This window comes from Caldovatus sediminis, from assembly GCF_014644455.1.
Classification (GTDB): Bacteria; Pseudomonadota; Alphaproteobacteria; order Acetobacterales; family Acetobacteraceae; genus Caldovatus; species Caldovatus sediminis.
This window is the reverse complement of sequence record NZ_BMKS01000010.1, coordinates 111,132-154,808: the sequence shown is the minus strand read 5'-3', so window position 1 is coordinate 154,808 and position 43,677 is coordinate 111,132. Positions and strand designations below refer to the sequence as shown.

The 43,677-nt window shown below is 75.0% G+C and carries 37 protein-coding genes (1 of these 37 cut by a window edge); 11 read left to right on the top strand and 26 right to left on the bottom strand.

Features of this window, described 5'->3' with window-relative positions; genetic code table 11:
• Positions 1–413: 413 nt before the first annotated feature.
• Positions 414–1,724 carry a M23 family metallopeptidase gene (locus tag IEX99_RS15900; RefSeq protein WP_188902046.1) on the top strand — a complete coding sequence of 437 codons (1,311 nt, stop codon included), beginning with the start codon at positions 414–416 and terminating at the stop codon, positions 1,722–1,724.
• Positions 1,725–1,769: 45 nt separating this feature from the next.
• Here IEX99_RS15900 and clpB read toward each other — a convergent pair whose 3' ends face one another.
• Positions 1,770–4,367, bottom strand: a complete 2,598-nt coding sequence (gene clpB / locus IEX99_RS15895; protein WP_188902044.1) for an ATP-dependent chaperone ClpB — start codon at positions 4,365–4,367, stop codon at positions 1,770–1,772.
• A 118-nt stretch (positions 4,368–4,485) separates the two neighbouring features.
• On the opposite strand from clpB, the gene IEX99_RS15890 reads away from it, so the two are divergent.
• From IEX99_RS15890 to IEX99_RS15880, 3 genes are all read left to right on the top strand, one after another.
• Positions 4,486–5,250, top strand: a complete 765-nt coding sequence (locus tag IEX99_RS15890) for an MOSC domain-containing protein (RefSeq protein WP_188902042.1) — start codon at positions 4,486–4,488, stop codon at positions 5,248–5,250.
• Between the two features lie 192 nt (positions 5,251–5,442).
• Complete coding sequence (locus tag IEX99_RS15885) at positions 5,443–6,522, top strand: glycosyltransferase family 4 protein (protein ID WP_188902040.1); 1,080 nt, start codon at positions 5,443–5,445, stop codon at positions 6,520–6,522.
• Between the two features lie 15 nt (positions 6,523–6,537).
• Positions 6,538–8,781, top strand: a complete 2,244-nt coding sequence (locus tag IEX99_RS15880; RefSeq protein WP_188902038.1) for an amylo-alpha-1,6-glucosidase — start codon at positions 6,538–6,540, stop codon at positions 8,779–8,781.
• Positions 8,782–8,910: 129 nt separating this feature from the next.
• On the opposite strand, the gene IEX99_RS15875 is transcribed toward IEX99_RS15880, so the two are convergent.
• On the bottom strand, positions 8,911–9,300 hold the full coding sequence (locus tag IEX99_RS15875; protein WP_373285209.1) for a DUF4167 domain-containing protein: 390 nt from the start codon (positions 9,298–9,300) through the stop codon (positions 8,911–8,913).
• Between the two features lie 457 nt (positions 9,301–9,757).
• Here IEX99_RS15875 and IEX99_RS15870 point away from each other — a divergent pair, with 457 nt between their 5' ends.
• Complete coding sequence (locus IEX99_RS15870) at positions 9,758–10,411, top strand: hypothetical protein (protein ID WP_188902034.1); 654 nt, start codon at positions 9,758–9,760, stop codon at positions 10,409–10,411.
• A gap of 151 nt (positions 10,412–10,562) precedes the next feature.
• Here IEX99_RS15870 and prmC read toward each other — a convergent pair whose 3' ends face one another.
• From prmC to IEX99_RS15835, 7 genes are all read right to left on the bottom strand, one after another.
• Entirely contained in the window at positions 10,563–11,438 is an 876-nt protein-coding gene (gene prmC, locus IEX99_RS15865) for a peptide chain release factor N(5)-glutamine methyltransferase (RefSeq protein ID WP_188902032.1), read from the bottom strand.
• Complete coding sequence (gene prfA / locus IEX99_RS15860) at positions 11,435–12,490, bottom strand: peptide chain release factor 1 (protein ID WP_188902030.1); 1,056 nt, start codon at positions 12,488–12,490, stop codon at positions 11,435–11,437. The genes prmC and prfA overlap by 4 nt, the downstream gene beginning before the upstream one ends.
• Positions 12,487–13,731: a histidine--tRNA ligase gene (gene hisS / locus IEX99_RS15855; RefSeq protein ID WP_188902028.1), complete on the bottom strand. Its 1,245-nt coding sequence runs from the start codon at positions 13,729–13,731 to the stop codon at positions 12,487–12,489. The genes prfA and hisS overlap by 4 nt, the downstream gene beginning before the upstream one ends.
• Before the next feature lie 174 nt (positions 13,732–13,905).
• Positions 13,906–15,036, bottom strand: a complete 1,131-nt coding sequence (ispG, locus tag IEX99_RS15850; protein WP_188902026.1) for a flavodoxin-dependent (E)-4-hydroxy-3-methylbut-2-enyl-diphosphate synthase — start codon at positions 15,034–15,036, stop codon at positions 13,906–13,908.
• Between the two features lie 114 nt (positions 15,037–15,150).
• Positions 15,151–16,245 (bottom strand): helix-turn-helix domain-containing protein, encoded by a 1,095-nt coding sequence (locus tag IEX99_RS15845; protein ID WP_188902024.1) that lies wholly within the window; start codon positions 16,243–16,245, stop codon positions 15,151–15,153.
• 490 nt (positions 16,246–16,735) lie between these two features.
• Entirely contained in the window at positions 16,736–17,803 is a 1,068-nt protein-coding gene (locus IEX99_RS15840; RefSeq protein ID WP_188902022.1) for an NAD(P)H-dependent flavin oxidoreductase, read from the bottom strand.
• Positions 17,804–17,823: 20 nt separating this feature from the next.
• The gene (locus tag IEX99_RS15835; protein ID WP_188902020.1) at positions 17,824–19,053 is read right to left on the bottom strand and encodes an aspartate kinase; all 1,230 of its coding nucleotides are present in this window, start codon (positions 19,051–19,053) and stop codon (positions 17,824–17,826) included.
• A 212-nt stretch (positions 19,054–19,265) separates the two neighbouring features.
• Here IEX99_RS15835 and ubiG point away from each other — a divergent pair, with 212 nt between their 5' ends.
• Positions 19,266–20,021: a bifunctional 2-polyprenyl-6-hydroxyphenol methylase/3-demethylubiquinol 3-O-methyltransferase UbiG gene (gene ubiG, locus IEX99_RS15830; RefSeq protein ID WP_456304530.1), complete on the top strand. Its 756-nt coding sequence runs from the start codon at positions 19,266–19,268 to the stop codon at positions 20,019–20,021.
• An 82-nt stretch (positions 20,022–20,103) separates the two neighbouring features.
• On the opposite strand, the gene IEX99_RS15825 is transcribed toward ubiG, so the two are convergent.
• The 4 genes from IEX99_RS15825 to IEX99_RS15810 all read right to left on the bottom strand — a co-directional run bounded on the left by IEX99_RS15825 (position 20,104) and on the right by IEX99_RS15810 (position 23,448).
• A complete protein-coding gene (locus IEX99_RS15825) occupies positions 20,104–20,622 on the bottom strand; it encodes a DUF1178 family protein (protein WP_188902018.1) in 519 nt (172 codons plus the stop codon).
• A gap of 105 nt (positions 20,623–20,727) precedes the next feature.
• The gene (gene grxC, locus IEX99_RS15820; RefSeq protein ID WP_188902016.1) at positions 20,728–20,994 is read right to left on the bottom strand and encodes a glutaredoxin 3; all 267 of its coding nucleotides are present in this window, start codon (positions 20,992–20,994) and stop codon (positions 20,728–20,730) included.
• A 32-nt stretch (positions 20,995–21,026) separates the two neighbouring features.
• The gene (locus IEX99_RS15815; protein ID WP_188902013.1) at positions 21,027–21,878 is read right to left on the bottom strand and encodes a double zinc ribbon domain-containing protein; all 852 of its coding nucleotides are present in this window, start codon (positions 21,876–21,878) and stop codon (positions 21,027–21,029) included.
• A complete protein-coding gene (locus IEX99_RS15810; RefSeq protein WP_188902011.1) occupies positions 21,850–23,448 on the bottom strand; it encodes a rhodanese-like domain-containing protein in 1,599 nt (532 codons plus the stop codon). The genes IEX99_RS15815 and IEX99_RS15810 overlap by 29 nt, the downstream gene beginning before the upstream one ends.
• Positions 23,449–23,608: 160 nt before the next feature.
• Between IEX99_RS15810 and IEX99_RS15805 the strand changes: the two genes are divergently transcribed.
• From IEX99_RS15805 to IEX99_RS15790, 4 genes are all read left to right on the top strand, one after another.
• On the top strand, positions 23,609–24,520 hold the full coding sequence (locus tag IEX99_RS15805) for a methyltransferase domain-containing protein (protein ID WP_188902009.1): 912 nt from the start codon (positions 23,609–23,611) through the stop codon (positions 24,518–24,520).
• A 155-nt stretch (positions 24,521–24,675) separates the two neighbouring features.
• Positions 24,676–25,482, top strand: coding sequence for a type I methionyl aminopeptidase (gene map / locus IEX99_RS15800; RefSeq protein ID WP_188902007.1), 807 nt, complete (start codon positions 24,676–24,678; stop codon positions 25,480–25,482).
• 139 nt (positions 25,483–25,621) lie between these two features.
• Complete coding sequence (radC, locus tag IEX99_RS15795) at positions 25,622–26,416, top strand: RadC family protein (RefSeq protein ID WP_229678070.1); 795 nt, start codon at positions 25,622–25,624, stop codon at positions 26,414–26,416.
• A gap of 303 nt (positions 26,417–26,719) precedes the next feature.
• Positions 26,720–28,153, top strand: a complete 1,434-nt coding sequence (locus IEX99_RS15790) for an amidohydrolase family protein (RefSeq protein WP_188902005.1) — start codon at positions 26,720–26,722, stop codon at positions 28,151–28,153.
• A 345-nt stretch (positions 28,154–28,498) separates the two neighbouring features.
• Here IEX99_RS15790 and recJ read toward each other — a convergent pair whose 3' ends face one another.
• From recJ to IEX99_RS15770, 4 genes are read right to left on the bottom strand one after another with little or no spacing between them, the layout of a single operon-like run.
• Positions 28,499–30,301 (bottom strand): single-stranded-DNA-specific exonuclease RecJ, encoded by a 1,803-nt coding sequence (gene recJ, locus IEX99_RS15785; RefSeq protein WP_188902003.1) that lies wholly within the window; start codon positions 30,299–30,301, stop codon positions 28,499–28,501.
• Positions 30,302–30,347: 46 nt separating this feature from the next.
• Positions 30,348–31,355: a class II fructose-bisphosphatase gene (gene glpX / locus IEX99_RS15780; protein WP_188902001.1), complete on the bottom strand. Its 1,008-nt coding sequence runs from the start codon at positions 31,353–31,355 to the stop codon at positions 30,348–30,350.
• 57 nt (positions 31,356–31,412) lie between these two features.
• A complete protein-coding gene (locus IEX99_RS15775; RefSeq protein ID WP_188901999.1) occupies positions 31,413–32,705 on the bottom strand; it encodes a homoserine dehydrogenase in 1,293 nt (430 codons plus the stop codon).
• A complete protein-coding gene (locus tag IEX99_RS15770; RefSeq protein ID WP_188901997.1) occupies positions 32,702–33,928 on the bottom strand; it encodes an LL-diaminopimelate aminotransferase in 1,227 nt (408 codons plus the stop codon). The genes IEX99_RS15775 and IEX99_RS15770 overlap by 4 nt, the downstream gene beginning before the upstream one ends.
• A 955-nt stretch (positions 33,929–34,883) precedes the next feature.
• Here IEX99_RS15770 and IEX99_RS15765 point away from each other — a divergent pair.
• Entirely contained in the window at positions 34,884–36,710 is a 1,827-nt protein-coding gene (locus IEX99_RS15765; RefSeq protein ID WP_188901995.1) for a PHA/PHB synthase family protein, read from the top strand.
• 109 nt (positions 36,711–36,819) lie between these two features.
• Here the strand turns inward: IEX99_RS15765 and IEX99_RS15760 are convergent, their stop codons facing one another.
• The 9 genes from IEX99_RS15760 to rplM all read right to left on the bottom strand — a co-directional run.
• The gene (locus IEX99_RS15760; RefSeq protein ID WP_188901993.1) at positions 36,820–37,506 is read right to left on the bottom strand and encodes a hypothetical protein; all 687 of its coding nucleotides are present in this window, start codon (positions 37,504–37,506) and stop codon (positions 36,820–36,822) included.
• The gene (locus IEX99_RS15755) at positions 37,503–38,117 is read right to left on the bottom strand and encodes a hypothetical protein (RefSeq protein WP_188901991.1); all 615 of its coding nucleotides are present in this window, start codon (positions 38,115–38,117) and stop codon (positions 37,503–37,505) included. The genes IEX99_RS15760 and IEX99_RS15755 overlap by 4 nt, the downstream gene beginning before the upstream one ends.
• A gap of 11 nt (positions 38,118–38,128) precedes the next feature.
• Positions 38,129–38,728, bottom strand: a complete 600-nt coding sequence (locus IEX99_RS15750) for a hypothetical protein (RefSeq protein ID WP_188901989.1) — start codon at positions 38,726–38,728, stop codon at positions 38,129–38,131.
• A gap of 84 nt (positions 38,729–38,812) precedes the next feature.
• Complete coding sequence (locus IEX99_RS15745; RefSeq protein ID WP_188901987.1) at positions 38,813–39,796, bottom strand: 2-dehydropantoate 2-reductase; 984 nt, start codon at positions 39,794–39,796, stop codon at positions 38,813–38,815.
• Positions 39,793–41,316 (bottom strand): acyl--CoA ligase, encoded by a 1,524-nt coding sequence (locus tag IEX99_RS15740; protein ID WP_188901985.1) that lies wholly within the window; start codon positions 41,314–41,316, stop codon positions 39,793–39,795. Before IEX99_RS15740 ends, IEX99_RS15745 begins: the two co-directional genes overlap by 4 nt.
• A gap of 89 nt (positions 41,317–41,405) precedes the next feature.
• Positions 41,406–41,969: a gamma carbonic anhydrase family protein gene (locus tag IEX99_RS15735; protein WP_188901983.1), complete on the bottom strand. Its 564-nt coding sequence runs from the start codon at positions 41,967–41,969 to the stop codon at positions 41,406–41,408.
• A 16-nt stretch (positions 41,970–41,985) separates the two neighbouring features.
• Positions 41,986–42,939 carry an N-acetyl-gamma-glutamyl-phosphate reductase gene (gene argC / locus IEX99_RS15730; RefSeq protein ID WP_188901981.1) on the bottom strand — a complete coding sequence of 318 codons (954 nt, stop codon included), beginning with the start codon at positions 42,937–42,939 and terminating at the stop codon, positions 41,986–41,988.
• Positions 42,940–43,106: 167 nt separating this feature from the next.
• Positions 43,107–43,598: a 30S ribosomal protein S9 gene (rpsI, locus tag IEX99_RS15725; protein ID WP_188901979.1), complete on the bottom strand. Its 492-nt coding sequence runs from the start codon at positions 43,596–43,598 to the stop codon at positions 43,107–43,109.
• Between the two features lie 4 nt (positions 43,599–43,602).
• On the bottom strand, positions 43,603–43,677 hold the 3' portion of the coding sequence (gene rplM / locus IEX99_RS15720; RefSeq protein ID WP_188901977.1) for a 50S ribosomal protein L13. It continues 396 nt past the right edge of the window; 75 of the gene's 471 nt are visible here — the last part of the coding sequence; its start codon lies beyond the right edge, outside the window; the stop codon is at positions 43,603–43,605.

Sequence of the window (43,677 nt, the reverse complement as noted above, 5' to 3'; positions counted from 1 at the left end):
CCGCCCGCAGCCAAGACCACACCCCCAGGCTTCCATCCAGAAGACCGATGCAACTGTCAGAGAACAAGTGCCGGACCACCAAACCGGCATCACCCCATCCGGGGCCACGCCGTTTCGGAGATCCAGGGACCGCTTCGGCCGCCTGAACCCGGTCGGCCGTGGGGAAACCTCAGATAGTGGGTCAGAAGCCCACCGTCAAGCCATCCCCCGCCGGAGCCCGGGCAACCGGCCCGCGACGAGGCAGGGAGATAGGCCGGCCTCTGCCGCTTGTAAACCCCCCTTGCGGGGCATCGAAACGCACCGCGCGATCCGCGACCGGATCTCCAAGCGCATCCGAACATCGGATTTCAACCCATTGACGTGGAATATTCGCGGGAGCGAGCCTCGCGCCAGGGGAGCAGGGGAGAATTCCGATGCCATCGCCGACCGTGCGCGCCACGGCGCTGCAAGCCGCGCTGCTGCTCGCCGCCTCGATCCCGCTCGGCCAAGGCCCTGCATGGGCCGGCGCCGCCGGCTCCCGCACGATGCCGGCGACGGCGGCGCCCGCCCGGGCCGGGATCCCACCTGACGCCCCACCCGACGAAGGCGTTCCCGCGACCGCGCCGGAGGCCGGTCCGGTCATCGTCCTGCGCCGCGGCGATACCCTCGCGGGCCGGCTGACGAAGGCCGGCGTGACCAGGATCGACGCCCATGCTGCGGGCCAGGCGCTGGCCGCGCTGTTCCGGCCGGACCGCCTGCGGCCCGGCCACCGGATCACCCTCCGGCTCGATCCGAAGATCCCGGGCCGCCTCCTCGGGCTGGACCTCGAAGTGGCGCCAGGCCGCGCGGTGCTGGTCCGCCGCGGCGAAGGCGGCGGGTTCGCGGCCGAGGAGGTGCGCACGCCGCGCCTGCGCCACCTGGCCCTCGCGGAGGGCATGGTCGAGCCCCTCGGCCTGTTCGAATCGCTGCGCCAGGCCGGGCTGCCGCCGCCGCTCGCGCTGCAGCTCTCGCGGGCCCTGGCGCCGATGCTCGACCTGCAGCGCGACCTCCAGCCAAGCGATCGCTTCGCCGTCGCCTTCGAGCGCATGCGGGATCCCGAGGGCGCGCTCCTCGGCCACGGCGAACTTCTGTACGCCGAGCTCGTCCTGTCCGGGCGCCGCATCGAGATGTGGCGCCATGCCCCGGAGGGCGGCGCGGCCGACTGGTACGACGAGGCTGGCCGCCCCGCGCGCCCCGCCTTCCTCCGCACCCCGCTTGACGGGGCGCGGGTGACCTCGGGCTTCGGCCCACGGCGCCATCCGATCCTGGGCTATACCCGCATGCACCGCGCCCTCGACTTCGCCGCGCCGACCGGAACGTCCGTCTATGCCGCGGCGGACGGCGTGGTGATCTCCGCCCGGACCGAACGGGGCTATGGCCGCATCGTCCGGCTGCGCCATCCGAACGGGGTGGAGACGCGCTACGCCCACCTCTCGCGGTTCGCGCGCGGCCTGCGCACCGGCCAGAAGGTGCGCCAGGGGCAGGTGATCGGCACCGTCGGCGCAACCGGCCTCGCGACCGGCCCGCACCTGCACTACGAGGTCCGGGTCGCCGGCCGGGCGGTGGACCCGGCGCGCGCCAAACGCGACATGCGGCCCGAGCCGCTGCGCGGCCAAGCGCTCGCCGCCTTCCAGGCGGAGCGGCGGGCCCTCCGGCGCCAGCTCGCCGCCCTCGGCGGACGCGACGAGATCGCCCTGGCGCCGTGAGCCGCCACCCCCTCTCCGCGCGGCGCGGGGAGAGGGGCCGCCCCCTCAGGCCGCCTCGGCGAGCGGGGCGGCGCCCGCGGGGCGGACCTCCAACCCGTCGGGACTGGCGCCGACCCGCACCAGGTCGCCGTCCTTCACCTTGCCCTCGAGCAGGAGCTGGGCAAGGCGGTCCTGCAGACTGCGCTGGATGACGCGCTTGAGCGGCCGCGCGCCGTAGACCGGATCGTAGCCCGCCTCGGCCAGCCATTCGCGCGCCTTGTCGTCCACCTCGAGGCGAATCTTGCGGTCCTCGAGCAGCCTGCGCAGCCGGTTGAGCTGGATGTCGACGATCGCGCCCATGTCCTGTCGGCTGAGGCGGCGGAACAGCACGATCTCGTCCAGCCGGTTCAGGAACTCCGGCCGGAACCGCTCGCGCACCGCGCGCATCACCGCGGGCCGCGCCGCCTCGATGTCGGCGTGCTCCGGCAGCTCGGCGATCGCCTGGCTGCCGAGGTTCGAAGTCAGCACGATGATGGTGTTGCGGAAGTCCACCGTGCGCCCCTGCCCGTCGGTCAGCCGCCCGTCGTCGAGCACCTGCAGGAGGATGTTGAAGACGTCGTCGTGCGCCTTCTCGATCTCGTCGAACAGGATCACCTGGTAGGGCCGCCGGCGCACCGCCTCGGTCAGCGCGCCGCCCTCCTCGTAGCCGACGTAGCCGGGCGGGGCGCCGATCAGCCGCGCGACGGAGTGCTTCTCCATGTACTCCGACATGTCGATGCGGGTCATCGCCCGCTCGTCGTCGAACAGGAACTCCGCCAGCGCCTTCACGAGCTCGGTCTTGCCGACGCCGGTCGGGCCGAGGAACAGGAAGCTGCCGATCGGGCGGTTCGGGTCCTGCAGCCCGGCGCGGGCGCGGCGGACGGCCTTGGCGACCGCCTCCAGCGCCTCCTCCTGGCCGACGACGCGCTTGCGCAGCGCGTCCTCCATACGGAGGAGCTTGCCCCGCTCGCCCTCCAGCATCTTCTCGACCGGGATGCCGGTCCAGCGGCTGACCACGGCGGCGATGTCCTCTTCGGTCACCGCCTTGTTGACCAGCCGCCCCTCCTCGCGCCCGAGCTCGGCGAGCTTCTTCTCGAGCTGCGGGATGACGCCGTAGAGCAGCTCGGAGGCGCGCGTCAGGTCGCCGCGCCGCTGCGCGAGCTCGACCTCGGTGCGGGCCTTGTCCAGCTCCTCCTTGGCCTTCTGCGCCTCGACGACCTTCGCCTTCTCGGCCTCCCAGCGCTGGGTGAGCTCGCGCGAGCGCTCCTCGAGCTCGGCGATCTCCTTCTCGAGCTTCGCCAGGCGCTCCTTCGAGGCCGGATCGTCCTCCTTCCTCAGCGCCTCGCGCTCGATCTTGAGCCGCATCAGCTCGCGGTCCACCGCGTCGAGCTCGTCGGGCTTGGAATCCACCTGCATGCGCAGCCGGCTCGCCGCCTCGTCCACCAGGTCGATCGCCTTGTCGGGCAGGAAGCGGTCGGTGATGTAGCGGTGCGAGAGCGTCGCCGCGGCGACCAGCGCGGAATCGGTGATGCGCACGCCGTGGTGCGTCTCGTACTTGTCCTTGATGCCGCGCAGGATCGAGATCGTGTCCTCGACCGAGGGCTCGCCCACGAACACCGGCTGGAAGCGCCGCGCCAGCGCCGCGTCCTTCTCGATGTGCTTGCGGTACTCGTCGAGGGTGGTGGCGCCGACGCAGTGCAGCTCGCCGCGCGCGAGCGCGGGCTTCAGCAGGTTGGAGGCGTCCATCGCCCCCTCCGCCTTGCCGGCGCCGACCAGCGTGTGCAGCTCGTCGATGAAGAGGATGATCTCGCCCGCGGCCTCCTCGATCTCCTTCAGCACGCCCTTCAGGCGCTCCTCGAACTCGCCGCGGTACTTGGCGCCGGCGACCATGGCGCCGAGGTCGAGGGCGAGCAGCCGCTTGCCCTTCAGCGCCTCCGGCACGTCGCCCTTGACGATGCGCAGCGCCAGGCCCTCGACGATCGCGGTCTTGCCGACGCCGGGCTCGCCGATCAGCACCGGGTTGTTCTTGGTGCGGCGGGCGAGCACCTGGATGACGCGGCGGATCTCCTCGTCGCGGCCGATCACCGGGTCGAGCTTGCCCTCGCGCGCGAGCTGGGTGATGTCGCGCGCGTACTTCTTCAGCGCGTCGAACTGCTCCTCGGCGCTCTGGCTGGTGACGGTGCGGCCCTTGCGCAGCTCGGCGACCGCCTTTTCCAGCGCCTGGGCCGTCGCGCCGGCCTGGCGCAGGGCGCGCGCGGCCGGGGTGTCGGAGGCGGCGAGCGCGACCAGCAGCCGGTCCTGCGCCACGTACTCGTCGCCGGCGCGCTGCGCCTGCTGCTGCGCGGCGTCGAGCACGCGCACGATGTCCGGGGTGAACTGGGGCTGGCCGGCGCCGCCGCCCGAGACCTTGGGCTGGCGCGCGAGCTCGGCCTCCACCGCCCGCTTCGCCTCCGCGGGGTCGCCGCCGGCGGCGCGGATCAGCCCGGCGGCCGCGCCCTGCTCGTCGTCGAGCAGCGCCTTGAGCAGGTGCTCGGGCGTGATGCGCTGGTGGTACTCGCGGATCGCGATGGTCTGCGCGGCCTGCAGGAAGCCGCGCGCGCGGTCGGTGAATTTCTCGATGTCCATGCGTCCCTCCGGGAGGCGACCAAGGTCGGCGTCCGCCACCCCTCCACAGGCGGCGGAGGACGCCAAGGTTGCGGCGGATGTGGTAAGCCGCCTTGCGCTGGTTCAAGAGGGCGACGTCATGCGCGTGGAACGGATCTACCGGTACCCGGTCAAGGGGCTGACCGCCGAGGCCCTGGAGGAGGTCGTCCTCGCCGCCGGCGAGACCCTGCCGCACGACCGCCGGTTCGCCCTCGCCCAGGGCGACGCACCCTTCGACCCGGCCGCGCCCGCCTGGCTGCCGAAGCGCAATTTCGCCTGCCTGATGGCCAACGCCCGGCTCGCCCTGCTGCACACGGCCTTCGACCCGCGCTCGGGCCAGCTCGTCATCCGCGCGCCCGACCGCGCCGAGCCGCTGGTCGGCGACACGCGCACCCCGGAGGGCCGGGCCGGGATCGCCGCCTGGCTCGCCGCCTTCCTCGGGCCCGAGGCGCGCGGCACGCCGCGCTTCCTCGAGGCGCCGGGGCACGCCTTCACCGACGTGGCCGTGAAATGCGTCTCGATCATCGGCCTCGCCAGCCTGCACGCGCTGGAGGCGGCCGCCGGCGTCCCCCTCGATCCGTTGCGCTTCCGCGCCAACGTCTACGTCTCGGGCGGCGCGCCCTGGGCGGAGTTCGGCTGGCTCGGCCGGGAGATCCAGCTCGGCCAGGCGCGGCTGCGCGTGATCAAGCGCATCGCGCGCTGCGCCGCGACCCAGGTGAACCCGGACACGGCGGCGCGCGACGCCGACCCGCCGCGCTGGCTGCGGGCGCATTTCGGCCACGCCGAGCTCGGGGTCTACGCGGAGGTGCTGGAGGGCGGCCGGGTCTGCGTCGGCGACGCGCTGGAGCCGCTGCCCCCCGCATAGGGCGACCGGACGCCGCGGCGCGCGCACAGGCGCGTGCGAGGCGGGCCCTTGCCGCGGGGCGTCGCCCCCAACACATCCTCGCCGCCTCCGGCCGCCCGGGACGGCCCGGTCGTGCCGGCACCCCAACCGTTTCGTCCGATCAACGCGATCGCCACCGGACCATCGGGACCAGGAGGAAGGAGCCGATCAGCCATGCGCATCGCCCAGGTCGCTCCGCTCGCCGAGGCCGTGCCCCCGCGGCTCTACGGCGGCACCGAGCGCGTCGTCTCCTATCTGACCGAGGAGCTCGTCGCCCTCGGCCACGAGGTCACCCTCTTCGCCAGCGGCGACAGCCGCACCGGCGCACGGCTCGAGGCCGTGGTGCCCCGCGCGCTCAGGCTGGACGGCGGCGTGCGCGACCCGAACGCCCCCCACGTGCTGATGCTGCGCCGGGTTCTGGCGGGCGCCGCCGAGTTCGACGTCATCCACTTCCACCTGGACCACCTGCACCTGCCGGCGATGCTCGGCCGCGGCGTCCCCTTCGTCACGACGCTGCACGGCCGCCTCGACCTGCCCGAACTCGGCCCGCTCTTCGCGGCCTTCCCGCAGGCGCCCTTCGTCTCGATCTCCGAGGCGCAGCGCCGGCCGCTGCGGGACGTGCCGATGACCTGGCTGGCCACGGTGCACCACGGCATCCCGCGTGACCTGCTGCGCTTCTCGCCGCAACACCGGGGCTACCTCGCCTTCCTCGGGCGCATCTCGCCGGAGAAGGGGCCGGACGCGGCGATCCGCATCGCCCGCGCGGCGGGAATCCCGCTCCGCATCGCGGCCAAGGTGGACCCCGCGGACCGGGCCTATTTCGAGGCGGTGGTGCGGCCCATGCTCGACGGCCCCGGGGTCGAGTACATCGGCGAGATCGGCGAGGCGGAGAAGTCCGCGTTCCTCGGCGGCGCCATGGCCCTGCTGATGCCCATCGACTGGCCCGAGCCCTTCGGCCTGGTGATGATCGAGGCGATGGCCTGCGGCACGCCGGTCCTCGCCTACGCGCGCGGCTCCGTGCCCGAGGTGGTGGAGGACGGCGTCACCGGCCTGCTGGTCGGCAGCGAGACCGAGGCGGCGGCCGCGCTCGGCCGGATCGCCGCGCTCGACCGGGCGGCGGTGCGGGCCGCCTTCGAGGCGCGCTTCACCGCGCGGCGGATGGCCGAGGACTACGTCGCCGTCTATCGCCGGCTCCTGCAGGCCGACCCCGTCGCCGCGGCGCGGCGGACGCCGCCGCGGCTGCGCGTCGCCTGAGGCATGGCGCCGCCCATGGAGGCCCTCGACACCCCGGCCACCGCCGCCGCCAGCGCCGCCCGGGCCGCACAGCCGCCGGCCCCCGGCGAACGACCCTTCGAGATCGCCGCCACCGCGGCGACGGCGCTCGCCCTCTACCGCCCGCTCAGCCTGAAGTGCCGGGACACCTTCGTGGTGCTCGACCACTTCGGCGACGCCCAGGCGCTCTTCCCCACCGCGGAAGGCCTGTTCCACGCCGACACGCGCCACCTCTCCCGGCTGGCGCTGCGCATCGCGGGGGAGCGGCCGCTGCTGCTGTCCTCCGCGGTGAGCGTGGACAACGCGCTGCTGTCCGTGAACCTCACGAACCCCGACATCCCGGGATGCGGGGGGTCGGCGACGCTGTCGCGCGATTCCCTCTACCTGCGGCAGGTGACCGCGCTCGGCGAAGGCGTGCTGCGCCAGCGCATCACGGCGCGCAACTACGGAGCCGCCGAGATCTGCTGCGAGCTGCGCCTGGACTATGCCGCCGACTTCGCGGACATCTTCGAGGTGCGCGGCCTGCGGCGCGAGCGGCGCGGCGAGCTGCTGCCGCCCGAGGCGACGCCCGAGGGCGGCGTGGTTCTGGGCTACCGCGGGCTCGACGGCGTGACGCGACGCACGCGCCTCGACTTCACGCCCGGGCCCGACGCCCACCGGATCGGCGCCGAGGCACGCTGGACGCTGCGCCTGCCGCCCGGGACGGCGCAGGTGATCGAGGTCGCCGTCCGCTGCACGGCGGACGAGGCCGAGGGGCTGCCTCAGGCCCCGGAGCTCGAGAGGCTGGTCGCCGCCCACCGCGCCTGGTTCGGGCGGCGCCAGCGCGAGGCGGCGCACATCCACACCAGCAACGAGTCCTTCAACGACTGGATGAACCGCTCCCGCGCCGATCTCGACATGCTGACCACGGATACGCCGGACGGGCCGTTCCCCTACGCCGGCATCCCCTGGTTCAGCGCCCCCTTCGGCCGCGATTCGCTGATCACCGCGCTGCTGTCGTTGTGGCTCGACCCCGGCCTCGCGCGCGGCGTCCTGCGCTTCCTCGCGGCGCGGCAGGCGACCGAACTGGACGCCGACCGCGACGCCGAGCCGGGCAAGATCCTGCACGAGATGCGCGGCGGGGAGATGGCGGCCCTCGGCGAGGTTCCCTTCCGCCGCTACTACGGCTCGGTCGACTCGACGCCGCTCTTCGTCATGCTCGCCGCCGCCTACTGGGAGCGCACCGGCGACGCGGCACTGATCCGCGCGCTGTGGCCGAACATCGAGGCGGCGCTCGGCTGGATGGAGCGCCACGGCGACATGGACGGCGACGGCTTCCTCGAATACGGCCGGCTCTCGCCGAAGGGGCTGGTGAACCAGGGCTGGAAGGACAGCAACGACTCGATCTTCCACGCCGATGGCAGCACGCCCGAGGGACCGATCGCGCTGGTGGAGGTGCAGGCCTACGCCTATGCCGCCCTCGACGGCGCGGCCCGGCTCGCCCGGGCGCTCGGCCGGCGCAGCCGGGCGCGGGACCTCGCGCAGCGGGCGGAGGCGCTGCGGCGGCGCTTCGAGGAGGCGTTCTGGTGCGAGGACATCGGCACCTATGCCCTCGCCCTCGACGGCGCGAAGCGGCCCTGCCGGGTGCGCAGCTCCAACGCCGGACACGCGCTGCTCGCCGGGATCGCGGCGCCGGAGCGCGCGGCGCGCGTCGCGGCGACGCTGCTCGACCGCGACTCGTTCTGCGGCTGGGGCGTGCGGACGATCGCCCGCGGCGAGGCGCGCTATAATCCGATGTCGTACCACAACGGCTCGGTCTGGCCGCACGACAACGGGCTGATCGCGCTCGGCCTGGCGCGCTACGGGCTGCGCGCCCCGCTGATGCGGCTGCTCGGCGCGCTGTTCGACGCCGCCCAGTTCGTGGACCTCAAGCGGCTGCCGGAGCTGCTGTGCGGCTTCGAGCGCCGCACCAACGAGGGCCCGACCACCTACCCCGTGGCCTGCCTGCCGCAGGCCTGGGCCAGCGCCTCGGCCTTCGCGGTGCTCGGGGCGCTGCTCGGCATCAGCTTCGATCCGCCGAACCGGCAGGTCCGGTTCGTGCGTCCCGTGCTGCCGCCCTGGCTCGAGCAGGTGAACATCCGCAACCTGCGCCTTGGCGCATCGGTCGTGGACGTGCGCCTGCACCGCCACGAGGGCGACCACGACGTCGCCCTCAACGTCGTGCGGCGGCGCGGCCGCATCGAGGTGGCCGTCATCACCTGACGGGCCGGCCAGAGCCCGCACCGCACGGCGAGCGGCCGGCGGCGGGCGGTGCCACGCCGCCTCCCCGCGCCCGGTCCCGGCATGGCGGCAGAACGGCGGCGGCCCCGGGGCCGCCCGGCGCCGCGCGGATCAGGCCGCCGGGCCGCGCGTCTCGCCGGGCTCGGCGCCCTCGGGCTCGTTGTCCGGCGCGACGACGGCGTGGCCGTTCGGGTGCCCGTTGACCTCGGGCTGCTCGCCGGTGCCATCGGCGCCGGCCGCGTCCGGTCCGTTCTGGTGGCGCTGGTGCGGCGCGTGGTGGTGCTGTTGCTGGCGCTGCTGCTGCTGCTGCTGCGCCTGGCTGATGGCGTTGAGGATGCGGAAATAGTGTTCCGCATGCTGGAAGTAGCTCTCGGCCATGACCCGGTCGCCGGCGCCGGTCGCGTCGCGCCCAAGCTGCAGGTACTTCTCGAAGAGCTGCTGGGCCGTCCCGCGCAGCCGCACGTCCGGTCCGTTGGAGTCGAAGACGTGGCTGCGGCTCATCGGCGGGCCGCCGCCTCCCGGACCGCCCGGACGGAACTGGCCGCCCCCGCCGCCATGGCGGTGGCCGCCGCGGCCCCGCATACGTTTCATGTTCATCGCTGTTGTCGCGTTCGTCGTTTCGCACTCGCGCCGCGTCGGACCTGCTCTCGGGCCCGGGCGGCCCGAGGCTGACGCCCGCACGGCGATCGGTCTTCCTGCAACGCTGCGGCGCCCCGGGGGCGGAGCCTTGGCTTCCGGCCCTACGGGCCGAGGCGGCAGCACCGGCCGTCTCCCGGACGGCCGGGCCCGCCTGGGCCGCAGCGGCACCCTAGCGCCCGGGGGCCGGGGCGCCAAACGGTTTTTTCGGGAGGCCTCGGCGTGCGGGATTCCGGCCCTCCTCCGCGGCGGTATCCCGATCAGACGTTCCCGGGCATCATTCCACCCCCGCGCGCCCGACGAAGGATGGAGGATCGCCGCCTTGCCGCGCCCCTGCCCGCCCCGCCTGTCGCCCCGCACCGTCGCGCCGCTTGTCGCGTCGGCGCTCGCCGCCGTTGTCGCCGCAGGCTGCGCGGGGCCACCCCGGACCTGGGCCTACGCCTGCCCGCGGCCCGGCAGCACCGTCACCTATGACGATGGCCGGACGCTGAGCTTCGCCCGCGCCGCGCCCGACAGCCCGGCCGTCTGCATCGCCGAGGGTCCCGGCGGCGGCGAGGTGCGTCTCATCCACGCGATCATTCCCGAGTCGGCCATCGAGGGTCGCGGCCATGCCGAGGGCATGGCTCCGCTGTGGCCCGCCAAGGCGAACAACACCGCCAACTACCGCTCGGTCGTCCGCTCCGAGGGCAGCGGCATCCAGTACGACTTCGACGCCAACTGGCGGGTAGTCGGCTTCGAGATGGTCCAGGTCCCGGCCGGGCGGTTCGACGCGGTGGTGCTGGAACGGCGCTGGTCCCAGCGCAGCGGCGGGGACCTGAACGCGGTGATCCGCTACTGGATCGACACCGATGCGGGCATCCCGGTGAAACGCACCGTGGAGACCATCCGCGGAACCACGCTGATGGGCCCCTGGCAGGCGACCCGCGCGGTCCTCCCGCCGCCTCCGCCCCCGCCGCCGCGCCCGCCGAACATGTAGGGCGGCCGGACGTGCCCGGCCGGCGGCGCCGGTCACCGACCGATGTCGAGGCAGCGCAGGATGAGGTCCGCCGCCCGCGCGGCGAAGCCGGGCAAGCCGGCGGCTCGCGCCCGGCGTCCGAGGGGCGGGTCGGCATCGGCCGCCACCGGGATCAGTCGGCGGCGAGCACCAGGGCGCGCTCGACGCCGCCGAGGTCGGCGCGGCAGCCGAGCGGGCGGAGGCCGGCGCCGCGCGCCAGCGTCTCCACCGCGCCGCGCTGCCCCCGGCCGAGCTCGAGCACGGCGCGGCCCCCGGCGGGGGCCAGCAGCCCAGGCAGCGCCGCCAGGACGGCGCGGTAGGCATCGAGCCCGTCGCGCCCGCCATCCAGCGCCGAGGCGGGCTCGTGGCGCGCGACCTCGGGCGCAAGGCTCGGGATCGTGTCCGATTCGATGTAGGGCGGGTTGCAGAGCACGAGATCGAAGCGCCCCGCGAGCGGGGCGGCCCAGTCGCCGACCACGAACCGCGCGCGCCCGGCGAGGCCGAGCCGGCGCGCATTGGCGGCGGCGAGCGCAGCGGCCGCGCCCACGCGGTCCACGCCGAGGCCGGTGGCCGCCGGAAACTCGGTCAGCGCCGCGAGCAGCAGGCAGCCCGTGCCGGTGCCGAGGTCGAGGATCGCGCGCACCGCCACGCGGTCGGGGAAGGCCTCGATCGCCGCCTCGATCAGCGTCTCCGAATCGGGGCGGGGGATCAGCGTCGCCGGCGAGACGGCGAAGCGCAGCGACCAGAACTCGCGCTCGCCGAGCAGGTGGGCGACGGGCTCGCGGTCCAGCCGCCGGCGCAGCAGCGCCGCGAAGCGGGCGGCGGCCCCGGGCGGGACGGGGCGGCGCGGATCACGCAGAAGCTCCTCGGCCGAGAGGCCCGTCGCATGGCCGAGCAGCAGGCGCGCCTCGAGGCGCGGGCCCTCGATGCCGGCGGCGCGCAGGCGCTGGCCGGCGCGGCAGAGGAAGGCGCCGACGGTGCCGGCCGGGTCCGGGCAGGCGCCGCTCAATCCACCTCCGCGGCGAGGCGCGCCGCCTGGTCCTCGGCGGTCAGGGCGTCAATGATCTCGTCGAACTCGCCGAGCATGACGCGGTCGATCCTGTGCAGGGTGAGGCCGATGCGGTGGTCGGTCACGCGCCCCTGCGGGAAGTTGTAGGTGCGGATGCGCTCGGATCGGTCACCGGTGCCGACCTGCGCCTTGCGGTCGGCGGCGCGCGCCGCCTCGGCCCGGGCGCGCTGCTGCTCGTAGAGGCGGGCGCGCAGCACCTTCATCGCCTTGGCGCGGTTCTTGTGCTGCGACTTCTCCTCCTGCATCGCGACGACGATGCCGGTGGGAAGGTGGGTGATGCGCACCGCGCTGTCGGTCTTGTTGACGTGCTGCCCGCCGGCGCCGGAGGCGCGGTAGGTGTCGATGCGCAGATCGGCGTCGTTGATCTGCACGTCCACCTCCTCCGGCTCCGGCAGCACGGCCACGGTGACGGTGGAGGTGTGGATGCGGCCCTGCGCCTCCGTCTCCGGGACGCGCTGGACGCGGTGGACGCCGGATTCGTACTTGAGGCGGGCGAAGACGCCCCGGCCCTGGATCTCGGCGACCGCGCCCTTCACGCCGCCGAGGTCGCTCTCGTCGTATTCCAGGACCTCGAAGCGCCAGCCCTTCGACTCGGCGTAGCGCTGGTAGGCGCGGAACAGCTCGGCGGCGAACAGCGCCGCCTCCTCGCCGCCGGCGGCGGGGCGGACCTCGAGGATGGCGCTGCGCTCGTCCGCGGCGTCCTTCGGCAGGAGCAGGAGGCGGATCTCGCGCTCCAGCGCCGGGATGCGCTCCTTCTGGGCGAGGTACTCGGCCTCCGCCAGCTCCTTGAGCTCCGGGTCGGCGAGCATCGCCGCCGCCTCGTCGCGCGCGCGCTCGGCGGCGCGCAGCTCGGCCACCTTCGCGACCAGCGGCTCGAGCTCGGCGAGTTCCTTGGACAGCGCGCCGACCTGCGCGCCCTCGGCGGTGGCGAGGAGATGCCTCAGCTCCTCCGCGCGCACCAGCAGGCGGTCGAGCTTGGCGGGGAGCGTCATGCCAGGCGGCCGATCACCTCGCCGAGCGGCACGCGCTCCTGCGTCCCCGCGTCGAGGTCGCGGAGCTGCACGACGCCCTGGGCGATCTCCTCCTCGCCGAGGATGAGGGCGACGCGGGCACGGATGCGGTTGGCGCGCTCCATGCGGCGCCGGAGGTTGCCGCGATAGGCGATCTCGGCGGCGATCCCGGCGCGGCGCAGCGACTGCACCAGGTCGAGCGCCGGGCCCTCCTGCGCCTCGCCCACCGGCACCACGGCGACCGGGCGCGGCGCCTCCGGCGCCTGCGGGAGCAGCAGGGCGAGCCGCTCCACCCCCGCGGCCCAGCCGACGGCGGGCGTGGGCGGCCCGCCCATCTCCTCCACCAGCCCGTCGTAGCGCCCGCCCGCCATCACCGTGCCCTGCGCGCCGAGCCGGTCGGTGACGAACTCGAAGGCGGTGTGGTTGTAGTAGTCGAGGCCGCGCACGATGCGCGGGTTGTCGCGGTAGGGCACGCCGAAGCGGTCGAGGTGGCGCTTCACCGCGGCGTAGAAGGCGGCGGCCTCGGGCGTCAGGTAGTCGTGGATGGTCGGCGCGTCGGCGATCAGCCGGCGGTCGCCCTCGTCCTTGCTGTCGAGGATGCGCAGCGGATTGCGCTCCAGGCGCGCCCGGCTGTCGGCGGAAAGCCGGTCGCGGTGGGCGCTGAAATAGGCGACAAGCGCCGCGCGGTAGGCGGCGCGGCTCGGCGCGTCGCCGAGGGTGTTGAGCTCCAGCACCGTGCCCGCGGCGACGCCGAGCGCCTGCAGGATGTGCCAGCCGCAGGCGATCACCTCGGCGTCCGCCAGCGGCTCGGCGGCGCCCAGGACCTCGACCCCGATCTGGTGGAACTGGCGGTAGCGGCCCTTCTGCGGCCGCTCGTAGCGGAACATCGGGCCGGCGTAGAACACCTTGCGGGGCAGGCCGGACTGGACGAGGCTGTTGGAGACCAGCGCGCGGCAGACGCTCGCCGTCATCTCCGGGCGGAGCGTGATCGAATCCCCGCCGCGGTCGGTGAAGGTGTACATCTCCTTCATCACCACGTCGGAGGTGTCGCCGAGGCCGCGGGCGAAGACGCGGGTGTCCTCGAAGATGGGGGTGGCCCACTCCTCGAAGCCGTAGAGGGCGCTGATGCGGCGCGCGGTCTCGATCACCGCCCGGTGGCGGCGGAACTCCTCGCCGATCAGGTCGCGCGTGCCGCGGACGGGCTGCAGGGGGGGCTGGGCCATGCGCGAGGCGGTAGCCGGACTGGCCGCGCCGCACAAGGTTGGCCCGCGCCGTTCCGGCACCGGGCGGGACCCGATGAGGCTGCCGGCGGACCTCGGCCCCCTCCAGGATGCGGGGGACGGCGGATGCCGTCGCGGCGCTGCGGGACCGGGGGGTGCCCGGCCCGGCGTCCGCGCCTACTCCGCCGCCTGCCGCTGCGCCTCGGCCGCCTTCGCCGCCGCCATCTCGGCGGCCTTCGCCTCCACCAGGGCGACGATGTGCTCGACCATCGCCTCGCCCTTCACCGTGTGGTCGGTCCGCCCGGCGCGATAGACCATGTGCGTGCCCGCCCCGCCGCCGGTGACGCCGATGTCGGTCATCAGCGCCTCGCCCGGCCCGTTCACCACGCAGCCGATGATCGAGAGGGTGATCGGCTGCTCGATGTGGGCGAGCCGCTCCTCGAGCGCCGCCACCGTCCGGATCACGTCGAAGCCCTGCCGCGCGCAGGACGGGCAGCTCACGATCCGCACCCCGCGATGCCGGAGGCCGAGCGACTTCAGCAGCTCCCAGCCGACATGCACCTCCTCCTCCGGCTCGGCGGAGAGCGAGACGCGCAGCGTGTCCCCGATCCCGGCCCAGAGCAGGGAGCCGAGGCCGATCGCGCTCTTCACCGTCCCGGTGCGCCGCCCGCCCGCCTCCGTGATGCCGATGTGCAGCGGGTGGTCGCAGACCTCGGCGAGCTGCTGGTAGGCGGCGACAGCGAGGAACACGTCGGAGGCCTTCACGCTGATCTTGAACTCGTGGAAGTCCTCCTCCTGCAGGTGCGCCGCGTGCCAGAGCGCGCTCTCGACCAGCGCCTCCGGGTTCGGCTCGCCGTACTTCTCGAGCAGATGCTTCTCCAGCGAGCCGGCGTTGACGCCGATGCGGATCGAGCAGCCGTGGTCGCGCGCCGCCTTCACCACCTCCTTCACCCGCTCCTTCGAGCCGATGTTGCCGGGGTTGATGCGCAGGCACGCGGCGCCGGCCTCGGCGGCCTCGATGGCGCGGCGGTAGTGGAAGTGGATGTCGGCGACGATCGGCACCTCGACCGCGCGCACGATCTCCCTGAGCGCCGCCGTGCTCTCCGGCGTCGGGACCGAGACGCGCACGATGTCGGCGCCCGCCCGCTCGCAGCGGCGGATCTGCTCGATCGTCGCCCGCGCGTCCTCGGTGGGGGTGTTGGTCATGGTCTGCACGCTGATCGGCGCGTCGCCGCCGACGGGCACCCGGCCCACCCGGATCTGGCGGGACCTGCGGCGGAGGATCTGCTGGTAGGGGCGGTAGCTCATGGGGCGGCGGCTCGATTCCGTGCTGGGCGGAGGATAGGGCGGCGGCGGCCAGGATGCCAAAGCGCCGGTCCGCCGGGCGGGGCGCGGATGCGGATCCCGCCCGGCACCGAAAGGTCAGCGGGGCGTCGGGGCGCCTGCCGGACGCTGCGCCGTCGCGCTCTGGGACGCCCCGGCCGGGCCCGCCTTCAGCCGCTCGGCGTCGAGCGGGATATTGCTGCGCCGCCCGCGTGGCCCGTCGAGCACCGGCACCGGCTCGCCGTCCACCAGCACCTCCAGCGCGTCCGGCCGACCGACCGACAGCACCAGCCCTTCGCGCGGCGGCACGGCGAAGGTCTCGCCCGGCTGCAGGATGCGGTTGAGGAGCGCCGCCCGGCCGCCGCCGGCCTCGCGCACCGAGACCCAGGTCTCCGCCCTTGCATGCAGGACGATGCGCCCCGCCGCGGGCGTCGGATCCGGCACGGCGGTCACGGCCGCATCCCGCTCGGGCTCGGCCGGTGCCGGTGCCGCGCGACCGGGAACGTCCGCCGCGAACGCATCGCCCGTTCCGACCGGGCGGGGTGCCGCCGGCGCCGCCACGGTGGCGGCGAGGGCCTGGGTCGGGGTCGCCGGCGAGGTGCCGGCCGGGGCCATGCCGCCCTCGCCGGCACCGGCGGCCGGTCGCGGGCCGGTGGCGGCACCGGGCGCCGGCGGGATGCGCGCGGCCGGGGTGAACCCAATGCCGGCCTGCTCGGACAGCGCGGCCGGACCTGCCGCTTCCCCGACCGCCTGCTCGAACCGGCTCGGCACCGGCGGCACCGCATCCACGATGCGGTCGGCGGAGCCGGACCAGTTGTACCAGGCCGCATAGGCGCCGATCGCCACGACCGCCCCGGCCAGCACGACCAGGCCGGCGGGCATGCCTCGATCCTGGGCCGGCTCGGGGAAGACGAGGTCGGTCCGCCGCCCCGCCGCCGCTGCCGCCCCGCCGACGGCGCCCGCGAGGCCGCGGGGCCCGGCCGCCACCCCCCGCTCGCGGAACCGGCGGATCATCGCCTCGGCGTCGAGGCCGAGCGCCTCCGCATAGCTGCGCAGGAACCCCACCGCGTAGACGGCAGCCGGCAGATCGCCCAGCCGCCCCTCCTCGAGCGCCTGGAGATAGGGGCGGCGGATCCGCAGCCGCTGCGCCACCTCCTCGAGCGTCAGGCCGAGCGCGAGGCGCGCCTCGCGCAACTCCTCGCCGGCACGCGCTGCGGCCTCTGCGGCAACGATGTCTGGACGGAGGGGGCGCTTCATGGGGTCGCGGCAGGCCAGGCTGCGAAACCTCGGCATCTAACCCGAGGGGCGCGCGCCGGCAAATCCCATTCGATCCGGCGCCGCACCGGAGGCGCACCGGCCACCCTGCCCGCGCGCCAGCGGCGCGGCGGCACGCCGCCACGCCGCACGAAGGCATCGCCGGAACCGGCGCGCACCCGCGCCCGCGAACGGAGCCCGCCCGAGGCGACACCGGCACACCTCCAAGGGATCCGTCGCAGCGCAGCGCCGTCGGGCCCGGAGCCGGGGACGGGCCCGCTCCGGTCCGGAAGCGCCGGGGCCGGGACGACTCGCCACGCGCGGCCGACCCCAGGGCGGCATCACCCCCGGAGGACGGCCAGCCCCGGCCCCGCCGCGAGCGCCGATGGCGCCGGCGCGCCGGGCGAACCGCTCCCGCGCCGGCACCCGGTCAGGTCGGGATCATGCCCCGCCGCAGCGCGACCGCATGCGCCGCCTGGCCCACCAGCTCGCCGATGATGGCGGCCGCGCTCTGCTCGCGCGTGACCATGCCGACCGACTGGCCGGCCATCAGCGAGCCGTGCTCGACATCGCCCTCGATGACCGCGCGCCGCAGCGCGCCGGCCCAGAAGTGCTCGATCTCGAGCTGCGCCGCCTCCTTGGTCAGCTCCCCGGCGCGGAAGCGGCGCAGCACCTCGGCCTGGTGCTCGACGAAGCGGCGCGTGCCCTCGTTCTGCAGCGCGCGCACCGGGATCACCGGGAAGCGCGGGTCGAGCTGCACGGAGGGCAGGGCGTCGCGCGCGGCGGCGCGAATGAAGGCGCGCTTGAAGCGCGGATGGGCGATGCTCTCGGTGGCGCAGACGAAGCGCGTGCCGAGCTGCGCCCCGGCCGCGCCCATCTCCAGATAGGCGAGGATCGCCTCGCCGCGGCCGATGCCGCCGGCGACGAAGACCGGCACCTCGCGGATCTCGGGCAGGATCTCCTGCGCCAGCACGTTGAGGCTGACGGGCCCGATGTGCCCGCCCGCCTCGCTGCCCTCGATCACCAGCGCGTCGGCGCCGCTGCGGATCAGGCGGCGGGCGAGGACCAGGGCGGGGGCGAAGCAGATCACCCGCGCGCCGCCGTCCCTGGCGAGGCGGATCGCGCCCCCGGGCGGGATGCCGCCGGCGAAGACGATGTGCGAGACCTTCGCCGCGAGGCACACCCGCACCAGCTCCGGCAGGCGCGGATGCAGGGTGATGAGGTTGACGCCGAAGGGCTTGTCCGTCAGCGCCTGGGTGGCGGCGATCTCCTCCTCGAGCCGCGCCGGCTCCATCGAGCCGCCGGCGATGACGCCGAAGGCGCCGGCGTTGGAGAGGGCGGCGACCAGGTTGCGCTCGCTGACCCAGCTCATGGCGCCGCCCATCAGCGCCCAGCGCGCGCCGAGGAAGGCGCGGCCGCGCGCCATCAGCGCGTCGAGCGCCGCGAAGGCCTCGGGCGGGGCCGGGAACTGGCGGTGGGGCGGCACCGGTGCGTTCATCGGCGGGCGCGGCCGGCGGCTCAGGCCGCCGCGGGCGCCGCGTCGAGCCCGTAGGCGCTGTGCAGGGCGCGCACCGCGAGCTCGGTGTACTCCGCCGCGACCAGCACGCTCACCTTGATCTCGCTGGTCGAGATGACCTGGATGTTGATGCCCTTCTCGGCGAGCGCGCGGAACATGGTGTTGGCGACGCCGGCGTGGCTGCGCATGCCGATGCCGACGACGCTGATCTTGGCGACGTCCGGGTCGGCGAGCAGCGACTCGAAGCCGACCTCGGCGCGCGCCTTCTCCAGCACGTCGCGGGCGCGGGCGAGGTCGGCGCGGCCGACGGTGAAGGTCAGGTCGGTGGTGCCGTCGGCGCCGATGTTCTGCACGATCATGTCCACGTTGACGTTCGCCTTGGCGAGCGCGCCGAACACGGCGGCGGCGATGCCGGGGCGGTCCGGCACCCGGCGCAGCGTCACCTTGGCCTCGTCGCGCGAGTAGGCGATGCCGGAAACGATGGGCTTCTCCACGATCTCGTCCTCGTCCACGACCAGGGAACCGGGCTTGTCCTCGAAGGAGGAGAGCACCTGCACGCGCACCCGCTGCTTCATGGCGAGCTCGACCGAGCGGGTCTGCAGCACCTTGGCCCCGACCGAGGCCAGCTCCAGCATCTCCTCGTAGGAAATTTTTTCCAGTTTTTTCGCTCGGGGGACAATTCGCGGATCGGTTGTATAGATGCCGTCCACGTCGGTGTAGATGTCGCAGCGGTCGGCCTTGATCGCCGCGGCCAGCGCCACCGCCGAGAGGTCCGAGCCGCCGCGGCCGAGCGTGGTGATGCGGTTGCGCGGCCCGATCCCCTGGAAGCCGGTGACGACGGGGACCTGGCCCTGCCGGATCCGCTCGATCAGGGTCTCGCCCTCGATCGCCTCGACCCGGGCCTTGCCGTGCGCGCCGTCGGTGTGGATGGGGATCTGCCAGCCCTGCCAGGAGCGCGCCTCGACCCCGATCGCCTGGAGCGCGATCGCGGTCAGCCCCGCGGTCACCTGCTCGCCGGTGGCGACGACGGCGTCGTACTCGCGCGCGTCGTGCAGCGGCGAGAGGTCCTGGCACCACTTGACAAGCTGGTTCGTGACGCCGGCCATGGCGGAGACGACGACGGCGACCTCGTTCCCGGCGTCCACCTCGCGCTTGACGCGGGCGGCGACATTGCGGATTCGGTCGAGGTCGGCGACGGAGGTGCCGCCGAATTTCATCACGATGCGGGCCATGGCGGGGTCCGGAACGGCGAGGCGATCGGCACCGAGCCGGGCGCGCGGCGCGTCTGGCGGCCGGCCGGCTCGGGGCGGGCAGAGATAACGACGGGCCCGCGCCGGGGCAACCTTTCCGCGGGGTCGTGCGGCCCCCGACACGGATCGCGCCCGTGCCTCCCCGGCACGCGGGGGCGCTTGGCCCGCGCCGCCGGGGCGGGCAGGGTGGAGGCATGCAGAGCATGAGTGGCGGCGGCCATCCGACCGCACGGGCCGAGGAAGTGGCGAAATTCGATCGCCTGGCCGCGCGCTGGTGGGACCCCGAGGGGCCGATGGCGCCGCTGCATCGGATGAATCCGGTGCGGATCGGCTGGATCGTCGAGCGGCTCGCCCGGAGCCACGGGCGCGACCCCGCGGCGCCGCAGGCGCTGCGCGGCCTCGCGGTGCTGGATGTCGGCTGCGGCGCCGGCCTGGCGAGCGAGGCCCTGGCGCGGCGCGGCGCCGCGGTGACCGGCCTCGACGCGGCCGGGGAGGCGCTGGAGGTGGCGCGGGCGCACGCCGTCGCGGAGGGGCTGGCCATCACCTACCGCGCCGGCACGCCCGAGGCGCTGCCGCCGCAGGAGTCGGGCCGCTTCGACGCGGTGCTGGCGCTCGAGGTGGTCGAGCACGTGGCCGAGCGTGCCGCCTTCCTCCGCCATCTCGCGCGGCTCGCGCGGCCCGGGGGCGGGCTCGTGGTCCTCTCCACCCTGAACCGCACGCCGCGGGCGTTCCTGCTGGCCAAGCTCGGCGCCGAATACGTGCTGCGCTGGCTGCCGCCGGGCACGCACGACTGGCGGATGTTCGTCACCCCGGCGGAGCTGGGGGCGGAGCTGCGCGCGGCGGGGCTGCGCGTGACCGACATCGCGGGGATGACCCTCGATCCGCTGCGCGGGACCTTCCGGATCACGCGCGACGTCGGGGTGAACTACCTGCTGGCCGCGCAGCGCTGATCCCCCGCCCCTTCCCGCCGGGAGGCGGCGCAGGGCGCGGTTCGCGCGCGGGCGAGGAGCGGTGCCGCGCCGCCGCGGCGGGTCAGGCGTCGGCCGGCGGCACCCAGGGGATGCGGGCGACGGCGATGCCCTCCTCGCGGAGCGCCTCGGCCTCGGCCTCCGTGGCCTCGCCATAGATGCCGCGACGCTCGCCCGCCGTCCCCTCCTGGGCCTGCCGGTGCAGCTTCCGCGCCTCCTCGGCGAATTCGCGGCCGACATAGTCGCAGTTCCGCTCCACCTCGGCGCGGATGCGCTGCAGGAGCGCCAGCACCTGCGCCGGGAGCGGCCCGGCCGCGGCGGCGCGGGGTGCGGGCGGGGCCGGCGGCGGCGCGGCGGCGGGCGCCGGCGGCGGCAGGGCCTCCGGCCGCCCCTTCACGCCCGGCGCCTTGGCGATGGCCGGCGCCATCAGCGCGCGCGACACCTTGGTGCCGCCGCAAACCGGGCATTCCACCATCCCGGCCCTGGCCAGCTTCTCGAAGGCGGCGCTGTCCTTGAACCAGCCGTCGAAGGTGTGGGGCCCGCCGTCGGCCGAGGATTCGCAGCGCAACTGGTAGTGGATCATGCTCCAATCCTGCCGCCGGCTGCGCGACGAGTCCGGCGTCTCATGGAAAGATAGTCTGGCACTCGCCGGCGTCGAGTGCCAAATGGCGCCCCGCCCCCGGGCCGCTCAGGCCGCCTCGCCGGCCAGCAGCGCGTCGAGCTTCCCGGCCCGCTCCAGCGCGGCGAGATCGTCCGAGCCGCCGATCGGACGGCCGTCAATGAAGATCTGCGGCACCGTCGTCCGCCCGCCGGAGCGCGCGATCGCCTCGCGCCGCGCCTCGGAGCCGTGGGGCGCGTCGTATTCCGTATAGGCGACCCCCTTGCGGTCGAGCAGCGCCTTGGCGCGCGCGCAGTAGGGGCAGAAGAAGGTGGTGTAGATCTCGACCTTGGGCATGGCGGCGAAGGTTGGGTTCCGGCACGATCCGGTCAAGCCGCGGCGCCCGAGGCGAGGCGCGGGTCGGGCACGCGCGCGGCGGCGAGCACGTCCACCGCGGCCGCGCCGGCCTCGAGCAGCACGCGGGCGCAGGCCTCCGCGGTGGCGCCGGAGGTCAGCACGTCGTCCACCAGCAGCACCCGCCGTCCGGCGACGCGCGCCGCCCCGCCGCGGCGCAGCGCGAAGGCGCCGGCGACCAGGGCGGCCCGCTCCGCCGCGCCGCGATCGCCGAGGGCGGGCGTGGCGCGCGTGCGGCGCAGGAGATCGGGCACGCAGGGCCGGCCGGCGCGCCGCGCCACGGCCCGGGCGAGCAGCGCCGCCTGGTCGTAGCGGCGGGCCAGGCGGCGGCGCCAGTGCGCCGGCACCGGCGCGACGAGATCGGCGCGGGCGAGCAGCGCCGCCCCGGCCCGCGCCATCTGCGCCGCGAGCGGGGCGGCGAGGTCGGTGCGGTCGGCGTGCTTGAAGGGCAGGATCAGCCGCTTCGCCCCCTCGTCGTAGCGCAGCGCGGCCCGGGCGGCGGCGAAGACGGGCGGGGCGGCGGCGCAGCCGGGGCACAGGCCCCGGGCATCGGCCTGGCCGGCATGGGCGAAGGGCACGCCGCAGCGGGCGCAGAGCGGCTCGGTGATGAAGCCGAGGCCCCGGAAGCAGGCGGCGCAGAGCGTGCCCTGCACGGCGACCTCCGCCTCGCAGGTCAGGCAGTGCGGCGGGAGGAGGGCGTCGAGCGTGGCGCGGAAGGCGGCGGCGACCCCCGCGCCGATCCGCGCCCGGAGCCGCGGTCCCGCCCGCTCGCCGCCGGGGCGGAGCCGCTCGGCCCCGTCAGGCGGCGGGGACCCCGAACCGCGCATCGCCGTCCCGTTCGACCTCGTGGACCAGGTCCACCTCCCAGGAGAGGTAGGCGCGCATCGCCTCCTCCACCCCGGAATTCCGGTCGTAGGCGCGGAGGTAGAAGTCTATGCAGGCCTCGTCCGGCGGGTCGGTGCGGTCGGCCTGCAGCGGCAGGCCGGCGGCCTGCCAGGCCCGCGTGCCGCCGGCGAGGATGCGCACCGGGGCGCGGACCAGTCCCTGCACCTCGGCGACCGCCAGCCTGGCCAGCGCCTCCTCCGGCGCGGCGAGGACCACCGGGCGGTCCGCCGCAAGCCGCGGGGCGAGCGCCGCGAGGCGGGTGCGCACGCCCCAGAGGGCGCCGGGAATATGGCCGGCGCGGAAGTCGATCGAGCGGCTCAGCTCGATCACCTGGGCCGCGCCGTCGGCGAGCCGGGCGGCGAGCTCCGGCGCGGAGAGGGCGGGGACCTTCACCGCCGCCGCCTCCGGGCACTCGGTGACGCCGGGGCCTTCCTCGAGCCGGCCGGCGAGGCCGTCCTCGAGCACGTAGACCTCGTAGCCGGCGCCCATCTGGCGGAGCCAGCCGCCGGTCATGCGGGCGCGGACGCCGGTGTCGTCCACCAGTACGATCCGCGCGTTGCGCACCGCGACCCAGCGGTCGGTCGCCTGCACGAGCTGCCCGCCCGGCGCGCTCTGGCTGCCGAGCAGATGGCCGGCGGCGAACTCCTCCGGCGACCGGACATCAAGGAGATAGAGGCTGCGGCTCTGGTCGCGCCGCAGCGCCTCCAGCCCGGCGCGGGTCAGGGTCCGCACGCCGGCGCCTTCGGCGAAGCGGCGGGCCCGCGCCAAGGCCTCGGCGGCGCCGGCGGGCGTGCCGGGCGGGTAGGTCCGGGTCTCGCCATGGGCGCAGGCGAGGCCGGCCAGCTCCCAGCCCATCGTGCCGTTGCGCAGCGCGAACACGCGGTTCGGCAGCCCGGCGCTGCGGAGGCTCTGCGCCCCGAGGATCGAGCGGGTGCGGCCGGCGCAGTTCACCACCACCGTCGTCCCCGGGCCGCGGACGAACTCGCCGATGCGATAGACCAGCTCGCCGCCGGGGACGTTGATGCCGCCGGGGATGGACATGCGGCGGAACTCGTCCATCGGGCGGCTGTCGAGGATCACCACGTCCTCGCCGCGGTCCACCATCGCCTTGAGCTCGGCGGGGTCCACGCTCGGCGTGCCGTAGTGGTGCTCGACCCACTCGCCGAACGCCTTGGAGGGGACGTTGACGCCGGAGAACACGACGTAGCCCGCCGCCTTCCAGGCCGGCACGCCGCCCTCGAGCACCGAGACGTCGGTGCAGCCGATGGACTCGAGGTAGGCGGCGAGGCGTTCGGCCAGCCCCCCTTCCCCGCCGTCGGTGACGCAGACCCGCACGTCGCGGCGCGGCAGCAGGGCGCGGGCGCGGAGCTCCGCGCGCGACAGCGGGCAGGGCACGGCCCAGAACAGGTGGCCGGTGCCGAACTCGCCCTCCTCGCGCGCATCGAGAACCGCGAGCTCCCGCCCGTCGGAAAGCCACCGCTTGAGGGTGGACGCGTCGATCCGCTGTGTCATCGGCCTCCCCTTTCCCGGCCCGGCGCGGGGGCGAACACGCCTTCCGGCCGACCGGGCCGCATGGCTGCGGTCACGCGGCGGCGGTCCCTCGCGACGATGCGGGCGCCGGAGAGGCTAGCCCGGCTTGCGGACCGGCGGAACCGGGCGCATCTGCCGCGGCATGGCCCTCCTTCACGCCACCGACAGCCCCGCCGAGGTCTTCAACCGCCGGCTGGTGCGCCTGCACCGCGACCGCGCCGCCGCGATCATCGGACGGGTCGCGCCGGTGCTGGACGAGGCGGCGGAGCGCCTGCTCGACCGGCTGGACGACGTGACGCGGCGCTTCACCCGGGCCCTCGACCTCGGCGGCCGGGGCGCGGTGGCGCCGCGGCTGCGCGCGCGCGGGATTCCCCTCGTCGTCTCGGCCGACCTCTCGGCGCCGATGGCGGCGCGCGCCGGCGGCCTGCCGGTGGCGGCGGACGAGGAGTGGCTGCCCTTCGCGCCGGAGAGCTTCGACCTCGTCGTCGCCTGCCTGTCGCTGCACTGGGTGAACGACCTGCCGGGTGCGCTGGTGCAGATCCGCCGGGCGCTGGCGCCGGACGGGCTGTTCCTCGCGGCGCTGCCGGGGCTCGGCACCCTGCAGCCGCTGCGCGAGGCGCTGGCGGTGGCGGAGACGGAGCTGCGCGGGGGCCTCTCCCCCCGCGTCTCGCCCTTCCCGGAACTGCGCGACGCGGCGCATCTGCTGCAGCGGGCGGGGTTCGCGCTGCCGGTGGCGGATGCGGAGGAGGTGACGCTGCGCTACCGCTCCGCCGCCGCCCTCTTCGCCGACCTGCGCGCCGCGGGGGAGACCAACGCGGTGCGGGCGCGCGATCCCCGCACCCCGCCGCGCCTGCTGTTCCCCCGCGCCGCCTCGCTGATGCCGGAGGGGGCGGATGGCAGCCTCGCGGTGCCGCTGCGGCTGGTGATGATGACCGGCTGGGCGCCGCACGAGAGCCAGCAGAAGCCCGCCCGGCCGGGCAGCGCGGAGGCCCGGCTGGCCGACGCGCTCGGCACCGTCGAGCGCAGCGCCGGGGAGAAGGCGGCGCGGCCCTGAGCCGGCGGCCGGCGCTGCCGTCGCGCCGGCCGCCCCCGCCGGGCCGCCATGCGGCCCGCGCGCGGCGCGGTCCGGCCCCCTGGCTTGCAACGCCGCCCCTTGGCGCGCATCTTTGCTTTTTCCAAGCAACACGCCGCGTCCGGACCAACCGCCCCATGGAGCAGCAAGGCGCCGAAAGCCGCCGCATCACCCTGCACGCGCCCGAGGACTTCGAGGGGATGCGCCATGCTGGCCGGCTGGCGGCGGAGACGCTCGACATGATCGTCCCGCACGTCCGCCCCGGCGTGACCACGGGCGAGCTGGACCGCCTCTGCCACGAGTTCATCCTCGACCACGGCGCGGTGCCGGCGCCACTCGGCTACCGCGGCTTCCCGAAGTCGATCTGCACCTCCGTCAACCACGTGGTCTGCCACGGCATCCCCGGCGAGCGCGTGCTGCAGGAGGGCGACATCGTCAACATCGACGTGACGGTGATCCTCGACGGCTGGCACGGCGACACCAGCCGCATGTTCGTCGCCGGCACGCCGAGCACCAAGGCGCGGCTGCTGCTCGACGTCACGCACGAGGCGATGATGCGCGGGATCGCGGCGATCCGCCCGGGGGCGACCCTCGGCGACGTCGGCCACGCGATCCAGAGCTACGTCGAGCGCCACCGCTTCAGCGTGGTGCGCGACTTCTGCGGCCACGGCATCGGCCGGCGCTTCCACGAGCCGCCGAACGTGCTGCATTTCGGCCGCCCCGGCGAGGGGCCGGTGCTCAGGCCCGGCATGTTCTTCACCGTCGAGCCGATGGTCAACGCCGGCCGTCCGGAGGTGAAGATCCTCGACGACGGCTGGACGGCGGTGACGCGCGACCGTTCGCTCTCGGCGCAGTTCGAGCACATGGTGGGGGTGACGGAGGACGGGGTGGAGATCTTCACCCTCTCGCCCGCCGGGCTGCACAAGCCGCCCTATTCGCGCTGACCGGCCGCCGGGCGCCCGCCGCAGGCGCCTGCCAGCGTGATTTCTGCGTTTGCGGCGCGTCGTTCCCCTCGCCTTTTGGCGCCGCTGCAGCGCAGGGTCGCCACGGGGGCGAGGCATGGCGGCAGCCAGGAAGTCGGGCATGGCGGAGCGGATGTCGGCGGCGGCATCGTTGCCGCCGGACGGGCTCGGCCTGCCGCTGTTCCGCGCCACGCGCGCGCCGGCGCCGCCGCAGGCCGAACGGCCGCTTCGGCCGCCTGCCTCCTCGCCCGGCCACTTCGGCCACCGCGCGCGGATGCGCGAGAAGCTGCTCGCCGCCGGGCCGGAGGCGCTGCTCGACCACGAGCTGCTCGAGATGGTGCTGTTCGTCGCTCTGCCGCGCCGCGACACCAAGCCGATCGCGCGCGCCCTGCTCGGGCGCTTCGGCTCCTTCGCCAACGCCATCGCCGCGCCGCCCGCGGAGCTGCGGCAGGTCGCGGGCATCGGCGAGGCCGGCATCGCAGCGCTCAAGACCGTGCAGGCGGCAGCGCTCCGGCTGATGCGGGCCGAGGTGCTGGAGCGACCGGTGCTGAACAACTGGGAGCGGCTGACCGACTACCTCTCTGCCGCGCTGTCGCGCGAGCGGGTCGAGCAGTTCCGCGTGCTCTTCCTCGATTCGAAGAACCGCCTGATCGCCGACGAGGTGCAGGGGCGCGGCACCGTGAACCACACCCCCGCCTATCCGCGCGAGGTGGTCCGGCGCTGCCTCGAGCTGCAGGCGACGGCGCTGATCCTGGTGCACAACCACCCCTCCGGCGACCCGACGCCGAGCCGCGCGGACGTAGAGATGACGCAGGAGATCAGGGCGGCGGCGGCCACGCTCGGCATCGTGGTGCACGACCACCTCATCCTCGGCAAGGGCCGGTATCTCTCGTTCCGGCGCGAGGGGCTGCTGTAGCGCCCGGCGCCGCCCGCCACGGGCGGCGGCGCGGCCCGCGGGCACCAGCCCGTCCCAGGACATCGTCTCCGACGCCGTGCCGGCCGGTCGCGCGCGGCGGGACGGCCCTTGGTCCGCGGCGCGCGATCGCCGGGCACGCCCGCCTCGTCCGCACCCGGCCGAGCGCGAGGCGACCTGCCGCACACGCGGCCGCAGCAGCGCGGACGGCGGCGTCCCATGGCGCGGCCCTCCTCGCCGGCGGCCCTTGCGCCGCCTCGGCGCCTGCGGGACGATGCCGCGTCTCGGCACGGGAGGGGAAGCGCCATGGTCGAGCTGGTCATCCGCGGCGATCGGGTCGTCACCCCGCAGGGCGACGGGCCGGCCGACGTGGCGGTCGCCGGGGGACGCATCGTCGCCGTCGCGGCGCCGGGAAGCCTCCCCGTGCCGGAAGGCGCGCGGCTGGTGGACGCGACTGGCAAGATCGTCATGCCGGGCGGCATCGACCCGCACGTGCACTGCCTCTGGCACCTGCCGAACCCGGACGGCACCGCGGGCCTCACCCAGGGGCCGAACCGGGTCAGCCGCGCGGCGCTGCACGGCGGCACGACGACGATGATCGACTTCGTGCGCTGGACCCACGGCAACACCGTCGAGGGCGCGATCGAGAAGCGGCGCGCCGACTGGACCGCGGACGGCTGCCACTGCGACTACGCCTTCCACGTCATGGTCGAGGGCGACCTGCCGCCCGACCTGCCCGCCCAGCTCGGCGAGGCGATCCGGGGCGGCTGGCCCACGGTGAAGATCTTCACCACCGACATCACCCCGAGCCGGCGCGGCCGCATGGTGGACTTCGGCGACATCTGGGAGGTGTTCAAGGTCCTCGCCGCCGCGCGCGGCCTCGGCGTCATCCACGCCGAGGACAACGACATCGTCATGCACATGTACGCGAAGCTGATCCGCGAGGGGCGAGTCGGCTTCGAGAACATGGCGGAGGTGCACAACACGCTGTCGGAGGACCTCTCCTTCCGCCGCGTCATCCGCCTCGCCGAGCACGTGCCGGGCACGGCGCTCTACATGATGCACGTCTCGGCGGCGAACGGCGTGCGCGCGATCCGCGAGGCGCGGGCCAGGGGCCTGCCGATCTACGGCGAGACGCTGCACCAGTACCTGCTCTACAGCAGCGAGGACTACCGCCGGCCGAACGGGCAGATCTACCACACCTACCCGTCGCTGAAGTCGAAGGCGGACCAGGAGGAGCTGTGGGCCGGCACGCGCGACGGCTCGATCGGCTCGGTGGCGACGGACGAGATCTGCTGCTCGCTCGCGGTGAAGGTGCAGGGGAAGCGGATCGACGACACGACGGGCGGCAATGCCGGGGTCGAGCCGCGCCTCGCGGTGATCTACACCGAGACGGTCGGCAAGCGCGGCTACTCGCTGCGCCACTTCGTGGACCTGGTCTCGACCAACGCGGCGAAGGTGATGGGGCTCTACCCGCGCAAGGGCGCGATCGCGCCGGGGAGCGACGCCGACATCGCCATCCTCGACCCGGCGCTGCGCCGCACCGTGCGGGCGGAGGCGCTGCACGAGACCGACTACTCGCCCTGGGAGGGGCGCGAGGTCGCCGCTTGGCCGTGCATGACCATCCTGCGCGGGCGGGTGGTGGTGGAGGACGGGCGCTTTCTCGGGGGCGCCACGCCGGGCGGAGAGTGGCTGCCGCGCCGCATCCCCGCCGAGATCCTCGAGGCCAGGCCGCTCTGAGCCGCGCTGGGCGCGGCCCGCCGGTCTTCCACGAACGGGGCGAGGCGCGGCGAAGGGCGATCCGGCGCGGCGCGAGGCCCGACAGATCGGCGCGCTGCCGCCGGATCTGGTGGCGCGCACCTGCGACGATGGCTACGCGGCGAGCGAGCCGGTCGCGGCGCGGCTCGGCTGGGATCCCGTGGGCTGGAAGATCGCCGGCACCACGCCGGCGATGCGCGAGAAGCTGCGGGTCCCGGCGCCCATCTGCGGCCGGACATTCCGGCGCTTCGCCCGCCGCTCGCCGGGCCGCGGTACGCGTCGCCTTCGACGGCTGACCGCTTCGCACCGGCTCCGCCGGGCGCCCCGTCACGCCGCGCCGCCGGCGCCCGCCGGCGCCGCGTCCACCACCTGCAGACAGGCGGTCACCTCGTCGTTCCACCGCTCCGCGCGCAGGTGCCCGCAGAGGTGCAGCGGCACGCGATCGCCGGCCAACAGCAGTTGCGCCAGCGGTCCGTCCTTGGCGCGGAAGGTGATGGTCTTCAGCCGACCGCCGCCCTCCCCCTCGATGATCGCGCGCACCGTCGCGCCCTCGCGGCCGAGGCGGTCGGCGCGCACCACGCGGGCGCGGGCAATGGCGAACACCGGCTCCTCGTTGCCGGCCCCGAACGGCGCGAGGCGCTCCACCTCCCGCGCCAGGTCGGGGGTGGCCGCCCGCACGGCGAGCGCCCCTTCCACCAGCAGGTCGGCGGCCGCGGGCAGGGCGGCAGCGTGCGCAAGGCGTTCGCTGAGGAAGGCGTGCACCGCCTCGCGCCGGGCGGCGGCGAAGGAGAAGCCGGCGGCCATGGCATGGCCCCCGCCGGTGTCCAGCAGCCCGGCTTGGCGCGCGGCGATCACCGCGGCGCCGAGGTCCACGCCCGGCACCGAGCGGCCGGACCCCTTGGCGATCCCGCCTGCGAGCCCGGCCACGCAGGCAGGCCGGTTGAACCGCTCCCTGACGCGGCCGGCGACGATGCCGACCACGCCTGGGTGCCAGCCCTCGCCGCAGACGAGCAGCACGGGCGAGCCGGCCTCCGCCTGGCGCTCGGCCTCGGCGAAGGCGGCGCCGAGCACCGCGCCCTCCACCTCCTGGCGGCGGCGGTTCACGGCATCGAGCCGCTCGGCCATGGCGCGCGCCTCGACGGGATCGTCGCAGAGCAGGAGGCGCAGGCCGAGGTCCGGCTCGGCGATGCGGCCCGAGGCGTTGATCCGCGGGCCGAGCACGAAGCCGAGCGTGTGCGCGGTCGGCGCGTCGCGGCTTCCGGCCACCTCGAGAAGCGCGGCGATGCCCGGCCGCTCGCGCCGCGCCATCACCTTCAGGCCCTGGGCGACAAGGGCGCGGTTGAGGCCGGTCAGCGGCATCACGTCGCACACCGTCGCCAGCGCGACGAGGTCGAGCAGGTCGAGCAGCCGCGGCTCGCCCATCCGCGCGAACCAGCCGGCGCGGCGCAGGCTCCGCACCGTCGCCACGGCGGCGAGGAAGGCGACCGTGGCCGCGCAGACATGCCGCAGCCCCGAGGTGCAGTCCAGGCGGTTCGGGTTCACCGCGGCGAGGACGCGCGGCAGCGGGCCCTCCGCCTTGTGGTGGTCGAGGACCAGCACCTCCGCGCGCCCGCGCGCGGCTTCCAGCGCCTCGACGGCGGCGATGCCGCAGTCCACGCAGACGATCAGCGTCGCGCCCGCGTCGCACAAGGCGGCGATGGCGGGCGCGTTCGGCCCGTAGCCCTCCTGCAGCCGGTCGGGGACATAGGGCAGGACCTCGCAACCGAGGTCGCGCAGGAAGCCCACCATCAGCGCGCCGGCGCAGGCGCCGTCCACGTCGTAGTCGCCGAAGACCGCGACCCGCTCGCCCTCCCGCACCGCCCGCGCCAGCCGGTCGGCGGCGGCGTCCATGTCGGCGAGCGTGGACGGATCGGGCAGCAGGGCGCGCAGGGTCGGCTCGAGGAACAGCGCCGCGTCCTCGACGCCGACGCCGCGGCCGGCCAGCAGCCGGCCGACCACCTCCGCCACGCCGAGGCTCTGGGCGATGCCGAGCCCGGTGCGTGCGTCGCCGAGGCGCCAGACCCAGCGGCGCCCCGTCACGCTGCGGGCAATGCCGAGGACGGGAGCCGCCGCGTCGAGGCCATCCATCATGCGGCCCTCCCCCTGGGCCGCGACGCCGCGCGGCGCGACGCCGCGCTCACGAGACGAAGGCGCTGGGCTTGGTGGCGAAGTTGTGGTGCCCCTCGATGTAGCGGACGGTCCCGGACTTCGAGCGCATGACGATCGAGTGGGTGACCGCGCCGCCGGCGAAACGGCGCACGCCGCGCAGCATCGCCCCGTTGGTCACGCCGGTCGCGGCGAACATCACCTCGCCGCGCGCCATGTCCTCGAGCCCGTACTTCCGGTTCCCGTCCGTGACGCCCATCTCGCGCGCCCGCGCGACCTGCTCCTCGTTCTCGAACAGCAGCCGGCCCTGCATCTGGCCGCCGATGCAGCGCAGCGCCGCCGCCGCCAGCACCCCCTCCGGGGCGCCGCCGGAGCCGAGATACATGTCCACTCCGGTCTCCGGCTGGGCCACGGCGACCACGCCCGCCACGTCGCCGTCCGGGATCAGCATGATGCGGGCGCCGGCGGCGCGGATGGCGCGGATCTTCTCCTTGTGCCGGTCGCGGTCGAGCAGGCAGACGACCAGGTCGGAGATGTCGGTCTTCTTGGCCTTGGCGAGCTCGCGCAGGTTCCTCTCCGGCGTCTCGTCGAGGTCCACGATGCCGGGCGGCAGGCCGGGGCCGACCGCGATCTTGTCCATGTAGATGTCGGGCGCGTGCAGGAATCCGCCGCGCGGGGCGAGCGCCACGACGGCCATCGCGTTCGGCCCGCCCTTCGCCGTGGTCGAGGTGCCCTCCAGCGGGTCCACGGCGATGTCCACCTCCGGGCCGCCGAGGCCGATCCGCTCGCCGATGTAGAGCATCGGCGCCTCGTCCATCTCGCCCTCGCCGATCACCACCGTGCCGCTGATCGCGACCGTGTCGAAGGCGCGGCGCATCGCGTCCACCGCCGCGCCGTCGGCGGCGTTCTTGTCGCCGCGGCCCATCCAGCGGCTCGCGGCCAGCGCCGCGGCCTCCGTCACCCGCACGAGCTCGAGGGCGAGGTTGCGGTCCACGACCATCCCGGGCTGCAGGGGGATGGCGCTGTTCGTCTCGGCCATGGCTGCGTCCTCCGAATCGGGGCGCAGGGTAGCGCGGAACCGGCGCGGTGCGGGAGCCTACAAAGGCTCGATGCGGATCAGGGCCGGCCGCTCCAGCACCGCGTCGAGCGCCGCGATGCGGGTCAGCGCCTCGCGCATAGCCGCCTCCTCGGTGTCGTGGGTCACCAGCACCACCGGCACCGCCTCGCCCGGCGCGCGGCCGCGCTGGAGCATGGATTCGAGGCTGATCCTGAGGTCGCGCAGCACCCCCGTCACGTCGGCGATCACGCCGGGACGATCCACCACCATCAGGCGCAGGTAGTAGGCGCCGACATGGCGCTCCATCGGCACCGCCGGCGTCGGGTCGAGCGCGCCGTTGGAGGCGCCCCAGACCGGGGTGTGCCGCCCGCGCGCGAGGTCTATGAGGTCGGCGACCACCGCGCTCGCCGTCGGCCGGGCGCCCGCCCCCCTCCCCTCCATCACGATGCGGCCGACGAAATCGCCCTCCGCCACCACGGCGTTGAACACGCCGTCCACGCGGGCGATCGGCGCCCCGGCCGGCACCATGCAGGGATGCACGCGGGTCGAGATGCCGCCCTCCTCCCGCTTGGCGATGCCGAGCAGCTTGATCCGGTAGCCCAGCTCCTCGGCCAGCGCGATGTCGAGCGCCGAGACCTCGCGGATGCCCTCGACATGCACCGCGGCGAGGTCCACCGGCCGGCCGAAGGCGAGGGCGGCGAGGATCGCGAGCTTGTGCGCCGCGTCCACGCCGTCGATGTCGAAGGAGGGATCGGCCTCGGCGTAGCCGAGCCGCTGCGCCTCCGCGAGCGCCTCGGCGAACTCCCGCTTGTGCTCGCGCATCGTGGTCAGGATGTAGTTGCAGGTGCCGTTGAGGATGCCGGCGACGCGCTGGATGCGGTTCGCGGCGAGCCCCTCGCGCAGCACCTTGATCGCGGGGATGCCGCCCGCCACCGCCGCCTCGAAGGCGAGCGGCACGCCGCGCGATTCGGCAAGCTCCGCGATCGCCGCGCCGTGCACCGCGAGCAGCGCCTTGTTCGCCGTGACCACCGGCTTGCCGGCGCGGAGCGCGGCCTCGACCAGCGCGCGCGCCGGGCCCTCGCTGCCGCCGATCAGCTCGACCACCACGTCCACGCCGGGGTCGGCGGCGAGCGCGACCGGGTCCTCGTACCAGCGCAGGCCGGCGAGCGGCACGCCGCGGTCCCTCGCGCGGTCGCGGGCGGAGACGGCGGTGACGGCGATCGGCCGCCCGGCGCGCGCGGCGATGAGCGCCGCGTTGTCGCGCAGCAGCGCGAGGACTCCGGCGCCGACCGTGCCCAGGCCGGCGACCGCGACGGCGAGCGGTCGGGTCATGCGGTGCTCAGTTCCTTCTGCGGCGTCGCCTCGGCGGGCCCCGCATTGTCGCCGGCGAGGAAGGCGCGGATGCCGCGCAGCGCCTGGCGGATGCGGTGGGTGTTCTCGACGAGGGCGATGCGGACGTGCTCGTCCCCGTGCTCGCCGAAGCCGAGGCCCGGAGAGACGGCGACCCTCGCCCTGGCGAGCAGCAGCTTCGCGAACGCGACGCTGCCGAGATGGCGGAAGCGCTCCGGGATCGGCGCCCAGACGAACATGCTGCCCTCCGGCGCGGGCACCTCCCAGCCGGCCTGGCGCAGCCCCCTCACCAGCACGTCGCGCCGCTCCCGGTACAGGCGGCGCATCTGCTCCACGCAGTCCTGCGGCCCGTTCAGCGCGGCGGCGGCGGCGACCTGGATCGGCGTGAAGGCGCCGTAGTCGAGGTAGCTCTTCACCCGCGCCAGCGCCGCGATCAGCCGCGGGTTGCCGGCGGCGAAGCCCATCCGCCAGCCGGGCATGTTGTAGGTCTTGGACATGGAGGTGAACTCCACCGTCACCTCCTTCGCCCCCGGCACCTGCAGCACCGAGGGCGGCACCCGGTCGCCGAAGTAGAGCTCCGCATAGGCGAGGTCGGAGAGGATGAACAGCTCGTGCCGGCGGCAGAAGGCGACGAGCTCCCTGTAGAAGTCGAGATCGGCGAGCAGCGCCGTCGGGTTGGAGGGGAAGTTGACGATCACCGCCGTCGGCTTCGGCACCGAATGGCGCACCGCGCGGTCCATCGCCCGCAGCATCGCCTCGTCGGGCGTGCAGGGCAGCGAGCGCACCGAGGCGCCGGCGATGATGAAGCCGAACTGGTGGATCGGATAGGAGGGGTTCGGCACCAGGATGGTGTCGCCGGGCGAGGCGATCGCCTGCGCGAGGTTGGCGAGCCCCTCCTTCGAGCCGAGGGTGGCGACGACCTCGGTCTCCGGGTCCAGCCTCACGCCGAAGCGGCGCGCGTAGTAGCCGGCGAGGGCCTTGCGCAGCCCGGGGATGCCCTTCGACTGGGAATAGCGGTGCGTGCGCGGGTCCTGCACCGCCTCGACCAGCTTGGCGACGATGTGGGGCGGCGTCGGGCTGTCCGGGTTGCCCATGCCGAGGTCAACGATGTCCTCGCCGGCGGCGCGCGCCTTGGCCTTGGCGGCGTTGACCTCCGCGAAGACGTAGGGCGGCAGGCGTCGGATGCGGTGGAATTCCTCGGTCATCGGGCAGGGCTCACGGGCGGGATGGGGCGCGGACCATACAGCGAAGCGTCAGCCGCCGCGAGGCGGCGCGAGCAGATCGGCCGGCGGCGGGGGCGGCGGCGCCGCGCCGGGGGCGAGCAGTTCGCCCGGCGGGAGCGGCGGAGGCGTGTCGGACGGCCGCGGCGCGCCGATGGGGGGCGTGCCGGCCGCAGCCGCCGGCGCCGCATCGTTCCGGGCGGCCTCCCCCGGCCCGGCGGCTCCGGGCGCCGAGGGCGGGGGCGGCGCGGCCACGGCCGGCGCCGCGACTTCGGCCGCAGGCGGCGCGGCCGGCCAGGCCGGGGCGGCGGCCGCGGCGGAGGCGGGCGCCGAGGGCGGCGCCGCGGCGCGGGGCGCGGCACCGGCCGTTGCCGGCGGATCGAAAGCGATGCGCGGGGCCGCGGCCAGGGCAGGGCGCGGCGGCGGCGCCGCGGGCACCGGCGGCCGCCCCGGCAGCGCGGCGGCGGCACCGGTAGGCCCGGCGGCGGCGCCCGGCTCCAGCGGCTGGCGGGACCGCGCACGCTCGGCCGCCAGCGCCGCCGTCATCGCCTCGCGCACCGCCGGATCCGGCCGGTCGGGCCGCGGCGGCACGGTGCCGAGGTTGGGATAGGGCGCGTCGAGATGGGGGGGCGGCAGCCGGTCCGCCGCGCTGGCGCCCGTGGCATGGCTCCAGATGACCACCGGGTTGACCTCGTCCGGCAGCCGGCCGCAGCCGCCGAGGGTGAGGAGGACAACGGCGAGGCCGAGCAGCGTCGCGCCCGGGGCCGCGGGGCCGCGGCCCGCTTGATCCGCCCTCGGCCAGCCCCTAGGTTGCCGTTGCAATCCGGCGCGTTGATCCTGCGGGCGCAGCATCGCATCCCCATCCGTCCGTGGCCCCATGGGGTAGCCCGAATCCGCCGCCATGCGAAAGCGGCCCCGGCCGCGCCGAACAGAGACCGTGATGGCCGAGACGAATTCCCCGAGCGGCAGCTCCATCCCGCCTTTCCGCCTGCCGGACCCGAACCTCGTCGCCCGCACCATGGCGGACGTGGCGGAGCGCGGGCAGCGCATCGTCGCCGATTTCCTCAGACGGCAGGCCGCCGAGGGGGGGCCGGCCCCGTCCACGCCCGACCCGCTCGGGATCGGCAGCGCCTTCATGGAGATGACGGCGCGGCTGATGGCGAACCCGGCGCGGCTGATGCAGGCGCAGATCGGCTTCTGGCAGGACTACCTGACGCTCTGGCAGAACACGGCGCGGCGGGTGCTCGGCGGCCGGCCGGCCGAGCCGGTGATCGAGGAAGGTCCGGCCGACCGGCGCTTCAGGGACGACGCCTGGCGCGAGAACGAGGTGTTCGACTTCATCCGCCAGTCCTACCTGCTCTCCGCACGGTTCTTCCAGACCGTCGTCAGGCAGGCCGAGGGGCTCGACCCGAAGACGGCGCAGAAGGTGGACTTCTACACGCGCCAGTTCGTGGACGCGATGAGCCCCACGAACTTCCTGCTCACCAACCCCGAGGTGCTGCGCAGGACCGCCGAATCGGGCGGGGAGAACCTGCTCAAGGGCCTCTCCAACCTGCTCTCCGACCTCGAGCGGGGGCGCGGGCAGCTCAGGATCCGGATGACGGACGACACCAAGTTCAAGGTGGGCGAGAACATCGCCGTCACGCCGGGAAAGGTGATCTACCAGAACGACCTGATGCAGCTGATCCAGTACGCGCCGAGCACGCCCCAGGTGCTGAAGCGGCCGCTGCTGATCATCCCGCCCTGGATCAACAAGTTCTACATCCTCGACCTGCGCCCGAAGAACAGCTTCGTCCGCTGGGCGGTCGAGCAGGGCCACACGGTGTTCATGGTCTCCTGGGTCAACCCGGACGAGCGGCTCGCCGACAAGGGCTTCGACGACTACATGCGCGAGGGGCCCTACGCCGCGCTCGAGGCGATGGAGAAGGCGACCGGCGAGCGCGCCTTCAACGTGATCGGCTACTGCCTCGGCGGCACGCTGCTCGCCTGCACCCTGGCGCACATGGCGGCGAAGCGCGACACGAGGATCAGGACCGCGACCTTCTTCACCACCATGGTGGACTTCGAGGAGGCGGGGGAGCTCGGCGTCTTCATCGACGAGGAGCAGCTCAAGTCCCTCGAGGAGAAGATGAGCCAGCGCGGCTACCTCGAGGGCCGCGAGATGGCGACCACCTTCAACATGCTGCGCGCCAACGACCTGATCTGGTCCTTCGTCGTCAACAACTACCTGCTGGGGCAGGACCCCTTCCCGTTCGACCTGCTCTACTGGAACGACGACTCCACGCGCATGCCGGCGCGCATGCACAGCTTCTACCTGCGCCGCATGTACCAGCAGAACGACCTGGTGAAGCCGGGCGCGATCGAGCTCGACGGCGTCAGGCTCGATCTCCGGAAGATCAGGCTGCCGACCTACATCCTGGCGACCCGCGAGGACCACATCGCGCCGTGGCGGAGCTGCTACCGCGCGACGCAGATCTACCAGGGGCCGAAGCGCTTCGTCCTTGCCGCCTCCGGCCACATCGCGGGCGTCGTGAACCCGCCGGACGCGGGCAAGTACAGCCACTGGGTCAACGAGGAGCTCCCGCCCGACCCCGAGGACTGGCTCGCCGGCGCCACCGAGCTCGCCGGCTCCTGGTGGCCGGACTGGCACCGCTGGGTGTCCTCGCTCTCCAGGGAGACGGTGCCGGCGCGCATTCCCGGCGAGGGCGGCCTTCCCGCGATCGAGGACGCGCCGGGGAGCTACGTGAAGGTGATCGCGACCGACTGACGCCGGGGGCGGTCGCTGCTGGCGCCTGCCCCTCCCCTCGGACGCCGGACGCCAACCGCCGGTTCGCCCGGCGAAGGCGGCGGGTCGCCTGCGCCGCCAGCGCGCCCGCTCAGTAGCCCGCGTCGCCGAGGCCGATGGTCGTCTGGCCCGCGCTCACGCCCGGCTCGGTGGCGGCGGTGCCGAACCAGCGCTGGTCGGCGTCGAGCCGCGCCATCTCGCGCGCCGCCTGCTGCGCGGCGAGCATCGCCGCGGGCAACGGGCCGAGCTCGCCCAGGCGCTGCAGCGTCGCCGCCCCGCCGGGCTCGAACAGCGCGGGGGAGAGGGCGCGCGCCGCCGCCGCCGGATCGCCGGCGCCGAGCGCCCGCGCGGCCTCGGCGAGCGCGACGATCACCGGGCGCGGCGGCGCCTCCGTCCGCGTGCCGAGCGCGCTCCGCAACTCGGCGCGCGCGGTGAGCAGGGCGAAGCCGACCGAGGCCGGCATCGGGGCGAAGCGCGGGTCGGACGGCACGGCGGCGGCCAGGTACTCGAGACGTGCCGCGGCCAGCGCCGCCTCGCGTGGCCGTCCCGCCAGCGCCCGGCCGGACTCGGCGAAGTCGGACGCCGCGGCACGGACCGTCCCGCGCAACGGGTCACCGGGGTCGGGGGAGAGGAGCAGCGGAAGCCCGCGGTCCTGCGGCGGCGTGCGCAGCTCGGCACAGCCCCCGCCCACGAGCAGCGCGGCGACCGCGAACAGCGGCGCCAGGACGGCAAAGGCGATGCGATGTCGGGAAGGCGCGGACGATGCCTCCCGCCTCACTGGATCCCTCGCGGGATCAGCGGTCCCGGGCCGCGATGCCGTTCGCGGTCGCTGCGGATCATCTCCTGCTGCGCCAGGGCCGTGGCCGACGCGGTGCGCGGCAGGGGCGGAAGCATCGCAAGCCGGTCCAGCGTCGCCTGCCCGCCGGCAGGGAACACTGGCGGGGAGAGCGCCGCCGCCGCGCCGGCCCGATCGCCCGCGCGCAGCGCGCGGCTGGCGGCGAAGAGCTGGTCGATCACCGCCTGGGGCGGGGCGCCGGGCGGGATGCCGAGCGCGCCCCGCAGCTCGGCCCGCGCGGCCTGCATCTGCTGGCCGACGAGCGGCGACAGGCCTGCCCAGCGGGGGCCGGTGGAGAGCTCGACGGCCAGGTGCTCGACCTCGGCCACCGCGCGCGCCGCCTCCTCAGGCCGGCCGGCGAGGCGCCCCGGACGGGAGAAGGCGTCGGCCGCGTGCAGGATGGCGGCGCGGGTGGGATCGCCGGCGCCCGCCACCGCATCGGCCGGCAGCACGGCGGAGGGCGGCATCGCCTCCGGGGCGCAGCCGGCGGCGCCGAGCACCAGAAGCAGCGCCAGGGCCGCCGGAACCCGCGCAGCGCGTGCGGCGGCCGCCATGGCGCGGCGCCTCACGAGCGGCCGGCGGCGGCACCGTCACCCGGTCCGCCCCCCTGGTCCTCGAGGCGATCGAGGCGGTCGAGCTCGAACTGCGCGAGCACCGCCGCGTTGTTGGCGCTCGGCAGCGGCGGCAGGGCGGCCAGCCGGCGCAGCGTCTCGGCGCCGCCGGCCTGGAACACTTCCGGGCTGAGGCTGCGTTCGGCCGCCGCCCGGTCCCCCGAGCGCAGCGCCCGCGCGGCCGAGTAGAGCTGGTCGATCACCGCCTGGGGCGAAGCGGCGGGCGCGATCCCGAGCGCGGCGCGCGTCTCGTTCCGCGCCATGACGAGCGCCGTCGCGACGTTGGGGCTCATGCCGGACCAGCGGGGACCGTGCGGGACCTCCACGGCCAGGAATTCGAGCTGCGCCACGGCGCGCGCGGCCTCGTCCGGCCGGTTGGCGAGCATGGCGGGGGTCGCGAAAGCAGTCGCCGTGCCGAGGATCGCCGCGCGCGTACCATCGCCTGCGCCGGCGATGGCGTCCGGCGGCAGGCTGGCGCTCGGCGCCGGGGCGACGGTGCAGGCGCCGCCCGTCAGCAGCGGCAGGACCACGGCGCAAGCGCGCAGGGATCGCATGGTCGGAGTCTCCGCAGGGTCTCTCGCCGTGCAAGTCTGACCCGGCCTGCGCTTCGGCGCAATCGTGGCGCGGATGCGCCGGGCTCAGCCCGGGTAACACCCCGCGGCGCGCGCCCGGGCGCGGACCAGGGCGAGGACGGTGCGGCAGGTCGGCGCCTCCACCCCCACCAGCTCCGCCAGCTCCACCACCACGCCGAGCAGCGCGTCGATCTCCATCGGCCGGCCGCGCTCGAGGTCCTGCAGCATGGAGGTCTTGTGCGCGCCGACCTCCGACGCGCCGGCGATGCGCTTGTCCACGTCTATGGCGAAGCGCACGCCGAGCTTCTCGGCCACCGCCTGCGCCTCGAGCATCATCGCGCGCGCCACGCCGCGCTGGCCGGGATCGGCGATCAGCACGTCGAGCGTCGCGGTGGTGAGCGCCGAGATCGGGTTGAAGGCGAGGTTGCCCCAGAGCTTGACCCAGATCTCGTCGCGGATGCGCGGGCGGATGGGCGCCTTGAAGCCGGCGGCGATCAGCGCCTCGGAGAGCGCGCTCGCGCGCGCGCTGCGGCTGCCGTCGGGCTCGCCGAGGGTGAAGCGGTCGCCGTAGGTGTGCTCGATCACGCCGGGCTCGACGACCTCGGCGGCGGGATAGACGATGCAGCCGATGGCGCGCGAGGGGTGCAGCAGGTCCCAGAGCCGCCCGCCCGGGTCCACGCTCTCGACGCGGCGGTCCTCCCACGGGCCGGGAAGCTTGTAGAAGTACCACCAGGGGATGCCGTTGACGGCGGAGACGATCGCCGTCTCCGGCCCGAGGAGGGGCTGCATCGCCTCGGCCGCGCCGGGCAGCGAATGGGCCTTGAGCGTCACGACGACGTAGTCCTGCGGCCCCGCCTCGCGCGCATCCGCGACGCAACGCGGATGCGCGACGATCTCCCGCCCCTCGGAGATCAGCCGCACGCCGTTCCGCTGCATCGCCGCGAGGTGCGGGCCGCGGGCGACGAAGGTGACCTCCGCATCGCCCTTCGCCGCGAGCCGCGCGCCGAGCAGCCCGCCGATCGCGCCGGCGCCGAAGACGCAGATCCTCACGCCGTGATCCCCAGCTTCTCGGCGAGCCCGATGCGCTGCAGCTTGCCGGTCGCGCCCTTCGGGATCTCCGGCAGGAACACGACCTTCCGCGGCACCTTGAAGTCGGCGAGGTGCTTCGCGACGAAGTCGCGGATCTCGCGCTCCGTCGCCTCCATCCCCTCGCGCAGCACGATCGCGGCGCCGACCTCCTCGCCGAGCATCGGGTGCGGGATGGCGAAGGTGAGCGCCTGCGCCACGGCCGGATGCTCGCACAGCACGCCGTCCACCTCGAGCGGGCTCACCTGCTCGCCGCCGCGCTTGATCAGCTCCTTCAGCCGGCCGGTGAGCTGCAGGTAGCCCTCGGCATCGAAGCAGCCCTGGTCGCCGGTGCGGAACCAGCCCTTGGTGAAGGCCTTGGCGTTGGCCTCCGGGTTCGCCTCGTAGCCCCGGGTGACGTTGGGGCCGCGGATCACCACCTCGCCGACCGCGCCCTGCGGCAGGATGTTGCCGGCCTCGTCCATGATGGCGATCTCCGGCCCGGCGGGGAGGCCGACGAGGCCCGGCTTGCGCGGGCGCGGCGGCAGCGGGTTGGAGGCCATCTGGTGCGCCGCCTCGGTCATGCCGTAGGACTCGATCACCGGCGCCGAGAACGCCGCCTCCAGGTCGCGCATCACCTGCGCCGGAAGCGAGGCGGAGGAGGAGCGCAGGAAGCGCAGCCTCGTCCGCGCGATGATCTCCGCGTTGCGCGGGGCGCGCGCGAGGATCGCCTGGTGCATGGTCGGCACCGCCGTGTACCAGGTGGGCCGCTCGGCATCGAGCCAGCGGAAGAAGTGCAGCGCGTTGAAGCCCGGCGTGCAGCACACCGCGCCCCCGGCGGCGAGCGAGGCGAGGGTCGCCGCCATCAGCCCGTGGATGTGGAACAGCGGCATGACGTTGAGGCAGGCGTCCTCCGGCGTCAGCGCCAGCGTGTCCCGGATGTGCCGCGCCGAGGCGGCGACGTTGGCGTGGCTGAGCGGCACGATCTTCGGCCGCGCCGTGGTACCGGAGGTGTGCAGCACCAGCGCGACGTCCTCGGCCTCCGCCATGCCGGGGCGCTCGGCGCGGTCGCGGCCGGTGGCGCCTTCCAGCGTGAAGCTGCCGGCCTCCGTCCCCGGCACGAGGTCCAGCACCGGCACGCCGAGGCGCTTCGCCACCGCGCGCGCCGGGCTCTCCATGCCCTGCGCGACCACCAGCGCCCTGGCGCGGAGGTCGGTGAGGTAGAACTCGAACTCCTCGTCGCGATAGGCGGGGTTGAGCGGCGCGGTGGTGGCGCCGGAGGCGATGGCGACGAAGGCGGCCGCCATCTCCGGCCCGTTCGGCAGCACGATGGCGACGCGGTCGCCGCGCCCGATGCCGAGGCGGTTGAGCGCGGCGACGGTGCGCTCGGCGAGGGCGCGCAGGCCGGCATAGGTGAGCGGCGGGCGCCCCTCGGTCGCGCGGATCGCCGGGCGGGAGGGGTCTCCGGCGAGAAGCAGCTCGGGGATGGTGGTGAAGGACGTCATACCGGCGCGCGGTCCTTTCGGCGCTGAGTTCCGGCCCCCCGGTAGCGCCTCCCCCGCCCCGCCGGCAAGACGCGGCGGCGCCGGCCGGCTCAGCCCCCCGACAGCGAGGCGCGGTGCCGCCCGCCCAGCTTCACGTAGTGCGGCGCGGTGCGGGCGAAGCCGGCGCGCTCCTCCTCGCTCAGCACGCGGACGAGCCTGGCCGGGGCGCCCATCCACAGCTCGCCGGCGCCGATGCGCTTGCCCGCCGGCAGCACGCCGCCGGCCGCGAGCACCCCCGCCTCCTCGATCACCGCGCCGTCGAGGACGGTGGCGCCCATGCCGACGAAGGCGCGGTCCGCGAGCGTGCAGGCATGGACGATCGCCGCGTGGCCCACCGTGACGTCCTCGCCGATGATGGTCGGGAAGCGCCGGTTGGCGACGTGGACGATGGTGCCGTCCTGGATGTTGCTGCCGCGGCCGACGCGGATGAAGTTGGTGTCGCCGCGGAGGACGCAGTTGTACCAGACGCTGGCGCCCTCCCCGATCTCGACGTCGCCGATGAGGACGGCGGTCGGGGCGACGAAGGCGTCGGGATGGACGCGCGGCAGGCGCCCCTCGAACGGCAGCAGGGTGCCGAAGACGCCGGCCCGGCGCGATCCCGCCTCGTGGTCCATCCCGCTCGCCCCCTCGTCATTCGGCCGCCGCCGGCAGCGTCGCGGTCACCGGAACGCCCAGCATCAGGCCGAGGTTCTGCACCGCCGCGCCGGAGGCGCCCTTGCCGAGGTTGTCGTAGCGCGCGGTCAGCACCGCCTGGCGGTGCTGCTCGTTGGCGTGCACGCGCAGCTCCAGCAGGTTGGTGCCGTTCAGCGCCTGCGGCTCGAGCTTGCCGCCCGGCTCCGCCGGCACGACGCGCACATACTCGCTGCCGCGGTAGCGCGCGGCGAGCGCGGCCTCGATGTCCCCGGCGCCCGGCCGGCCGGGCAGCGTGTCGAGGTGCAGCGGGATGCAGTCGATCATGCCCTGCCGGAAGTCGCCGACCGAGGGCACGAAGATCGGCCGGCGCGTCAGGCCGGCGTAGAGCTGCAGCTCCGGCACGTGCTTGTGCGCGAGGCCGAGGCCGTAGAACTCGAAGTCCGGCGCGGTGCGCGACTCGTAGGCCGCGATCATCGCGTTGCCGCCGCCGGAGTAGCCGGAGACCGCGTTGACCGTGACCGGATGGTCGCGCGGCAGGAGCCCCGCATCCACCAGCGGGCGGAGCAGCAGGATCGCGCCCGTCGGATAGCAGCCCGGATTGGAGACGCGCCGCGCGGCGGCGATCCGGGCCGGCTGGTCGGGGGTGAGCTCCGGCAGGCCGTACACCCAGTCCGGGTCCACCCGGTGCGCGGTGCTGGCATCCAGCAGCCGCGGCGCCCGCTCGCCGAGCGAGGCGGCGAGCGCCGCGCTCTCCTTCGCCGCCTCGTCGGGCAGGCAGAGGACGACCACGTCCACCTCGGCCATCAGCGCGCGGCGCGCCTCCGGGTCCTTGCGGCGCTCCGGGGCGATGGATCGCAGGGCGAGGTGCGGGTTGGCCCGCAGCCGCTCGCGGATCTGCAGGCCGGTGGTGCCGGCCTCGCCGTCGATGAACACCGTCGGGGTCCTGGCCATCCTCTGGCCCTCCTTTCGTTCCCCATATGCGGCCCAACGCGGCCCGGAAGGCAAGAGGGGCGGACCCCTGCGGGCCCGCCCCTCCGGATGGACAGCCTTGCGGCCGGCGCCGGACGGGCACCGATCCGGCGTGCCGGTTCGCCCGCGCGGCGGGCGAACGGGAGCCCTCAGCGCTTGCTGAACTGGAAGCTGCGTCGCGCCTTGGCGCGGCCGTACTTCTTGCGCTCCACCACGCGCGGGTCGCGCGTGAGGAAGCCCGCCTTCTTGAGGATGGCGCGCAGCTCCGGCTCGTAGTTGGTGAGGGCGCGGCTGATGCCGTGGCGCACCGCGCCGGCCTGGCCGGAGAGGCCGCCGCCGGTCACCGTCGCCATCACGTCGAACTGCTGGTAGCGGTCGGCGACCAGGAAGGGCTGGGTGATCAGCATGCGCAGCACGGGCCTGGCGAAGTACTTCGCCGCCGGCTTGCCGTTGATCTCGATCTGGCCCTTGCCCGGCCGGATCCAGACGCGGGCGACCGCGTCCTTGCGCCGGCCCGTGGCGTAGGAGCGGCCGAGCGCGTCGCGCTTCGGCTCGCGCACCGGCTGCGCCTGCTCCGCCGGGGTCGGAACCTGGACAAGGTCCTTGAGGTCCGCGAGGGTGCGGGTCTGCTGCTCGGACATCCGGTCAGGCCACCTTGTTCTTGCGGTTCAGGGCGGCGACGTCGAGCACCTTCGGCTGGTTGCCGGCGTGCGGGTGCTC

Coding starts and splice junctions, on each gene's coding strand:
- radC (WP_229678070.1), top strand. CDS start 25,622: ATGGCGGAGCGGATGTCGGCGGCGGCATCGTTGCCGCCGGACGGGCTC.
- IEX99_RS15825 (WP_188902018.1), bottom strand. CDS start 20,622: ATGATCCACTACCAGTTGCGCTGCGAATCCTCGGCCGACGGCGGGCCC.
- ispG (WP_188902026.1), bottom strand. CDS start 15,036: ATGAGCTACCGCCCCTACCAGCAGATCCTCCGCCGCAGGTCCCGCCAG.
- IEX99_RS15740 (WP_188901985.1), bottom strand. CDS start 41,316: ATGACGTCCTTCACCACCATCCCCGAGCTGCTTCTCGCCGGAGACCCC.
- IEX99_RS15885 (WP_188902040.1), top strand. CDS start 5,443: ATGCGCATCGCCCAGGTCGCTCCGCTCGCCGAGGCCGTGCCCCCGCGG.
- IEX99_RS15765 (WP_188901995.1), top strand. CDS start 34,884: ATGGCCGAGACGAATTCCCCGAGCGGCAGCTCCATCCCGCCTTTCCGC.
- IEX99_RS15890 (WP_188902042.1), top strand. CDS start 4,486: ATGCGCGTGGAACGGATCTACCGGTACCCGGTCAAGGGGCTGACCGCC.
- rpsI (WP_188901979.1), bottom strand. CDS start 43,598: ATGTCCGAGCAGCAGACCCGCACCCTCGCGGACCTCAAGGACCTTGTC.
- recJ (WP_188902003.1), bottom strand. CDS start 30,301: ATGATGGATGGCCTCGACGCGGCGGCTCCCGTCCTCGGCATTGCCCGC.
- IEX99_RS15770 (WP_188901997.1), bottom strand. CDS start 33,928: ATGACCGAGGAATTCCACCGCATCCGACGCCTGCCGCCCTACGTCTTC.
- hisS (WP_188902028.1), bottom strand. CDS start 13,731: ATGGCCCAGCCCCCCCTGCAGCCCGTCCGCGGCACGCGCGACCTGATC.
- IEX99_RS15805 (WP_188902009.1), top strand. CDS start 23,609: ATGGCCCTCCTTCACGCCACCGACAGCCCCGCCGAGGTCTTCAACCGC.
- IEX99_RS15840 (WP_188902022.1), bottom strand. CDS start 17,803: ATGAACGCACCGGTGCCGCCCCACCGCCAGTTCCCGGCCCCGCCCGAG.
- IEX99_RS15750 (WP_188901989.1), bottom strand. CDS start 38,728: ATGCGATCCCTGCGCGCTTGCGCCGTGGTCCTGCCGCTGCTGACGGGC.
- IEX99_RS15755 (WP_188901991.1), bottom strand. CDS start 38,117: ATGGCGGCCGCCGCACGCGCTGCGCGGGTTCCGGCGGCCCTGGCGCTG.
- argC (WP_188901981.1), bottom strand. CDS start 42,939: ATGGCCAGGACCCCGACGGTGTTCATCGACGGCGAGGCCGGCACCACC.
- IEX99_RS15880 (WP_188902038.1), top strand. CDS start 6,538: ATGGAGGCCCTCGACACCCCGGCCACCGCCGCCGCCAGCGCCGCCCGG.
- IEX99_RS15735 (WP_188901983.1), bottom strand. CDS start 41,969: ATGGACCACGAGGCGGGATCGCGCCGGGCCGGCGTCTTCGGCACCCTG.
- IEX99_RS15790 (WP_188902005.1), top strand. CDS start 26,720: ATGGTCGAGCTGGTCATCCGCGGCGATCGGGTCGTCACCCCGCAGGGC.
- map (WP_188902007.1), top strand. CDS start 24,676: ATGGAGCAGCAAGGCGCCGAAAGCCGCCGCATCACCCTGCACGCGCCC.
- IEX99_RS15835 (WP_188902020.1), bottom strand. CDS start 19,053: ATGGCCCGCATCGTGATGAAATTCGGCGGCACCTCCGTCGCCGACCTC.
- ubiG (WP_456304530.1), top strand. CDS start 19,266: ATGCAGAGCATGAGTGGCGGCGGCCATCCGACCGCACGGGCCGAGGAA.
- grxC (WP_188902016.1), bottom strand. CDS start 20,994: ATGCCCAAGGTCGAGATCTACACCACCTTCTTCTGCCCCTACTGCGCG.
- IEX99_RS15900 (WP_188902046.1), top strand. CDS start 414: ATGCCATCGCCGACCGTGCGCGCCACGGCGCTGCAAGCCGCGCTGCTG.
- prfA (WP_188902030.1), bottom strand. CDS start 12,490: ATGACGCTCCCCGCCAAGCTCGACCGCCTGCTGGTGCGCGCGGAGGAG.
- clpB (WP_188902044.1), bottom strand. CDS start 4,367: ATGGACATCGAGAAATTCACCGACCGCGCGCGCGGCTTCCTGCAGGCC.
- glpX (WP_188902001.1), bottom strand. CDS start 31,355: ATGGCCGAGACGAACAGCGCCATCCCCCTGCAGCCCGGGATGGTCGTG.
- IEX99_RS15810 (WP_188902011.1), bottom strand. CDS start 23,448: ATGACACAGCGGATCGACGCGTCCACCCTCAAGCGGTGGCTTTCCGAC.
- IEX99_RS15875 (WP_373285209.1), bottom strand. CDS start 9,300: ATGAGCCGCAGCCACGTCTTCGACTCCAACGGACCGGACGTGCGGCTG.
- IEX99_RS15775 (WP_188901999.1), bottom strand. CDS start 32,705: ATGACCCGACCGCTCGCCGTCGCGGTCGCCGGCCTGGGCACGGTCGGC.
- IEX99_RS15815 (WP_188902013.1), bottom strand. CDS start 21,878: ATGCGCGGTTCGGGGTCCCCGCCGCCTGACGGGGCCGAGCGGCTCCGC.